The sequence below is a fragment of the Streptomyces sp. NPDC017936 genome, from assembly GCF_044328485.1.
Taxonomy (GTDB): domain Bacteria; phylum Actinomycetota; class Actinomycetes; order Streptomycetales; family Streptomycetaceae; genus Streptomyces.
On record NZ_JBIRHK010000016.1, the window covers coordinates 57,190 to 114,860 of the forward strand.

38 protein-coding genes (2 of these 38 only partly in view) are annotated in these 57,671 nt (G+C 73.5%); 11 read left to right on the top strand and 27 right to left on the bottom strand.

Annotation, left to right across the window (positions count from 1 at the left end; all coding sequences use genetic code 11):
• The 6 genes from ACH4F6_RS29360 to ACH4F6_RS29385 form a co-directional block, all read right to left on the bottom strand.
• Nucleotides 1-470, bottom strand: partial view of a GNAT family N-acetyltransferase gene (locus ACH4F6_RS29360; RefSeq protein ID WP_397963398.1) — the 5' portion only. The gene continues 379 nt to the left of window position 1, outside the view; the window shows 470 of its 849 coding nt (coding positions 1-470); the start codon lies at nt 468-470; its stop codon lies off the left edge, out of view.
• A 356-nt stretch (nt 471-826) separates the two neighbouring features.
• Nucleotides 827-1,984 carry a flavodoxin-dependent (E)-4-hydroxy-3-methylbut-2-enyl-diphosphate synthase gene (ispG, locus tag ACH4F6_RS29365; protein WP_397963399.1) on the bottom strand — a complete coding sequence of 386 codons (1,158 nt, stop codon included), beginning with the start codon at nt 1,982-1,984 and terminating at the stop codon, nt 827-829.
• Between the two features lie 191 nt (nt 1,985-2,175).
• The gene (locus ACH4F6_RS29370) at nt 2,176-3,468 is read right to left on the bottom strand and encodes a M50 family metallopeptidase (RefSeq protein WP_397963514.1); all 1,293 of its coding nucleotides are present in this window, start codon (nt 3,466-3,468) and stop codon (nt 2,176-2,178) included.
• Nucleotides 3,469-3,479: 11 nt separating this feature from the next.
• Nucleotides 3,480-4,757 carry a 1-deoxy-D-xylulose-5-phosphate reductoisomerase gene (gene dxr, locus ACH4F6_RS29375; protein WP_397963400.1) on the bottom strand — a complete coding sequence of 426 codons (1,278 nt, stop codon included), beginning with the start codon at nt 4,755-4,757 and terminating at the stop codon, nt 3,480-3,482.
• A 334-nt stretch (nt 4,758-5,091) separates the two neighbouring features.
• Complete coding sequence (locus ACH4F6_RS29380; protein ID WP_397963401.1) at nt 5,092-7,026, bottom strand: acyl-CoA dehydrogenase family protein; 1,935 nt, start codon at nt 7,024-7,026, stop codon at nt 5,092-5,094.
• Nucleotides 7,027-7,147: 121 nt separating this feature from the next.
• Entirely contained in the window at nt 7,148-7,957 is an 810-nt protein-coding gene (locus ACH4F6_RS29385) for an endo-1,4-beta-glucanase (protein WP_397963402.1), read from the bottom strand.
• A 224-nt stretch (nt 7,958-8,181) separates the two neighbouring features.
• Here ACH4F6_RS29385 and ACH4F6_RS29390 point away from each other — a divergent pair, with 224 nt between their 5' ends.
• Nucleotides 8,182-9,231: a LacI family DNA-binding transcriptional regulator gene (locus ACH4F6_RS29390; RefSeq protein ID WP_397963403.1), complete on the top strand. Its 1,050-nt coding sequence runs from the start codon at nt 8,182-8,184 to the stop codon at nt 9,229-9,231.
• 81 nt (nt 9,232-9,312) lie between these two features.
• Entirely contained in the window at nt 9,313-11,355 is a 2,043-nt protein-coding gene (locus tag ACH4F6_RS29395) for a TIM-barrel domain-containing protein (protein ID WP_397963404.1), read from the top strand.
• A 77-nt stretch (nt 11,356-11,432) separates the two neighbouring features.
• Here the strand turns inward: ACH4F6_RS29395 and ACH4F6_RS29400 are convergent, their stop codons facing one another.
• The 7 genes from ACH4F6_RS29400 to ACH4F6_RS29430 all read right to left on the bottom strand — a co-directional run bounded on the left by ACH4F6_RS29400 (nt 11,433) and on the right by ACH4F6_RS29430 (nt 22,664).
• Nucleotides 11,433-12,146 carry a hypothetical protein gene (locus ACH4F6_RS29400; RefSeq protein ID WP_397963405.1) on the bottom strand — a complete coding sequence of 238 codons (714 nt, stop codon included), beginning with the start codon at nt 12,144-12,146 and terminating at the stop codon, nt 11,433-11,435.
• 35 nt (nt 12,147-12,181) lie between these two features.
• The gene (locus ACH4F6_RS29405; RefSeq protein ID WP_397963406.1) at nt 12,182-14,425 is read right to left on the bottom strand and encodes a glycosyl hydrolase family 95 catalytic domain-containing protein; all 2,244 of its coding nucleotides are present in this window, start codon (nt 14,423-14,425) and stop codon (nt 12,182-12,184) included.
• Nucleotides 14,422-16,407: a beta-galactosidase gene (locus ACH4F6_RS29410; RefSeq protein ID WP_397963407.1), complete on the bottom strand. Its 1,986-nt coding sequence runs from the start codon at nt 16,405-16,407 to the stop codon at nt 14,422-14,424. Before ACH4F6_RS29410 ends, ACH4F6_RS29405 begins: the two co-directional genes overlap by 4 nt.
• Nucleotides 16,404-18,614: a 1,4-beta-glucanase gene (locus tag ACH4F6_RS29415; RefSeq protein WP_397963408.1), complete on the bottom strand. Its 2,211-nt coding sequence runs from the start codon at nt 18,612-18,614 to the stop codon at nt 16,404-16,406. The genes ACH4F6_RS29410 and ACH4F6_RS29415 overlap by 4 nt, the downstream gene beginning before the upstream one ends.
• Nucleotides 18,615-18,975: 361 nt before the next feature.
• The gene (locus ACH4F6_RS29420; protein ID WP_397963409.1) at nt 18,976-19,911 is read right to left on the bottom strand and encodes a carbohydrate ABC transporter permease; all 936 of its coding nucleotides are present in this window, start codon (nt 19,909-19,911) and stop codon (nt 18,976-18,978) included.
• The gene (locus ACH4F6_RS29425) at nt 19,908-20,942 is read right to left on the bottom strand and encodes an ABC transporter permease (protein ID WP_397963410.1); all 1,035 of its coding nucleotides are present in this window, start codon (nt 20,940-20,942) and stop codon (nt 19,908-19,910) included. Before ACH4F6_RS29425 ends, ACH4F6_RS29420 begins: the two co-directional genes overlap by 4 nt.
• Before the next feature lie 27 nt (nt 20,943-20,969).
• Nucleotides 20,970-22,664, bottom strand: coding sequence for an extracellular solute-binding protein (locus ACH4F6_RS29430; RefSeq protein WP_397963411.1), 1,695 nt, complete (start codon nt 22,662-22,664; stop codon nt 20,970-20,972).
• A gap of 385 nt (nt 22,665-23,049) precedes the next feature.
• Between ACH4F6_RS29430 and ACH4F6_RS29435 the strand changes: the two genes are divergently transcribed.
• Nucleotides 23,050-25,887, top strand: coding sequence for a glycoside hydrolase family 3 C-terminal domain-containing protein (locus tag ACH4F6_RS29435; RefSeq protein WP_397963412.1), 2,838 nt, complete (start codon nt 23,050-23,052; stop codon nt 25,885-25,887).
• A gap of 141 nt (nt 25,888-26,028) precedes the next feature.
• Here ACH4F6_RS29435 and ACH4F6_RS29440 read toward each other — a convergent pair whose 3' ends face one another.
• The 3 genes from ACH4F6_RS29440 to gabT form a co-directional block, all read right to left on the bottom strand.
• Nucleotides 26,029-27,474 carry an aldehyde dehydrogenase family protein gene (locus ACH4F6_RS29440; protein ID WP_397963413.1) on the bottom strand — a complete coding sequence of 482 codons (1,446 nt, stop codon included), beginning with the start codon at nt 27,472-27,474 and terminating at the stop codon, nt 26,029-26,031.
• Nucleotides 27,475-27,608: 134 nt separating this feature from the next.
• Nucleotides 27,609-28,304 carry a phosphatase PAP2 family protein gene (locus ACH4F6_RS29445; RefSeq protein ID WP_397963414.1) on the bottom strand — a complete coding sequence of 232 codons (696 nt, stop codon included), beginning with the start codon at nt 28,302-28,304 and terminating at the stop codon, nt 27,609-27,611.
• 475 nt (nt 28,305-28,779) lie between these two features.
• Nucleotides 28,780-30,114, bottom strand: coding sequence for a 4-aminobutyrate--2-oxoglutarate transaminase (gabT, locus tag ACH4F6_RS29450; RefSeq protein ID WP_397963415.1), 1,335 nt, complete (start codon nt 30,112-30,114; stop codon nt 28,780-28,782).
• A gap of 289 nt (nt 30,115-30,403) precedes the next feature.
• On the opposite strand from gabT, the gene ACH4F6_RS29455 reads away from it, so the two are divergent.
• Together ACH4F6_RS29455 and ACH4F6_RS29460 are read left to right on the top strand one after the other, a co-directional pair.
• Nucleotides 30,404-32,848: an ATP/GTP-binding protein gene (locus ACH4F6_RS29455; protein ID WP_397963416.1), complete on the top strand. Its 2,445-nt coding sequence runs from the start codon at nt 30,404-30,406 to the stop codon at nt 32,846-32,848.
• Nucleotides 32,849-33,027: 179 nt separating this feature from the next.
• On the top strand, nt 33,028-34,629 hold the full coding sequence (locus ACH4F6_RS29460) for a PucR family transcriptional regulator (protein WP_397963417.1): 1,602 nt from the start codon (nt 33,028-33,030) through the stop codon (nt 34,627-34,629).
• A gap of 29 nt (nt 34,630-34,658) precedes the next feature.
• Here the strand turns inward: ACH4F6_RS29460 and ACH4F6_RS29465 are convergent, their stop codons facing one another.
• The 7 genes from ACH4F6_RS29465 to ACH4F6_RS29495 form a co-directional block, all read right to left on the bottom strand.
• Nucleotides 34,659-35,111 carry a hypothetical protein gene (locus tag ACH4F6_RS29465; RefSeq protein WP_397963418.1) on the bottom strand — a complete coding sequence of 151 codons (453 nt, stop codon included), beginning with the start codon at nt 35,109-35,111 and terminating at the stop codon, nt 34,659-34,661.
• Nucleotides 35,112-35,231: 120 nt separating this feature from the next.
• Nucleotides 35,232-36,665 (bottom strand): NAD(P)/FAD-dependent oxidoreductase, encoded by a 1,434-nt coding sequence (locus tag ACH4F6_RS29470; protein WP_397963419.1) that lies wholly within the window; start codon nt 36,663-36,665, stop codon nt 35,232-35,234.
• A gap of 50 nt (nt 36,666-36,715) precedes the next feature.
• Nucleotides 36,716-37,516, bottom strand: a complete 801-nt coding sequence (locus ACH4F6_RS29475; RefSeq protein WP_397963420.1) for an ABC transporter permease — start codon at nt 37,514-37,516, stop codon at nt 36,716-36,718.
• Nucleotides 37,517-38,446 carry an ABC transporter permease gene (locus ACH4F6_RS29480; RefSeq protein WP_397963421.1) on the bottom strand — a complete coding sequence of 310 codons (930 nt, stop codon included), beginning with the start codon at nt 38,444-38,446 and terminating at the stop codon, nt 37,517-37,519.
• On the bottom strand, nt 38,443-39,615 hold the full coding sequence (locus ACH4F6_RS29485) for an ABC transporter ATP-binding protein (protein WP_397963422.1): 1,173 nt from the start codon (nt 39,613-39,615) through the stop codon (nt 38,443-38,445). The genes ACH4F6_RS29480 and ACH4F6_RS29485 overlap by 4 nt, the downstream gene beginning before the upstream one ends.
• 5 nt (nt 39,616-39,620) lie before the next feature.
• Entirely contained in the window at nt 39,621-40,862 is a 1,242-nt protein-coding gene (locus tag ACH4F6_RS29490; RefSeq protein WP_397963423.1) for a spermidine/putrescine ABC transporter substrate-binding protein, read from the bottom strand.
• A 51-nt stretch (nt 40,863-40,913) separates the two neighbouring features.
• Complete coding sequence (locus ACH4F6_RS29495; RefSeq protein WP_397963424.1) at nt 40,914-42,458, bottom strand: gamma-aminobutyraldehyde dehydrogenase; 1,545 nt, start codon at nt 42,456-42,458, stop codon at nt 40,914-40,916.
• A gap of 210 nt (nt 42,459-42,668) precedes the next feature.
• Here ACH4F6_RS29495 and ACH4F6_RS29500 point away from each other — a divergent pair, with 210 nt between their 5' ends.
• Nucleotides 42,669-43,226 (top strand): NADAR family protein, encoded by a 558-nt coding sequence (locus tag ACH4F6_RS29500; protein ID WP_397963425.1) that lies wholly within the window; start codon nt 42,669-42,671, stop codon nt 43,224-43,226.
• Nucleotides 43,227-43,257: 31 nt separating this feature from the next.
• Here ACH4F6_RS29500 and ACH4F6_RS29505 read toward each other — a convergent pair whose 3' ends face one another.
• Nucleotides 43,258-44,340 (bottom strand): hypothetical protein, encoded by a 1,083-nt coding sequence (locus ACH4F6_RS29505; protein ID WP_397963426.1) that lies wholly within the window; start codon nt 44,338-44,340, stop codon nt 43,258-43,260.
• A 179-nt stretch (nt 44,341-44,519) separates the two neighbouring features.
• Here ACH4F6_RS29505 and ACH4F6_RS29510 point away from each other — a divergent pair, with 179 nt between their 5' ends.
• The 3 genes from ACH4F6_RS29510 to ACH4F6_RS29520 all read left to right on the top strand — a co-directional run bounded on the left by ACH4F6_RS29510 (nt 44,520) and on the right by ACH4F6_RS29520 (nt 47,694).
• A complete protein-coding gene (locus tag ACH4F6_RS29510; RefSeq protein WP_397963427.1) occupies nt 44,520-45,605 on the top strand; it encodes an adenosine deaminase in 1,086 nt (361 codons plus the stop codon).
• Nucleotides 45,606-45,609: 4 nt separating this feature from the next.
• Nucleotides 45,610-46,305 (top strand): glycerophosphodiester phosphodiesterase, encoded by a 696-nt coding sequence (locus tag ACH4F6_RS29515; protein WP_397963428.1) that lies wholly within the window; start codon nt 45,610-45,612, stop codon nt 46,303-46,305.
• 210 nt (nt 46,306-46,515) lie between these two features.
• Entirely contained in the window at nt 46,516-47,694 is a 1,179-nt protein-coding gene (locus ACH4F6_RS29520) for a serine hydrolase domain-containing protein (RefSeq protein WP_397963429.1), read from the top strand.
• On the opposite strand, the gene ACH4F6_RS29525 is transcribed toward ACH4F6_RS29520, so the two are convergent.
• The gene (locus ACH4F6_RS29525) at nt 47,687-48,211 is read right to left on the bottom strand and encodes a hypothetical protein (protein WP_397963430.1); all 525 of its coding nucleotides are present in this window, start codon (nt 48,209-48,211) and stop codon (nt 47,687-47,689) included. The genes ACH4F6_RS29520 and ACH4F6_RS29525 overlap by 8 nt on opposite strands.
• A gap of 135 nt (nt 48,212-48,346) precedes the next feature.
• On the opposite strand from ACH4F6_RS29525, the gene ACH4F6_RS29530 reads away from it, so the two are divergent.
• Nucleotides 48,347-49,327, top strand: coding sequence for a hypothetical protein (locus tag ACH4F6_RS29530; protein ID WP_397963431.1), 981 nt, complete (start codon nt 48,347-48,349; stop codon nt 49,325-49,327).
• 52 nt (nt 49,328-49,379) lie between these two features.
• Here the strand turns inward: ACH4F6_RS29530 and ACH4F6_RS29535 are convergent, their stop codons facing one another.
• On the bottom strand, nt 49,380-55,193 hold the full coding sequence (locus ACH4F6_RS29535) for a TIR domain-containing protein (protein ID WP_397963432.1): 5,814 nt from the start codon (nt 55,191-55,193) through the stop codon (nt 49,380-49,382).
• 136 nt (nt 55,194-55,329) lie between these two features.
• Between ACH4F6_RS29535 and ACH4F6_RS29540 the strand changes: the two genes are divergently transcribed.
• On the top strand, nt 55,330-56,724 hold the full coding sequence (locus ACH4F6_RS29540; RefSeq protein WP_397963433.1) for an SLC13 family permease: 1,395 nt from the start codon (nt 55,330-55,332) through the stop codon (nt 56,722-56,724).
• Nucleotides 56,725-56,804: 80 nt separating this feature from the next.
• Here ACH4F6_RS29540 and ACH4F6_RS29545 read toward each other — a convergent pair whose 3' ends face one another.
• On the bottom strand, nt 56,805-57,671 hold the 3' portion of the coding sequence (locus tag ACH4F6_RS29545) for an inositol monophosphatase family protein (RefSeq protein WP_397963434.1). It continues 48 nt past the right edge of the window; 867 of the gene's 915 nt are visible here — the last part of the coding sequence; its start codon lies off the right edge, out of view — the gene reads right to left on this strand; the stop codon is at nt 56,805-56,807.

The window sequence follows — 57,671 nt, forward strand, 5'->3', positions numbered from 1 at the left end:
CAGGCCGGCATGATCGTTTCCATCTCGTCCTTGCGGATGCGGCGGACGTAGGGATCCGGGGCGATGTCGGCGGGCATGCGGTCGGTGACCATGAGGGGCTGGCGGGCGCGGACCTCGCGGGCCGGGCCCCAGTGGGGCTCCAGCAGGCGCCACAGCTGGGCGGTGGACTCGGCGGGGCCGACGATGGAGGAGCAGCGGCGGCCGGCCCGGCGGGCGCGGTCGGCGAAGGCTCGGACGGCGCGCGGGGTGGCGCAGATGGGGACCAGGTTGGCGCCCGCGTAGCACAGGGACGTCAGCATGCCGTCCTCGTACCAGCCCCACATCTCGCCGCCGAGCCGCCACGGGTCGAGGCCCGCGACCTGGACGCGGGAGGTGACGAAGGCGTTCGTGACCGGCTCGCGGTCGAGGACGGCGAGCGCGGCGTCCAGGTCGCTCGGTTCGAGGACCCGGGAGGTGGTCTGTGTCAGCACGTGCGGGGCCTCACACTGGGGTCTGCCTCTGATCTCCGCACTGTACCCGCGGAAGCTGAGCAGCGTCGCCCTGCGGGGGGACAGCTCGTTCAGGGGTGCGGCCGGGCAGCGTGCCGCTCCGGGGGCCGCCGTCCCCGGGCCCCCTTCGTCGGCCCCGAACGGGCCTCGTCCTCGAACTCCCCGGACGGGCTGAGGTGTCCGGGCCTGCGCCTGGACGCCCTGGTCCCCTCCGGGTGGGGGTGGGGGCGGACGTGTCTCGTCCGCAAGCACCCGACGGGCTCGGCGACCCGGCCCCGCGCCGGGAGATCCGGGACGGGTCGCCTGGGCCGGCGCCCCCGGTGCCGGCCCCTGTCACCTCACCCCGCGACCGACACCGACGGCTCGCCGGAGGTCACGCCCTGGGCCTCCATCTGTTCGGCCAGCTTCATGGCCTCCTCGATGAGGGTCTCGACGATCTTGGACTCGGGGACGGTCTTGATGACCTCGCCCTTGACGAAGATCTGGCCCTTGCCGTTGCCGGAGGCGACGCCGAGGTCGGCCTCGCGGGCCTCGCCGGGGCCGTTGACGACACAGCCCATGACGGCGACGCGGAGCGGGACCTCCATGCCGGTGAGGCCGGCCGTGACCTCCTCGGCGAGCTTGTAGACGTCGACCTGGGCGCGGCCGCAGGACGGGCAGGAGACGATCTCCAGGCCGCGCTGCTTGAGGTTGAGGGACTCCAGGATCTGGTTGCCGACCTTGACCTCCTCGACCGGGGGGGCCGACAGGGAGACCCGGATGGTGTCGCCGATGCCCTGGGAGAGCAGGGCGCCGAAGGCGACCGCGGACTTGATCGTGCCCTGGAAGGCGGGGCCCGCCTCGGTCACCCCGAGGTGGAGGGGGTAGTCGCACCGGGCGGCGAGCTGGCGGTAGGCCTCGATCATCACGACCGGGTCGTTGTGCTTGACGGAGATCTTGATGTCGCGGAAGTCGTGCTCCTCGAAGAGGGAGGCCTCCCACAGCGCCGACTCCACCAGGGCCTCGGGCGTCGCCTTGCCGTACTTCTGCAGCAGGCGGCGGTCCAGCGAGCCGGCGTTGACGCCGATGCGGATCGGCGTGCCGTGGTCCTTCGCGGCGCGCGCGATCTCCTTGACCTTGTCGTCGAACTGCTTGATGTTGCCGGGATTGACGCGTACGGCCGCGCAGCCGGCCTCGATGGCGGCGAAGACGTACTTGGGCTGGAAGTGGATGTCGGCGATGACCGGGATCTGCGACTTGCGCGCGATGGTCGCGAGGGCGTCCGCGTCGTCCTGCGTGGGACAGGCCACGCGGACGATCTGGCAGCCGGACGCGGTCAGCTCGGCGATCTGCTGGAGGGTCGCGCCGATGTCGGACGTACGGGTCGTGGTCATCGACTGCACGGACACGGGGGCGTCTCCGCCGACCGCCACGGAGCCGACCTGGATCTGCCGGCTCTTCCGGCGCTCGGCGAGCTTGGTCGGAACGGACGGCATGCCGAGAGAAATCGCAGTCATCTGCTGTGCAACCCCAAGTCGTGGATCAAGGTCCGGTCCCGTGAGCAGCGGGCTCCGGCCTCTGAGATTACGGCACGGGTACTGAGCCGGGCACATCACGCTCGTCAGCCCCCTGGACGAGTGACCGGAGGGGCCCGCGACGGCCGACGGCCGGGCACCCCGGGTGCCCGGCCGTCGTGAACTCCGTGTGGCTAGGAGATCCGCACCGGGTTCACCACGTCCGCGATGAGGACGAGGATCGTGAAGCAGACGAAGATCCCGGCCACCACGTAGGCCACCGGCATCAGCTTCGCCACGTCGAACGGGCCCGGGTCCGGGCGGCGCAGCACCCGGGCGACGGCGCGGCGCAGCGACTCCCACAGCGCGCCCGCGATGTGGCCGCCGTCGAGCGGCAGCAGCGGGAGCATGTTGAAGAGGAACAGGGAGAGGTTGAAGCCGGCCACCAGCATCAGCGCCATCGCCAGCTGCTGGGTCGGCGGGATGTCCAGGGTGAAGATCTCACCGCCGACGCGGGCCGCGCCGACCACCCCCATGGGCGAGTCGGGCTCGCGGGGCGCGCCGTCGAAGGCCGCGTTCCACAGGGCCGGGATCTTGCCGGGCAGGGCGGCGAGGGAGTCGACGGCCTCGCCGATCCGGTCGCCCATCCAGGTCAGGGACTCGCCGAAGTCCTGCTTGACGATGCCGGTGGCGGCGCTGAAGCCGAGGAAGCCGGCCGTGACGTACTCGCCCTGGACGATCTGGCCGGCGGCGTCCTTCTTCGCGACCTGGTTGGTGGCGATCGTCGCCGTCAGCGTGACGTCCTCGCCGTCGCGCCGGACGACGATCGGCACGGTCCTGTCGGGGTTGGCGCGGATCAGGTCGGACAGCTCGTTCCAGTCGTCCGTCCGCACGCCGGCGAAGGAGACGATCTTGTCGCCGGCCTTCAGTCCGGCGGCCGCCGCCGGGGAGGCCGGGTCCTTGGCGGTGCAGTCGTCGCGGTTCTCGCTCTGCTTGATGACGCACTGGGAGACGGAGCTGACCGTGGTGGTCTGCTGGGAGATGCCGAAGCCCATCAGCACGGTCAGGAACAGCGCCACCGCGAGCACCAGGTTCATGAACGGGCCCGCGAACATCACGACGACCCGCTTCCACGGCTTGCGGGTGTAGAAGAGGCGCTCCTCGTCCCCCGGCCGGAGCTCCTCGAAGGCGGCCGAGCGGGCGTCCTCGATCATGCCGCGCCAGGGCGAGGTGGAGCGCGCCGCGATCCGGCCGTCGTCGCCGGGCGGGAACATGCCGATCATGCGGATGTAGCCGCCGACGGGGATCGCCTTGATGCCGTACTCGGTGTCGCCCTTGCGGCGCGACCACAGGGTGGGGCCGAAGCCGACCATGTACTGCGGCACGCGGATGCCGAACAGCTTGGCCGTGGACAGATGCCCCAGCTCGTGCCACGCGATCGAGACCAGCAGGCCGACCACGAAGACGACTATGCCGAGGATCATCATCAGGGACGTCATCAACGCGCCTCCGCGGTCGCCGTCTGTGCTGTCTGGGCTGTCAGTTCCCGGGCCCGGGCCCGGGCCCAGGTCTCCGCTTCGAGGACGTCCGGCACGGTCAGTGAGGTTCCCCTGACCGGCGTGCCGTGCTCCTCGACCACCCGGGTCACCGTATCGATGATCCCGTTGAACGGGAGCGCGCCCCGGCGGAACGCCTCCACGCACTCCTCGTTGGCGGCATTGAACACGGCCGGGGCCGTGCCCGCGAGCTCGCCCACGTGGCGGGCGAGGTTCACCGCGGGGAAGGCCTCGTCGTCGAGCGGGAAGAACTCCCAGGCCGACGCCTTGCTCCAGTCGAAGGCGGGCGCGGCGTCGGGCACGCGCTCGGGCCAGCCGAGGCCGATGGCGATGGGCCCGCGCATGTCGGGGGGCGTCGCCTGCGCCAGTGTCGATCCGTCCGTGAACTCAACCATCGAGTGGACATACGACTGGGGGTGCACGACGACCTCAATGCGGTCGAAGGGAATGTCGTAGAGCAGGTGCGCCTCGATGACCTCCAGGCCCTTGTTGACGAGGGTCGCGGAGTTGATCGTGATCACCGGGCCCATGGCCCAGGTGGGGTGGGCGAGGGCGTCCTCGACGGTGACGTGCGCCAGCTGTTCCCTCGTACGGCCGCGGAAGGGGCCGCCGGAGGCGGTGACGACGAGCTTGCGGACGTCCGCGCGGGTGCCGGCGGCGAGGGCCTGGAAGAGGGCCGCGTGCTCGGAGTCCACCGGGATGATCTGACCGGGCTCGGCGAGCGCCTTGACCAGCGGGCCGCCGACGATGAGCGACTCCTTGTTGGCGAGCGCGAGGGTGCGGCCCGCCTCCAGGGCGGCGAGGGTGGGCGCGAGGCCGATGGATCCGGTGATGCCGTTCAGGACGGTGTGGCACTCCGGGGAGGCGGAGCCGGCGAGCAGGGTGGCCGCGTCGGGGCCGGCGAGGATCTCGGGGAGCGGCTCCCCGGCGCCGTACTGCGCGGTGAGCGCCTCGCGCAGGGCCGGTACGACGTCCTCGCGGGCGACCGCGACGGTCCGCACCCGCAGCCGGCGGGCCTGCTCGGCGAGGCGGGCGACGCGGCCGCCGTTGGCGGACAGGCCGGTCACCCGGAAGCGGTCCGGGTTGCGCAGCACGAGATCGATGGCCTGGGTGCCGATCGATCCGGTGGAGCCGAGGATCACCACGTCCTTCGGGCCGTCGCCCGCGACGGGGTCGTGGACGAGGTGCGGGTCGGCGAGGGGGGCTGGACTGTCGCTCATCCCCCCATTGTGGCCGCAACGCACGGGCCGGTGGACAGGGTGTCCCCGAGTCCGCGTCCGCCCGGGCCCCGTCGTACGGCGTTCCCGGGGCCGGTGGCGGTTCGAGCCGCGGGCTCGCCCGGCGCCCGGAGCCGCGTCCGGGCGTCGCGCCGCCGCCCGTCCCGGAGCCGCGCCGGGCCGGCCGCGGGGGGCACACCCGGTCGCGGGTGATCGGCGTCCCCCCGGACGCGGTCCGCGCCCCGGCCGGGAGGGCGCCGGGGAGCGCAGGCGCCCCCGGGACGCGGGTTCCGTCGCCGGACCCGGTCCCGGGGTGCCCGCGGGGCGCTCGGGCGGATCACCCGAGGGGGCGGTGGACGTTCTCCCGTTCGCTGGGCCCGGGCGTGGCGTCGGCGATCCACGGGCCCTCGCCCGACGGGTCGACGATGCCCTGCTCCAGCCACTCGTAGGTGCCGGAGAGAACGCCCTTGACGACCTTGCGGTCCAGGTCGTCGGTGTTGGCCCACAGGCTGGTGAAGAGGGCGTCCACGCGCAGGCGGGCCTGGCGGCAGAAGGCGTCGGCGAGCTGGTAGGCCTCCCGGCCGTGCTCGCCGCGCGAGCGCAGCAGTTCGGCGCGCACGCAGGCCGCGCTCATCGCGAACAGCTCCGCGCCGATGTCGACGACCCGGCCGAGGAAGCCCTGCTTGGTCTCCATCCGGCCCTGCCAGCGGGACATGGCGTAGAAGGTGGAGCGGGCGAGCTTGCGGGCGTGGCGTTCGACGTAGCGCAGGTGTCCGGAGAGGTCGACGCCGTGCCGGAACTGCGCGTACGCCGACGGCAGCTGGCCCGGTCCCGTGACCAGTTTGGGGAGCCACTTGGCGTAGAAGACGCCCGCGTTCACGCCCGCCCTCGCCTTGTCCTGGAGGGACTTGTCGGGGTCGATGAGGTCGCCGGCGACGGAGAGGTGGGCGTCGACGGCCTCGCGGGCGATGAGGAGGTGCATGATCTCCGTCGAGCCCTCGAAGATGCGGTTGATGCGCAGGTCGCGCAGGAGCTGTTCGGCGGGGACCGCCCTCTCTCCGCGGGCCGCGAGCGAATCGGCCGTCTCGAAGCCGCGGCCGCCGCGGATCTGGACGAGTTCGTCGGCCATCCGCCAGCCCATCTCGGAGGCGAAGAGCTTGGCCAGCGCGCCCTCGATGCGGATGTCGTTGCGGTCCTCGTCGGCCATCTGCGAGGAGAGGTCGAGGACGGCCTCCAGGGCGAAGGTGGTGGCCGCGATGAAGCTGATCTTCGCGCCGACCGCCTCGTGGTGCGCGATCGGCTTGCCCCACTGCTCGCGGGCCGTGGACCACTCGCGGGCGATCTTCAGGCACCACTTGCCGGCGGCGACGCAGGACGCGGGCAGCGACAGCCGGCCGGTGTTGAGGGTGGTGAGGGCGATCTTCAGTCCCGCGCCCTCGGGGCCGATGCGGTGCGCGGCGGGGACCCTGACCCGGTGGAAGCGGGTGACGCCGTTCTCGATGCCGCGCAGTCCCATGAACGCGTTGCGGTTCTCGACGGTGATGCCGGGCGAGTCCGTCTCCACGACGAAGGCGGTGATGCCGCCCTTGTGGCCGTCGCTCTTCGGGACCCGGGCCATCACGACCAGCAGGTCGGCGACCACGCCGTTGGTCGTCCACAGTTTGACGCCGTCGAGGACGTAGTCGTCCCCGTCGGGCACCGCGGTCGTGGCGAGGCGCGCCGGGTCGGAGCCGACGTCCGGCTCGGTGAGCAGGAAGGCGCTGACGGCGGTCGTCGCGCAGCGCGGCAGGAAGGCCTGTTTCTGCTCGGGGGTGCCGAACATCTTCAGGGGCTGCGGTACGCCGATCGACTGGTGGGCCGACAGCAGGACGCCGACCGCCGGGCTGGCCGAGCCGACCAGGGCCAGCGCCTTGTTGTAGTACACCTGGGTGAGGCCGAGGCCGCCGTACTTGGGGTCGATCTTCATGCCGAGGGCGCCGAGCTCCTTGAGCCCCTGGACGACCTCGTCGGGGATGCGGGCCTCGCGTTCGATCAGCGCGCCGTCGATCTTCGTCTCGCAGAACGCGCGGAGCTTGGTCAGGAACTGCTCGCCGCGCCGGACGGCCTCGTCGGTGGGGAGCGGGTGGGGGTGGATCAGGTCGAGGCGGAGGCGGCCCAGGAACAGTTCCTTGGCGAAGCTGGGCTTGCGCCAGTCCTGCTCCCGGGCGGCCTCCGCGACCTGGCGTGCCTCACGCTCGGTGACGGTGGTTTTCTTGAGGGGTGGTGCGGACATGAGGCTCACCTCGCCGCGAATCGGGATCTCGGGCCACATCGGTTACCGATGGGTGCTACTCGATCGTTGGTACCCGATCCGGGACGTCCCCGCCACCCTTCGCGTGGCCCTCCGGCCCGTCTCAGCCGATGGTGACCGAGTAGGACTTCGTGTCCAGACGGCCCGTTCCCTTGAAGACCTCGGTGCCGGACTCGATCCCGGAGACGTACTTGTCGTTGCCGAGGAGCTTGCGCCGGACGAGTGCCTGGGTGAAGTCGTCCAGGTCGAGCGTGGCCTTGGTGGTGTTGGTGCGGCGGACGAAGGAGTACACCTTCCAGCCGATGTCGCCCTGGTAGATGTCCCACATGGCGCCGCCCAGGCTGACGCTGCCGTACTTGGTGCCGAGCGGGCCGGCGCCGCCCTGGCGGTTGAGCCAGATCATGATCTCGTCGGTGGGCTGGTCCTGCCAGTCCGCGGTGTTCTCGGCGTGCAGCCACAGGTCGTGGGCGACGTTCATGGTGCCGGGGGTGGAGGACAGGGAGAACTCCCAGCTCACCGTCATCTTCTTGCGGTCGCCGACCTTCACCGGCAGTCCGGTCCTGGCCTGGTCGACCTTCCAGCCCCAGTGCCAGCCGAGGACCGTGCTCGCGTAGGACTTCACGTCCGCGTCGGTGCCTCGGGCGTTGTTGGCCCAGGTGTAGCCGGTCCCCCAGGAGACGGTGTCGCCGGAGGCGGAGTCGCCCCAGACGCACTGGCTGCCGGTGCCCTTGTCCTGACCCCAGAGGTTGTTGTTCACGTAGTACTTGCCGAGCGTGATGGTGTCGAACGCGGTGCACCTCTTGCTCGGCTCGCCCGCCTGGGCGACGGTGACGCCGGCGGCGGCCGCGAGGGCGACCGCGGTGGCGGTGAGGGTCTTCGCCTTCTTGGACAGGCGGGGGCGGCGGTGTTGCATCGGGGGTCCTTCCGGGGGACGGTTCGTGGTGCCGCCCCTCAGTGGCCGCCGGTGTTCCGGAGGGTTGCCGTCCCCTTTCCGGCCGCTCCTGGCGGAGATTGCTGTCGAAGCGCTTCGACGACCTATGGACACCCACCTTCGCTAGAGCTACTGTCGAACCACCCTCACCCGCCCTTGTTCGCACTGCGCACTGTCGAAGCGCTTCACAAAGCTTGGAGAGCTGGATGGTCACCCTCGCCGAGGTCGCCCAGCACGCCGGAGTCTCGGCGAGCACGGTGAGTTATGTCCTCAGCGGCAAGCGGTCCATCTCCGCGTCCACCCGGCAGCGGGTCGAGCAGAGCATCCGCGAACTCGGCTACCACCCGAACGCGGGCGCGCGCGCCCTGGCCAGCAGCAGGTCGAACATCATCGCGCTGATGATCCCGCTGCGCACCGACATGTACGTGCCGGTGATGATGGAGATCGCCATCGCGGTCGCCACCACGGCCCGTGCGCACGGCTACGACGTCCTGCTGCTGACCGGCGAGGAGGGTCCCGACGCCGTCCGGCGGGTCACCGGCAGCGGACTCGCCGACGCGATGATCCTGATGGACGTCCAGCTCGACGACGAACGGCTGCCGCTGCTGCGCGGCGGGGGCGTCCCCGGCCGGGCGGGGTCGAGGGCGGGGGACGACCAGCCGTCCGTCCTCATCGGGCTGCCCGCCGACACCACCGGGCTGACCTGCGTCGACCTCGACTTCACGGCGACCGGCGCGCTGTGCGTGGAGCACCTGGCGACGCTCGGCCACCGCGACATCGCTGTCATCGGCGAGGCGCCGGCCGTCTACGAGCGGCACACCGGCTTCGCCGAGCGCACCCTCGACGGGCTCCGCTCCCGGTCGCGGGAGCTCGGGGTGCGGCTGCTGCACCGGCCGTGCGAGGGCGGGTACGACGCGATGGCCGTGACCCTCGCCCGGATCTTCGACGAGCGTCCGGGCACCACCGGCTTCGTCGTCCAGAACGAGTCGGCGGTCGAGCCGCTGCTGGCCCTGCTGCGCCAGCAGGGCCGGGCCGTGCCCGAGGACGTGTCGGTGGTCGCGATCTGCCCCGAGCAGGTCGCCGTCCAGGCCTCGGTGCGGCTGACGTCGGTCGCCATCCCCGCGCAGGAGATGGGCCGGCGGGCCGTGGAGCACCTCGTCGCCAAGCTCGACGGCCGGGGCAGGGACGACGTGGTGCTGCTGGCACCCGAGCTGACGGTCCGGGCGAGCACGGGTCCGGCGCCGGCCGCCTCCTGACGAACCCCTTCACGCGCACTGCCCCGCCGCGGCCGGGGCAGCCCTTGTCTGCACTCCTCCAGGAGCACAGGAGCCCCCGAAGTGAATCAGCCTGCCGAAAACCAGACTCAGGTAAGCCTCGCGCAGTCCTCGCCCACCGTCGGCACCTTCCGCGAGCGGGACGGGGCGCTGGAGTGGAGCGGCCGTCAGGAGACCCTGCGGATCGAGCCGTGGGGGCCGGACGCGGTCCGGGTCCGGGCGCGGCTCGGCGGTCCCGTGCTCGACGGCCTGCCGGGCGCGCTGCTCGCGGACGCCCCGCCGGCGTCGTACACCGTCAAGGTCGAGGACGGGCGGGGGCGGCTGACCGTCGGCGCCCTGACCGCCGAGGTCGACGCCGAGGGCATGGTCCGCTTCCTGCGGACGGACGACGGCGCCGAGATCCTGGCGGAGGAGCGCGCCCACTTCTGGTGGCCGGGCCCGCGGCTCTACACGGCCGTCGGCAACGGCCATCACCGGCTGGAGCAGCGGTTCGCCGCGTACGAGGACGAGAAGCTGTACGGCCTGGGCCAGCACCAGCACGGGCGGCTGGACCAGAAGGGGCTGGTGCTGGACCTGATCCAGCGCAACGCCGAGGTCGGCATCCCGGTGCTCACCTCCAGCCGCGGCTACACCCTGTTGTGGAACAACCCGGCGATCGGCCGGGTGGAGCTCGCGCACAACGGCACCCGCTGGGTGGCGGACTCGGCCCGCCAGATCGACTACTGGATCACCGCGGGCGCCCCGGCCGACGCCCAGCGCCGCTACAGCGCCGTGACGGGCCGCACCCCGATGCTGCCGGAGTGGGCGGCGGGCTTCTGGCAGTGCAAGCTGCGCTACCGCACCCAGGACGAACTCCTCGACGTGGCACGGGAGTACAAGCGGCGGGGCCTGCCCATCAGCGCCATCGTGTGCGACTTCTTCCACTGGACCCATCTGGGCGAGTGGAAGTTCGACCCGAAGGAGTGGCCGGACCCGGCGGCGATGGTCCGGGAACTGGACGAGCTGGGCATCAAGCTGGTGGTGAGCGTCTGGCCGTCGGTGTCGCCGCTGAGCGAGAACCACCCGGTGATGGAGCAGCGCGGCTACTTCATCGGCACCCAGTACAGCCCGACGGCGCACGCCGACTGGCCGGACAAGGAGGTCGCCTCCACGGTCCAGGTGGCCTTCTACGACGCGACGAACCCCGACGCCCGTGACTTCGTGTGGTCGCGCGTCCGCGACAACTACCTCACCCCCTACGGCATCACGGCCTTCTGGCTGGACGCCTGCGAGCCGGAGCTGAAGCCGGGCTTCCAGGAGAACCTGCGCTACTGGGCGGGCCCCGGCCTGGAGGTCGGCAACCTCTACCCGGCCGAGAACGCCCGCACCTTCCACGAGGGCCTGCTGGCTTCCGGCGAGGACGAGGTCGTCACCCTCAACCGCTCGGCCTGGGCGGGCAGCCAGCGCTACGGCGCCGCCCTGTGGTCGGGGGACATCGGCACCGACTTCGCCACCCTGCGCCGCCAGATCGCGGCCGGCCTGAACACCGCGCTGTCGGGCATCCCGTGGTGGAACACCGACATCGGCGGCTTCCACGGCGGCGACCCGGACGACGCGGCCTACCGCGAGGTGATGGTCCGCTGGTTCCAGTTCGGCGCGCTGTCCCCGCTGATGCGTCTGCACGGCTTCCGCGACCCGGGCATGCCGCTGGGCCCGGAGATGACCGGCGGCCCGAACGAGGTGTGGTCGTACGGCGAGGAGGCCGGGGCGATCCTGGAGGAGTACCTGCGGCTGCGGGAGCGGCTGAAGCCGTACGTGCTGGACGTCATGCGGGAGGCGCACGAGGAGGGGCTGCCGGTGATGCGGCCGCTGTTCCTGGAGTTCCCCGAGGACCGGGCGGCCTGGTCGGTGGACGACTCCTACCTCTTCGGCCGGGACCTCCTGGTCGCCCCGGTGCTGACGGCGGGCGCCACGGCCCGCACGGCGTACCTCCCGGCGGGCGCGGTCTGGACGGACGCGTGGACGGGGGAGACGTACGAGGGCGGTGCGGCCGTGACGGTCGACGCCCCGCTGGACCGGATCCCGCTGTTCCTGCGGGACGGGGCGCGGCTGCCGGTGGCCGGCTGACCGGACCCGGACGCGGAAGTGCGGCCGGTCCCCCCGCCGGGGAGGGGCCGGCCGCGCGGTCGCGGGACCGGGTCAGGTCAACTGCTGCTGACGGTCAGGTTGTTGGTGGTGAAGTTCAGACCGCCGGACGACGAGGTGATCTCGTAGCCGAACTGCACGTCGCCGATGGTCTCGTTGCCGAACCAGCCCTTGGTGTCCTTGATCCACTTGAGGATCGGCAGGATGTTCACCGTGCCGGAGGTGGAGTTCGAGGTGCGGATGAACGAGAACACCTCGTTCGCGCCGTTGTTGCCCTTGTAGACGGTCCAGGTGTGGCCGCCGAGCGTCACGTTGCCCTGCGAGGTGCCGAGCGGGCCGACGGCTCCGGTCTTGTTGACCCAGAGCATGATCTCGTAGTCGTAGTCGGTGTCCCAGATGTCGTACGACGTGTTGTACGCGCCGGACGACGGGACCGTGACGTTGTAGGCGCTGGTGAGCGAACCCAGCGAGGTGATCGACTTGTTGACCACCTTCTTGGCGTTGGGGTAGGACTTGATGCCGCCGGTGTCGGGGTGGTTGGCCCAGACGCCCCAGTTGGTGCCGGAGTTGGCCCAGGTGCACTGGCTGCCGGCGCCGGAGCCCCAGATGTTGTTGTAGAGGGTGTAGCCGTTCAGGCTGGTGTTGCCCCACTGGTCGCAGGAGTTCCAGACGGCCGCCTGGGCGGGGGCGGAGGCCAGGCCGACGGTGGCGCCGAGCGCGAGGGCGGGGGCGAGCAGGGCCTTGGCGACCCTGCCGAGGGTGCGAGATGCCATGGTGTCCCTTCCATGGGTGGGGGGAATTGCGGGGGTCACCACGTCCCCAGGGTGAGGACGTGGTCTTCTCCGGCCACGAGGTCGAGCGGCTGTGCGCCGGAGGAAGTCCGGACTTCGATGCGCCGGGTGCGGTGCGGCCTGAGGACGGCGCGGGCGCCGTCGGGTCCCCAGGTCAGGTCGAGGGAGGCGCCGAACCGGGTGCGCACGCCCCTCAGTTCGCCCGCCGGGAGCGCGGGGGTGAGGGCCGGCAGCAGGACCAGCCGGTCGGGGGTCGACTGGACGAGCGCCTCGATGACGACGGCGGGCAGGGTGTGGGCCGCGTCCGCGTTGTAGACGTCGCGGTGCGGGTAGTGGGCGCTCATCAGGGAGGCGTGGAAGAAGTCGCCCGCGAGGACCTGGTCGAGGGCGTGGGCGACCCGGTCGCCGTCCCGGAGGCGGGCCGCGATCAGCGCGTGGTGGAGGTGGCCGTGCGCGGAGTCGTTCTCGGAGCCCCGCAGTGCGAGGGCGCGGTGGGCGGCCGCCGCGAGGCCGGGGGTGTCGTAGGGGGTGATCTCGTCGAGCGGCCAGACGCCGTAGAGGTGGCTGAGGTGGCGGTGGTCGTAGCTGTCCTCCAGCCCGGGCCGGGCCCATTCGGCGAGGGCGCCGTCGGCGTTGACGCGGTGGGGCGGCAGGCGGTCGGCGAGGGCGCGCCAGCGGTCGGCGTCCGGGGTGTCCGGGTGGTAGGCGGCCGCGGTCAGCAGCGCGTGCCGGGCCGCCGAGAGGTCCATGGCGGCGTTGATCGCGCCCCAGCTCCCGTTGGCGGGCCGGTTCTCCGGTGAGTAGGAGGGCACCACGACGAGCTGTCCGTCGTCGTCGGTGCGGGTGAGGAAGTCCTCGTAGAACAGGGCGGTCTCGGCGAGCGCGGCGGCGGTGCGCGGGTCGCGCCCGCCGTGCGTCTCGTCGTGCTCGACCAGCGGCGCGAGCAGCCAGTCCGCGCCGGCGGTCCACAGGTGGAGGGGGTACTCGCGGCTGAAGTGGTACGTGAGCCCGGACTCGCCGTCGGTGTGGGGCGGGGCGACCACGCCGCGGGCGCCGAAGATCGCGCGGGCGTTCTCCCGCCAGTCCGGGAGCTGGCCGTGGATCAGGGCGGCGAGGGCGGCGGTGACCTCGGGCAGGGCCGCGGCCGCCGCCGAGGCGGTCTGGAGGTTGACGTTGGCGTCGGTGGTGAAGGCGCCGGCCCAGGCCGTGTCCCAGTCGCCGGTCCACAGGCCGGTGAGCCGCGGCGGGAACAGGCCGCTCGCGCTGAGCAGGTGGTAGCGGCCGGCCGCGAAGAGCCGCTCCAGCAGGGCCCTGCTGCCCGGCCGCTCCAGCAGCTCCGAGCCCGCCAGGGCGCGCTCGTCCGCGTCGGCGGCGAGGTCCAGGGTGACGCGTTCGTAGGCGGTGCGGTGCAGCGCGGTGTGCCGGTCGAGGAGGTCCTCGTACGACTGCTCCGCGAGGAGGGCGCGCAGGGCGCGGGTCTCCTCGGTGACGTCGGGTTCGCCGGTGTGCCGGCGGACGCGGGTGAGGAGGAGGACGGCGTCGGCGCCCTCGACGCGGGCGCCGGGCGCGGCGAGGGACACCCGGCCGCCGGTGATCGCGACGACGGTGACGCCGGTGTAGGCGCGGTCGCTGTCCGGGTAGCGGGCGCGCAGGCTGAGGGCGGCGCCCTCCGGGGTGAGAAGGGTGCCGTGGCCGACGGCGAGGCCGGCCGGGGCGCCCGGGAGCCGGTGGTCCAGGCTGAGGTCGAGGGTGAGGTCGTCGCCGGTGATCCGCTGGACGATCACGTCGTCGGCGCGGGAGACGAAGACGCGGCTGGTCCAGCCGGCGCAGGCGGCGGTCGTCTCGCCGGTGGTGAAGTCGACGTCGCGCCGGTAGCCGGGCCGGTCCGCGGGCGGACGCCGCAGCCGGGTCTGGAAGGCCGGGTGGAAGGGCTGCACCCACTGCAGCGGCCGGCCGTCCGTGAAGGTCTCGGCGGCCGTGAGGTCGCCGGCCAGCAGCCGGTCCTGGAGGGCGGGCAGGTCGGCGGCGAGCCGGGGCGGCCGGGCGTGTTCGCCGCCGTTCGGCCGGACCAGGGTGTGGTGGGTGACGACGACCCGGTCGTCGTCCGGATCACCGAACACGAGGGCGCCGTGGTGGCCGTTGCCGCTGAGGAAGCCGTCCTCCCAGCGGGCGGCGGGGCGCGGCTCCCAGGTTCCGTGCACGGGGGCGTCGGGCGCGTCGGGGGCGGGTGCCGCGGCCGGCGCGGGCGGTTTGCGGGTCATGGTCGCAGCACCGCCGCTCCGTAGCGGCCGAGGGTGACCGTGCCGGTGACCGTGGCGCCGGTGAGGAGGTCGGTGCGGGTGCCGGGCACGTCGACGGTGACCGGCTCCCGCCCGTGGTTGAGGACGAACAGCAGTTCGCCCCGGCGTACCGCCTCGACGCCCGCCGGGAGGCCGTCCAGCACGGGACGGGCTCCGGCCGCGGCGGCGACGCGGGCGAGCAGCGCGCGCAGGGCGTTCGGCTCGGGGAGCGTGGAGACGTACCAGGCGCGCCCCGTGCGCAGCACGGCGGGCAGGCCGTCGAGCTCGCCGCCCCGGTAGGAGATCGTCTCGGTGACCGTGTCCTCGTCGGGCTCGATCTCCTCCGACCACAGCGTGCCCCGGAAGCCGTCGCAGTCGACGCTCTCCCCCGGTTCCAGCGGCCACCACTCGTGCAGGGTGCGGATGCCGAACAGGGCGCGCAGCCGGGCGTCCATGCCGCCGGCCCGGATCCGGTCGTCCTCGTCGGCGACGCCGGTCAGGAAGCCGCTGACGAGGGTGCCGCCGCCGCGGACGTAGCCGAGCAGGTTGTCGATCGCCGGGTCGGTGAGGAGGTAGAGCTGCGGGACGACGACCAGCCGGTAGCCGCTGAGGTCGTGTTCCGGGTGGGCGAAGTCGGTGGTGAGGTGGGACTCCCACAGGGCGCGGTGCCAGGCGTGCAGCACGGCCGGGTGGTCGACGTGGGTGGAGGGGCGGCCGTCCTGGGCGCTCGCCCACCAGGCGTGCCAGTCGTGCAGCACGGCGACGTCCGCGTCGATGCGGCTGCCGGCCACCTCCCCGCCGAGCCGGGCGAGGTCGGCGCCCAGCTGCTTGACCTCCTGGAAGGCGCGGCCCCGCTCCCCGGCGTGGCCGAGCATCCCGGAGTGGAACTTCTCCGCTCCCTGGCGGGACTGGCGCCACTGGAAGTAGCAGACGGCGTCGGCGCCGCGGGCGACGGCCTGGAGGGACCACAGGCGGTTGAGGCCCCGCGGCTTGGGGTGGTTCACCGCACGCCAGTTGACCGGGCCGGCCGCCTGCTCCATCAGCATCCAGGGGCCGCGGGCCTGCGAGCGGGTCAGGTCCTGGACCAGCGCGGCGTGCTGCGGGCCGAGCGGGTCGCGGGGGTCGGGGTAGAGGTCGACGGAGACGACGTCCTCCTCCTCGGCCCAGCGCCAGGCGTCCTGGCCGAAGAAGAGCGGCATGAAGTTGGTGGTGACCGGGATGTGCGGGGTGTGCCGGGCGACGATGTCCCGCTCGGCGGTGTAGCACTCCAGGAGCATGTCGGAGGTGAAGCGCCGGAAGTCGAGCACCTGCGTGGGGTTCTTCAGGTAGTGCGGGGTGCGCGGGGGCAGGATGCCGTCCCAGGTGTCGTAGCCCTGGCTCCAGAAGGCGGTGCCCCAGGCGGTGTTGAGGGCGTCGAGGGTGCCGTACCTCGCGCGCAGCCAGCGCCGGAAGGCGGCGGCCGCCTCGTCGCCGTGGTCGGCCGTGCAGTACTCGTTGTTGATGTGCCACATCGTGAGGGCGGGGTGGCCGGCGTAGCGGGCGGCCAGGTCCTCGGTGATGGCGGCGGCGTACCGGCGGTAGGTGGCGCTGGAGTGCGAGAAGTGCTGGCGGCCGCCCCACCACTCGACGCGGCCGTCCTCGGTGCGGGGCAGGGTGTCCGGGTGGAGCCGGCCCAGCCACGGCGGCGGGGAGGACGTGGGGGTGGCGAGGACGACGCCGACGCCGTTGTCGTGCATCAGGTCCATCAGCCGGTCGAGCCAGCCGAAGTCCCGTGCGCCCGGCTCGGGTTCGAGCTTCGCCCAGGAGAAGACGCCGAGGGTGACGGAGGTGACGCCGGCGTCCCGCATGAGGCGTACGTCCTCGTGCCAGGTCTCCTCGGGCCACTGCTCGGGGTTGTAGTCGCCGCCGAAGAGGACGCGGCCCCGGGTGGCGTCGCTCAGCGCCGGCCTTCTCGCGGTGGTCATCGCACGGGCTCCCCGTACTGGATGCCCCGTCCGTTGGTGGCGAGGTAGACGCGGCCGTACACCCGTGGGTCGCCGGTGACGGTCTCGCCGGTCCAGCCCCACTGGTGGGCGTCGTCGTTGATCCGGACCCAGGTCCTCGCCTCGTCGTCGGAGCGGTGCACGGCGGTGACGGCCTCGGTGGCCCCGACCAGGTAGAGCGCCGGGTAGGCGGCACCGGGAGCGGCCTTGCCGAAGCCGAGGGCGTACGCGGCCCACGGGCCGGCGACCCGGGAGAAGCCCGCGCCGCCGTCCGTGGAGCGGTAGAGCCCGTTCCCCTTGGTGCTCAGCCACAGGTCGCCGGACCGGCCGGGCGCCGCGACCAGCTCGAACTGGCTGTCCCCGGAGGGCAGTCCGGTCGCGCGCGCGGTGAAGGTCAGGCCGCTGTCGGTGCTGGCGAACAGCGTCCCGGTGTCGGTGTCGTACGCGTAGAAGCGCGTCGGGTCGGCCGGGTCGGCGACCGGCGTGGCGCCCTTGGGGAAGGAGGGGACCTCGGACCAGGTGGCGCCGTTGTCGGTGGAGCGGTGGGCCGGGTACTTGGTGCCGTCCCAGTGCACGAACACCCACAGCAGCACGCTGCCGTCGGTGTTGGTGGCGATCGGCCCGGGCGCGTCCTTGCCGAGGGCGGGCTGGGCCGCGAAGGGCGTCCAGGTCCGCCCGCCGTCGTCGGAGTGGGCGCCGTTGCCGTGGTCCCCCCAGCCGGTGCGCACGACGTAGGAGGGTCTGGCCGCGGCCATCGCCAGTCCCGTGGCCGTGCCGGTCACGGGGTCGGTGGCCATGCCGCGGGACGGGGACGCGGTGAGCCGCTCGTGGTACAGCACGCCGATGTCCCCGGATCCGCTGATCAGGTGCGCCCGCCCGGTCGGGGGCGAGACCAGCAGGCGCACGGACGTCTCCTCCAGGCCGCGGATCTGCGGGGCCCAGTGCTTCAGGTCCCGGGTGCCGTAGAGGGTCGCGCCGGTGCCGTACACGAGGTGCTCGGAGTCGTACGGGTCGACGGCGACGGTCTGGATCCACCAGCCGAACTTGGGCTTCGCCTCTCCCCACTCGAGGTAGGGGGTCTCCGACACGTCGAGGACGGCGGTGTCCTTGAGGGACCTCCAGGTGCGGCCGCCGTCGGTGCTGCGGTACAGGGTGTCGACCGCCGCCCAGCGGTTGTTGGTGGAGACGACGACCGTGCCGGGGCGGCGGGCGTCCACGGCGACCCCGCCGTAGCCGAAGCGGTCGTCCGTGGTCCCGCCGGGCCTCACCGGGGTGACCTCGGTCCACTCGCCGGTGACCGTGGCGAGCTTGTGCACGCTGCCGTCGGTCTGGCCGTTGGGGCCGGGGGCGTCGGCGTACGTCACGTACAGCTCGCGGGTGTGCCGGTCGTGGGCGGCGCGGATCGGGACCTTGGCGGCGGTGCCGGCGGGCTGCCCGGGGACGGGCTCCCAGGTGGCGCCGTCGGCGGTCCTGAACAGGTTCGCGGAGGCGCCGTCGGCGTCGCCCCAGCCGGCGTAGACGGTGCGGCCCGCGGCGACGAGGAGCGTGACGCCCTGGCCGGTCGCGCCGGGGGTGGCCGGGAAGGCGCCGACGGCCGCCCAGGTGGCGCCCCGGTCCGTCGACCTCCACAGTCCGTCGTGCCGGGTGCCCAGCCAGAGGGTGTCGCTGTCGCGGGGGTCGACGAGCAGGCGTTCGCCCGCGCCGCGGCCGTCCTCGTTGGCGCCGAGCTTCACGGGGAGGTCGGTGCGGGTCCAGGTGGCGCCGCGGTCCTCGGAGCGCAGGACCGCGCCGTTGCCGGCCCAGGACTGGGCGTAGGTGCCGAGGGCGAGGTAGAGGCGGTCCGGGTGCGCCGGGTCGACGGCGAGGGCCTCGACGCCGAGGAGGTTCCAGTCGTCCCAGCCGAGGTGGTCGGTGAGGGGGGTCCAGCGGGCGGCGCGGTCGTCCCACCGGTACGCGCCGCCGATGTCGGTGCGGGCGTAGGCGAGGCCTCTGACCGACGGGTGGAAGAGGACGCCGGTGACGAAGCCCGTGCCGCCGATGACGGCGTTGCGCCAGCGGTAGGCGGGGGCGGCGGGCTGTGCGGCTCCCGCGGCCGGCGCCTGCCCCTGGACGCCGGGGAGGGCGGTGAGGGCTGCCGCGGCCGCGGTGCCGGCGAGGACGGTGCGGCGGCTGAGGGGGGAGGCGTGCATGGGTACCTCGCAGGGTGGGGTCGGGATCGTGGGCCTGGGTTCGCCGGGTGCCGTCGGCTGGTGCTGGGGGGTGGGACGCGCAGCCCGGCGCTCACGGGGTGCCTCCCCCGCTCTCGGCTTCGCTCGAGCGGGGGGGACCCCCATCGCCCACCCGTGCCGCCCCGGGGGTCCCCCCAGGCCCTTGAAGGCACGGGGGGAGGCACGCCCGCGGGGTCGACGGCTCGGCCGACGGCGGGCGTGTGCGGACGTGACCAGGGAAGCGGGACGGTAACGGTGTGCGGCTTCGTTGCGGGGGCGCGACCGGCCGCCGACGGCCCGCGACCGCCGGACGAGTCGGCCCCTCGCGCGGCGGGCGCGGCCGCTACCCCTTCACCGCTCCGGTCAGCATTCCCTTCTTGAAGTGCTTCTGGACGAACGGCGACAGCACCGCCACCGGCAGCAGCGCCATCACCATCACCGCCATCTGCACGGCCAAGCCGGACAGTTCACCGGTCCTGATGGCCTGGCCGAGGCCGACCGGTGCCTCCTGCTTCTGGACGAGCTGGATCATGACGTTCTGCAGCGGCATCATGTCCTGGTCGTTGAGGTACAGCGACGCGTTGAACCAGGCGCTCCAGTAGCCGACGGCGTAGAAGAGCGTGATGACCGCCAGCACCGCGCGGGACAGCGGCATCACGATCTGCCACAGGATCCGGAAGTCGCCCGCGCCGTCGATCCGCGCGCTGTCGATGAGCTCCTGCGAGATCCCCATGAAGAACCCGCGCAGGACCAGGATGTTGAAGACGCTGACCGCGCTCGGCAGGATCAGCGCGAGGTAGGTGTCCGTCAGTCCGAGCGACTGCACCAGCAGGTAGGTCGGGATCAGACCGGCGCTGAAGAACATCGTCGCGAGCAGGATCATCAGCAGCCAGCGGTGGCCCAGGGAGCCCGTGCGGGACAGCCCGTAGGCGCACAGCACCGACACCGTCATGGAGAAGACCGTGCCCACGAGGGTGATCAGGACGCTGATGACGGCGGCACGCGTGACCTGTCCCCCGCTCAGCAGCTCCTGGTAGGCGACGAAGGTGATCTCCTTCGGGATCATCACCAGGCCGCCGGCCTCGTCGATGGTCTTCCGCGAGGAGAGGCTGGTGACGACCACGATCCACAGCGGGAAGAGGATGGCCAGGCAGGCGAACGTCAGGGCGATGCCCTTGCCCGCGAGGCCGGCCCGGGACGGCTGCTCCTCCCACACCGGCCGCGGCGGCGCCTCCCACCAGCGGGGTTCACGCACCGGCTTGTCGATGACGGCGGTCACTTCTTGTACACCCCCTGCTCGCCCATGAGATGGGCCACCTTGTTCGCGACGAGCACCAGACCGAGGCTGACCACGCCCTTGATCAGGCCGGCGGCGGCCGCGTAGCCGAAGTCCTGGTTGCGGACGCCGTTCCACCACACGAAGGTGTCGAGGACCTCCGCGGCCCCGGGTCCCACCGCCTCGCGCTGCAGCAGGATCTGCTCGAAGCCGACGGTGAGGGCGTCGCCGACGCGCAGCACCAGCAGCAGGGCGATCACGGGGCGCAGGGCCGGCAGGGTGACGTGCCACATGCGCCGCCAGCGGCCCGCCCCGTCCATCGCGGCGGCCTCGTAGAGGTCCGGGTTCACCGAGGCCAGCGCGGCGAGGAAGACGATGATCCCCCAGCCCGCGTCCTTCCACACGCTCTGCGCGGTGACCAGGAACGCGAAGGTGTTCGGGTCCGTCATGACGTCGATGCCGTCGTGACCGTGCTCGCGCAGCAGCTGGGACAGCAGGCCCGCCCCGCCGAACAGCTGCTGGAACACGGCGATGACCAGCACCCACGAGAAGAAGTGCGGCAGGTACAGGATCGCCTGCGACACCGCCCGCACCCGGGGCCTGACCACGCTGTTGATGAGCAGCGCGAGCATGATCGGGATCGGGAAGTACAGCACGAGCTGGAGGAAGAACAGCACCAGGGTGTTCTGGACGGCGGCCCAGAAGGCCGAGTCCTCGAAGAGCCGCTGGAAGTTCTCCACCCCCACCCACGGGCTGTGGAGGATGGAGACGACCCCGTTGTCACTGACGTAGGGGTCGTACTCCTGGAAGGCGACCACGTTGCCGAGGATCGGCACGTAGTTGAAGAGCAGGACCAGCAGGACCGCCGGCAGCGTCATCAGGAGCAGGACGCGGTCGCGTCTGAACCTGAGCCGCAGGCCCAGCTTCCCGGAGGGTGCTGCCTCCCCGGCACCGGTGGCGCCGTCGGGCGCCACCGGGTTCTTCCCCGTCTCGTCGGCCTCGGCCCTGCTCCGAGGCACCGTGCTGTGGGACACGGCCGTTCTCCTTGCCTCGCCGCCGGGTCAGCTCGCCGCCGGACCGTTCTCGTCGAGCAGCTTCTTGTACCAGTCGCGCAGCTGGTCGCCGCCCTTCTTCTTCCAGTCGGAGACTGCCTGCTGCACGTCGCTGATCTTCTTGCGGCCGCGGACGACGTCGTCCTCGAGCTGCTCGAAGTCGTTGGAGAGGTTGGTGTAGCGGGTGGGCTCGGTGACCTGCATGCCGTAGAACGACGACTTCTTGGTGAAGGCGCCCATGCGCTGCTGCCACTCGACGGCGCCCTTGCCGATGTCCGGGAGGTCGGGGCGGGCGATGGTCGCGGCCGGGCTGGCGACCATCACGTAGGCGTTGGCGACCTCGATGTTGCCCTTGTCCGTCTTGGTGGGCACGCCGTCCTTCACCGTGTAGTGGGTGCCTTCGACCCCGTAGTTGGTGAGCATGTACTCCTTGGTGCCGTACGGGGCGGCGGTCACGTTGGCGAGGGCGAGGACGTCGCGGACGACGGCCTCGGAGGCGTTCTTGTTGACGAAGGCGAAGATGTTCGCCGGGTTCGTGGCCCACAGGGTGGGATCGCCGCCGTCGTGGCCGAAGATGTCCATGCCCCAGATCCGGAAGTCCGGGTTGTGGGCCTGCTGGATGGCCTGCTGGCCCCACCAGCTGGAGATGTCGTTGTTGTAGATCAGGAACTCGCCGGCCGCGAACTTGGTGCTCGGGTCGACGGCCTGGCTCTTGCCGAGCCGGCCGTCGGGGTGGACGTATCCCGCGGCGAACAGCTTGCGGGTCCACTCCAGGGCCTCGAGGTACTCGTCGGTCTCCACGCGGTAGACCAGCTTGCCGTCGACGAGGTTCCAGCCGAGGGCCTTCTCGCTCCCGGACAGCACCCCGAAGGCGTTGAAGGCGGTCCACTTCATGTCGTTGCAGGCCCAGCGCTTGGCCTTGGCGTTGGTGATCTCCTTCGCCAGGGCCATGAACTCGTCCGCCGACCGGGGGACGGTGTACCCCTCCTCGTCGAAGACGTCCTTGCGGTAGAACGGCACGATGTTGGGGACGTACGCGGCGGGCATGGGCAGGCCGCGCAGCTTGCCGCCGAAGATGGACCGCTGCCAGGCGTCGGTCGGGATCGCCGCGAGGTTCGGGTACTCCTTGACGGCGTCGCCGGACAGGTAGGGGCCGAGGTCGGCGAACTTGCCGTTGATGGCGCTGGGTATCTTGCCGCCCATGTTCCAGCCGGGGACGACCACCACGTCGGGCACGCTGCTGGAGGCGAGGACCGCGCCGAGCTTCTGGTCGTAGGTGTTGCCGTCCTGGTTCTGCCACTGGACGTCGACGCCGATGAGGTCGTTCATCGCCCGGTAGTAGGCGTTGCCGCTCTTCGGCGGCGAGCCCCAGAACGGCGACATGACGGTGACCTTGCCGCCCTTGCCGAGCTTCTTCGGCACCGAGGTCTTCAGCGTGGCCAGGTCCAGCTTGCTGGTGAAGCCGATCGCCGAGCCGTTCTTGGCGGGGATGTCGGGCGTCACCACGTTGCTGGCGACGTACGCCGGCAGGATCTTCTCGGCGTTCTTGCCCGACGTGGTCCCCTCGCGCGAACCGCTGTCCGAGCCGCCGCAGGCGGTCAGCAACGGCATCCCTCCCGCCACCGCTGCGGTGGCGACCGCCGTGGAGGCGAGGAAGCTTCTCCGGCTCGGGCCGGAGGAGGCGGAAGCGGCGTTCGGCGTCATTGCGTCAACCCTTCATGGCGCACCAGGACACCCGGCGGTGGCCGTCGGCTGCGGTGTCTCGAGTGGATCTGGCTGAGCTGAAGCACTCCCGGCCCCTGATCGTCGGAGGACTGGGCCGCCGCCGTCGGCGGCTCCTCACTGTCGCAGGGATCGTCGAAGCGCTTCGATGTTGCTGCGAGGTTAAGTGAAGGGCAAGGGGCGCACAAGGGTCGCTCCCAAGATTCCTCCGAGGTGTCGGCGATTCGTACGCACTCGTCCGCGGCTTGAAATGAAGCCCGTGACTCGGAGTTGTTGCCGGGGGATGTCTTGACACCCGGCATGACGTGGAATGAGCATCGAAGCGCTTCGAAAGAGCCTCCCCGCTCCATCGCAAAGGGAACCCCACGTGACCGCACCCACACCGCCCACGCCGCCTTTCCGCGATCCGCACCTGCCGTTCGCGAAGCGCATCGACGATCTGCTGTCGCGGCTGACCCTGGAGGAGAAGGTCTCCTTCCTGCACCAGTTCGCGCCCGCCGTGGACCGTCTCGGCGTCGCCGCGTTCCGCACCGGCCAGGAGGCGCTGCACGGCGTGGCCTGGATGGGCCCGGCGACGGTGTTCCCGCAGGCCGTGGGTCTGGGCGCGACCTGGAACGAGGACCTGGTGCGCCGGGTCGGCGAAGCGGTCTCCCGGGAGGTCCGCGCGATGCGCGCCCGCGACGAGCGCGTCGGCCTCAACGTCTGGTCCCCCACGGTGAACCTGCTGCGCCACCCGCTGTGGGGACGCAACGAGGAGGGCTACTCCGAGGACCCGAAGCTGACCTCCGCGATCGCCACCGCCTACACCCGGGGCCTGCGCGGGGATCATCCGACGTACTGGCGCACGGCTCCGGTCCTCAAGCACTGGCTGGCCCACAACAACGAGACCGGCCGGGACGTCACCTCCGCCTCGGTCCGCCCGCGCGTGCTGCACGAGTACGACCTGAGGGCCTTCCGGGAGACGGTCGAGGCGGGCGCGGTGGCCGGCGTGATGCCGGCGTACAACCTGGTCAACGGCCGCCCGAACCACGTCTCGCCCTATCTGCGCGAGCACCTGCGGACCTGGACCGAGCAGGACCTGCTGGTCTGCTCCGACGCGGGCGCGCCCTCGAACCTGGTGGACTCCGAGCACTACTTCGACACCCACGAGGAGGCGACGGCGGCCTCGCTGACCGCCGGCGTGGACAGCTTCACCGACCACGGCACCGACGGCTCGAAGATCGTCGCGCGGGTCCGGGGGGCGCTGGAGAGGGGGCTGCTCACCGAGGCCGACGTCGACGCGGCGGTCCGCCGCCAGCTCTCGGTCCGCTTCCGCCTCGGCGAGTTCGACCCGCACCACGACCCGCACGCCGACGCCGGCGCGTTCGACACGCCGGCCCACCGCGCCCTCGCGCAGGAGGCCGCCGAGCAGGCCGTGGTGCTGCTGCGCAACGACGGTGTGCTGCCGCTGGCCTCCGGCGCCCGGATCGCCGTGGTGGGCGTGCTCGCCGACGAGTGCAAGCTCGACTGGTACAGCGGCACGCTGATCCACCGCTCCACTCCCCTGGAGGGGCTGTACGAACGGTTCGGCGCCGACCGGGTGGAGTTCGCGGAGGGCGTGGACCGCGTCCTGCTGAAGACGTCCGCGGGAACGTTCCTGAAGGTCCCGCCCGCCCCCGAGGCCGCCGACGAGGTGCGCGGCGCCGAGGGCGCCCTGGACCCGGCGCTGCTCGCGGGCCGCACCGACCTGCCGCCGCTGACCACCGACGCCACCGGCACCGAACTCGCGCTGGTGGACTGGGGCGAGGGCGTCCTCACCCTGCGCGCCCCCGACGGCCGCTACCTCTCGGTCGCCGACGACGGCCGTCTGCGCGCCTCCGCCGACCAGCCCGGGGGCTGGGTGGTGCAGGAGACGTTCCGCCTCGAAGCCCATGGAAACGGTCACCTCCTGCGGCACCTGGGAACGGGTCACCACGTCTCTGTCACCGCCGAGGGCGTGAAGGTTGCCGAGGAGAATCCCGAGGTCTTCGAGCTCGTCGTCGTCGAACGCGGTGAGGAGGCGGTGGCCCGGGCCGCGGCCGGGGCGGACGTGGTCGTGGTGGTGGCGGGCAACGACCCGCACATCAACGGCCGGGAGACCGAGGACCGCACCACCCTGCGGCTGCCCGCCCAGCAGGAGCGGATCCTCGAGGCGGCCCGCGCCGCGAACCCGCGCACCGTGCTGGCGCTGGTGTCGGCGTACCCGTACGCCGTCGAGCCGGGCCGGCTGTCCGCGGTGCTGTGGACCGCGCACGGCGGCCAGGCCGCCGGCACCGCCCTGGCGCGCGTCCTGGCCGGTGACGTCTCACCCGCGGGCCGGCTGCCGCAGACCTGGTACGCCGACGACGCCGACCTGCCCGACCTGCTCGACTACGACGTGATCGGCGCCCGCCAGACGTACCTGTACTTCGAGGGCACCCCGCTGTTCCCGTTCGGGCACGGCCTGTCCTACGCCTCCTTCGCGTACGCCGGCCTGGCGGCGGACGTCGAGGACGGCTCGGTGCGCGTCTCCTGCACGGTCGCCAACACCGGGGCCGTGACCGCCGACGAGGTCGTCCAGCTCTACACGCGCGCGGTGGACCCGTCGGTCACCCGGCCTCGCCGCGAGCTGCTGGCCCACCGGCGGCTCGCCCTCGCCCCGGGCGAGCGGCGGGAGGTCTCCTTCGAGGTCCCGCTGTCCGCCTTCGCCTTCTGGGACGTGGCCCGGGACGGCCTCCGCCTCGAACCGGGACCGTACGAGCTGATGGTCGGCGCGTCCAGCGAGGACGTCCGGCTGCGGACGACGGTGACGCTCGACGGCGACCCGGCCGCCCCGCGTCCCGTCCTGCGCCGGTCCCTTGCCGCCGTCGACTTCGACGAGCAGAGCGGGACCGCGATCGTGGACCGGACGAAGGTGTCGGGGGACGCGGTCACCCCCGTCGCCGGCGGCACGGGCGAACTGGTCTACCGGTCCTGCGACTTCGGGACCGGTACGGGCGAGGTGACCGTGGAGGTGGCCGGCGAGGGCACGGTGGAGGTCTGCCCGGCCGGCGGCCCGGCCGCGGTGGTGCTGACGCTCGACGCGCCGACGCCGGGACCGTACGACTACACCACGCTCACCGCCCCGTTCGCCGCGGACGGCGTGCGCGACCTGCGGATCAGACTGCGCGGCCCGCTGCGGCTCGCGCTCGTCGGCTTCTCCGGTTGAGGGTCCGGACCAGGCCGACGCGACGAAGGGGCCCGGCACCGGACGGTTCCGGTGCCGGGCCCCTTCAGGGACGGCGGGCCCGCGCCGCGCGCGAGGCCGTCCGCGGGGTCCCCCCGGGCCGGAGGGGGGACCGGACAGCGGTCAGAGGGCGAGTCCGGTGAGGACCAGCACCCGCTCGTAGGTGTAGTCGTCCATGGCGGACCGCACGCCCTCACGGCCCACGCCGGACTGCTTGGCGCCGCCGTACGGCATCTGGTCGGCGCGGTAGGACGGCACGTCGCCGACGACCACGCCGCCGACCTCCAGCGCGCGGTGGGCGCGGAAGGCGGTCTGCAGGTCATGGGTGAAGACGCCCGCCTGGAGGCCGTACTTGGAGTCGTTGACGGCGGCGAACGCCTCGTCCTCGCCGTCCACCTTCTGCACGGTGAGGACGGGTCCGAAGACCTCCTCGCGGGCGATCGTGGCGGTGGCCGGCACGTCGGTGAGGACGGTCGGCGCGTAGGAGGCGCCGTCCCGCTTGCCGCCCGTCAGGAGCCGCGCCCCGGCGTCGACGGCCTCCCGCACCCACTCCTCCACGCGCCGGGCCGCGTCCTCGCTGACCAGCGGGCCGACGTCGGTCGTGTCGTCGGACGGGTCGCCGGTGACCTGGGCCTCGACGGCGGCGACGATGCGCGGCAGCAGGCGGTCGTACACGGACGCGTCGGCGATGACCCGCTGCACGGAGATGCAGGACTGGCCGCCCTGGTAGTTGGAGAAGGTGGCGATGCGGCCGGCCGCCCGGTCGAGGTCGGCGTCGCTCGCCCAGTCGCCGAGCACGACGGCCGCGCCGTTGCCGCCCAGCTCCAGGGTGCAGTGCTTGCGCGGCACCGAGTCCATGATCGCGTAGCCGACCTTCTCGGAGCCGGTGAAGGAGACGACCGGCAGCCGCTCGTCCTGGACGAGGGCGGGCATGCGGTCGTTGGAGACCGGCAGGATGCTCCAGGAGCCCGCCGGCAGGTCCGTCTCGGCGAGCAGGTCGCCGAGGATCAGGCCGGACAGCGGGGTGGCCGGGGCCGGCTTGAGGATGATCGGCGCGCCGGCGGCGATCGCCGGGGCGACCTTGTGGGCGCACAGGTTCAGCGGGAAGTTGAACGGCGCGATGCCGAGCACGACGCCCTTCGGGAAGCGCCGGACGAGGGCGAGGCGCCCCTGGCCGCCGGCGTCGGTGTCGAGCCGCTGGGCCTCGCCGCCGTTGAACCGGCGGGCCTCCTCGGCGGCGAACCGGAACACCGAGACGGCGCGGCCGACCTCGCCGCGGGCCCACTTGATCGGCTTGCCGTTCTCGGCGGAGATCAGCTGGGCGATCTCCTCGGTGCGCTCGGCGAGCCGCTTGCTGACGTGGTCCAGGGCGGCGGCGCGGACGTGGGCCGGGGTGGCGGCGAGCTCGTCGAGCACGGCGTACGCGGCGGCCACGGCCTCCTCGACCTGCGCGTCGGTCGGCACGCTGACCTTGCCGACGAGACGGCCGTCCCACGGGGAGGTGACGTCGAAGCTGTCCTCGCCGGTGGCCTGGCGGCCGGCGAGCCAGAAGGCGTGGGGGGAAGTCATAGTCGGGTCCCGGCCCTTCCGCGTTGGGGGTGTGCGTGGTCTTTCCTGGTCCACGGTAGGGGCGGGGAGGCGGACGGTCGTTTGTCCGAGTCGTACGGGTGGGGTGACCGGGTACGCCGTATTGGCGCGGTCGCCTACCGCATCGTCCGCCGCAGGAACAGCCACAGCCCGGCGAGGAGCAGCGCCCCCAGGCACCAGCTGGCGGCGACGTCCAGCGGCCAGTGGTAGCCGCGCCGCACGAGTCCGTAGGAGACGCCGGCGACCAGGACGGCGGCGGTGGCGGCGACCGCGCGGCGCAGGAGGGCCGTCACCAGCCAGGGCACCAGCAGGAGCGCGGCGGCCCCGTAGGCCACGGCCGCCGTCGCCGTGTGCCCCGACGGGTAGTAGCCGGTGGCCGGCGGCACGACGGGCGTACCGGCCCGGTCGGTCCACTCCTTCAGGGGTATGACGATCAGCGGCACGAGCGCCATGAGCAGCAGCGCGGCGACGGGCGGCAGCCACCAGCGCCGCACGCGCGCGGCGCTCCCCCACCGGGCGACGCAGCCGGCGGCCAGCACCGTCACGGGCACCGCGACCTGCACGTTGCCCAGGTCGGACAGCAGCTCGGAGGCCCGGTCCGGGTGGACGAGGGCGTGGCTGAGCCGCTCGTCGGCGTCCACCAGGGGGCCGTCGGCGGTGATCTGCCAGGTGAGCAGCGCGAGGAGGAGGGCGGGCAGGCCCAGGAGGAGGGCGGCGGGCAGGGGGCCGGGCCGTTCCCGCCCGGCCGCGCCCGCGGGCGGGTCCGCGGGGCGCTGCGGGTCCCCGGTGTGCTGACGCGGGCTGGTCGACATGTGTCCAGCTTGTCAGGAACGGCCGCCGGAGCGCCGTGGCGGGTGGGCCACCCGGGAGAGGAAAGGGAGCGGACCCCGGTGGGAACCGGGGTCCGCGCGCTGTGGAGAAGGAGGTCGGCCGCCCCGGAACAGGGGGGGTGGTTCCGGGGCGGCCGTCCGGATCGGGGTGCCGCGCGCCCCGGGGGGTTTGGGGCGCTCGACGGTCCGATCGGTGAGGAGACCCGGAGCCGAAGGCTCCGGTCATGTGCGCGAGGCACGACCAGGCCGAAGCTGGGGAGGCCCCGCCCTGGGTTCGTCCGCGGTCACCCGCGGACGGCTGTATCTCTCATCTGCGGAGAACCTACGGCAGTGGCCGGCGGGACGACAGCCGCATCCCCGTCCCGCCATCCACCCCGCACACCTTCTTCACACCTGCGCCGTCGAGGGGAATCAGCTGTGCGGACCCCGGCTCAGATGTTCGGCCCGGGTGCCCGGCTCAGATGCGCGCGAAGGCCTGCTCGATGATGTCGAGGCCCTCGTTGAGCAGGCCGTCCTCGATGACCAGCGGCGGCAGGAAGCGCAGGACGTTGCCGTAGGTGCCGCAGGTCAGCACCAGCAGGCCCTCCTGGTGGCAGGCCTTGGCGAGGGCGGCGGTCGCCTCGGGGTTCGGCTCCTTGGTGGCACGGTCCTTGACCAGCTCGACGGCGATCATCGCGCCGCGGCCGCGCACGTCGCCGATGACGTCGAACTTCTCCGCCATGGCGGTGAGGCGCGCCTTCATGATCGCCTCGATGCTCTTCGCCCTGGCGTTGAGGTCCAGCTCCTTCATCGTCTCGATGGCGCCGAGCGCGCCGGCGCAGGCCACCGGGTTGCCGCCGTAGGTGCCGCCGAGGCCGCCCGCGTGCGCGGCGTCCATGATCTCGGCGCGGCCGGTGACGGCGGCGAGCGGCAGACCGCCCGCGATGCCCTTGGCGGTGGTGATCAGGTCCGGGACGATGCCCTCGTCCTCGCACGCGAACCACTGGCCGGTGCGGCAGAAGCCGGACTGGATCTCGTCGGCGACGAAGACGATGCCGTTGTCGGCGGCGAACTGGCGGATCGCGGGCAGGAAACCCTTCGCCGGCTCGATGAAGCCGCCCTCGCCGAGCACCGGCTCGATGATGATCGCGGCCACGTTGTCCGCGCCGACCTGCTTGGTGATCTGGTCGATGGCCTGGGCGGCGGCCTCGGGGCCGGCGTTCTCCGGGCCGGTCGGCCAGCGGTAGCCGTAGGCGACGGGCACGCGGTAGACCTCGGGCGCGAACGGGCCGAAGCCGTGCTTGTACGGCATGTTCTTGGCCGTCAGGGCCATCGTCAGGTTGGTGCGGCCGTGGTAACCGTGGTCGAAGACGACGACCGCCTGGCGCTTGGTGTGGGCGCGGGCGATCTTGACGGCGTTCTCGACGGCCTCGGCGCCGCTGTTGAACAGGGCGCTCTTCTTGGCGTGGTCGCCCGGGGTCAGCTCGGCGAGGGCCTCGGCGACCGCCACGTAGCCCTCGTAGGGGGTGACCATGAAACAGGTGTGGGTGAAGTCGGCGAGCTGGGCGGAGGCCCGGCGCACGACGGCCTCGGCGGAGGCGCCGACCGAGGTCACGGCGATGCCCGAGCCGAAGTCGATCAGGCGGTTGCCGTCGACGTCCTCGATGATGCCGCCGCCCGCGCGGGTGACGAAGACCGGCAGCGTGGAGCCCACGCCCTGCGCGACCACGGCGGTGCGGCGGGCCTGCAGCTCCTGCGACTTCGGGCCGGGGATGGCGGTGGCGACGCGGCGCTCCTGCGGAAGTGCGGTCATGGAGGGCTCCCTGTGATCTTGCATACCGGGTGTTCCCGGGGGTTCCGGACGGTGCGTTTTTCGGACGCTTGTCTCTTTCTTCGCAGGCTAGGGCCGGGAAAGGCGGGTGGGCATGCTCCATGTGGGCGTTGTCGGCGGCCGGGATTGTCCGCGGTGGACATGGCCGGGGGGTCGCCGGCCGGCCGCCCCCCGGTGCGGGCTCGGCCGCGTAAGCGGTGAACTCCCCTTGCGGGGGCGTTAGATTGGCCCGGCGACGACGGACGGAACGGCTGGTCAGGGGGCAAGGGCGATGAACAGCGACGGGACGCAGGACGCGTGGGGCACGCAGGCGGATCCCGTGCCGCGCCCGGCGGGGCCGCCCCGGCGCCCCGCCGTACCGCCGGCGCCTCCCGCGGCGCCCCCCGCGGTGCCGCCGCGGCCGGTCCGCGCGCCGGAGGCGGCGCCGGCCTCCGGCCCGGCCGCGCCGCCCTCCTCCGCCGTCGCCGCGTGGCTGGACGAGGCGCGCCCGGCGGCCCGGCCCGGCGTCTGGCGGTTCGGCTACCGGCCGCCGAAGGCCGCGCGGGTGGTGGAGCGGCTCGCGCCCGTCACGGTCGTCGGCATGCTGATCCCGCTGGTGGTGGCCCTGGTGGTGTGGTCGCTGTGGCGGCAGGGCGGCATCCCGTACCAGTTCGCCCCGCTGCGCCTGTTCACCCCGGACGACTGGTGGTGGGGCGGCACGATCGCCTCCCCGAGGACCATGGAGGGAGCGGAGGCCCGCGTCGTCTACGACGGCGTCTTCTTCGCCGTCCTCGTCTGCGCGATGGGCCGGCTGGGCGGCTGGCTCGGCGCCGCCCGCCACTTCGTCGGCCGCAGGCCGCAGCCCGCGCGGGCCCTGCTCGCCCTCCTGTGCGCCCTGGCCGCGCTGAGCTTCGTCTTCCCCAGCGCGTTCCCGGGGGTCGGCTGGGACGCCCTGCCGGTCGTCGACCCGCTGTTCTCCCTCGTCGTCCTGGTCTCCGGCAGCTACGAGCTGTTCGCGTCCCCCACGTTCACCGACACCCTGTACGCGGTGATCACGCTGCTGGTGGTGTGGCCGTTCGCCCTGCTCGGCGGCTGGTGGCCGTACCTGAGGGAACGGCTCGCCGCGCGGCGCGCGAACCGGGAGCGCCCCGGTCCGGCGGCGCCCGTGGAGCGGCCGCGGGCGCAGTGGCCCGAGCTGCGCGACGCCGGGCAGCACGAGGCGGCGGACGTGCTGACCGCCGAGGTGGCGGCCGGACGGATGAACGACGTGGACTGCGCGCGCGTCACGCGCGCGTGGACGGCGGGGCTCCCGGACTTCCGGGAGACGGTGCTGCGGGAGGCGGGCGCCGCCTGGGCGCACCCCTCCGGCCACCGGGACCTGCCCCGGCGCGGCGCACGCCACGACCTGCTGGCGGGCCAGGTGCGCATCGGCCGCTGGGTCGCCGACGAACGCGCGCCGCTCCCCTACCACGACGCGGGCGCCGCGCTCGGCCCGGACGTGCTGGGCACCTCGCTGCTGGCGGTCGGGCCGTCCGGCTCGGGCAAGACGCGGACGCTCGTCGAACCGCTGACCGAGGCGCTGTCCCTCCAGGCGCTCACCGGGAGCTGCGCGGTGGTGGCGGTCTCCTCCCCCGGCAGCCCGCTCGGCTCCGACGCCGCGTTCGACGTGATCGTCCGGATCGGTGACCCGTCCTCCGTCCACGACCTGGACCCGTACGCGGAGTGCGGCGACCCCGACGAGGCGGCCGCCGTCCTCGCCGAGGCGCTGGTGGGCGACCTCGACACGGTGAACGGCCAGAGCGCGGCCACCGCGCTCGCCCGGCTCCTCGGCCCCTACCGGGCCGTCCACGGCCGTTTCCCCGCGCTGCCGGTGCTGCGCGAGCTGCTGGAGGGCGAGCCGGGGGCGCTGTCGGCGCTGCGGGAGGCGGTGGCCGGGGACGAGGTCATGCGCCGTGAGCTCGACGCGCGCGTCCGCCAGACGGGCGCGCCCGGCGACCCGGGCCGCGCGCTCGCCGACCGGCTCGCGCTGCTGGACCGGCCGGTGTTCGCCGACTTCTTCGGCGGGAGCGGCCGGCCGGGTGAGGCGGAGGCCGGCGCCCACCGCGCCTTCTCGCTGCGCGCGGTCGCCCACCATCCGCTGCGCGTCCGCGTCGACCTGCCCGAACGCGGTCACGAGGAGGCCGCCCGGCTGATCACCCGGCTCGTCCTCGCCCAGTTCGACGCCGTCGTGCGGGAGGGCGGGCGCACCCACTTCGCCTGTCTGGTCCTCGACGACGCGACGGGCACGGTCACCGCGGAGTCGGTGCGCCGCGTCCAGCGGCTGCGTTCGCGCAACGCGGGCGTGGTCCTCGCCCTGCGCACGATCGGCGACGTGCCGGAGGCGCTGCACGGCCCGCTGTACGGGGCGGTGGGGTGCAGGATGGCGTTCTCCGGCATCACCACCTGGGACGGCAGCCGGTTCGCCCGGACGTGGGGCACCGAGTGGGTGGAGACCACGGAGGTCGCCAAGCACACCGTCTTCGCGGACCAGCCGATGACCCGCGCGATCCACGCCGTGCGCAAGCTGGTCACCGGCAGGGCCGTGACCACGGACGCGGTGACCGTGCGCCAGGTCGAGCGGGAACGGTGGTCGGCGTCCCGGCTGGCGCACGAGGTGCCGCCGGGGCACGCGGTGCTGTCGCTGACGACCGTCGGGGGCGAGCACGCCCCGCCGCTGCTGGTCGACCTGCGGGGATGAGCACGCCGCCGGTCGGCCCGCGGGGGTGAGCACGCCCCACCGCCGCGGGGTGGACCGGCGCGGTGGACTCCTCCAGTGAGGCAGAATCGACACAGGCCCTTCATACGAAGCGGCCAAGAGATCACGCCGTCGCCGCGGCGGGTCCCCCAGCCGATCGCCCCTCAGACCTGAAGGCCCCCATGCCTCCCACGCTCGCCTCGCTCGTCCACCACTCCGCGCTGAAGCTGACCGTGCGGGCGGGCGGGGACCGCCTGGACGTCCCGGTGCGCTGGGCGCACGTCAGCGAGCTCGCCGACCCCGTGCCGTACATGGAGGGCGGGGAGCTGCTGCTGATCACCGCGCTCAAACTGGACGCGGAGGACCCGGAGGCCATGCGGCGCTATGTGAAGCGCCTGGTCGGGGCGGGCGTGGTGGGGCTCGGGTTCGCCGTCGGCGTCAACTACGAGGAGGTCCCCGAGGCCCTCGTCGACGCGGCGGAGGAAGGGGGCCTGCCGCTGCTGGAGGTGCCGCGCCGCACCCCGTTCCTCGCGATCAGCAAGGCGGTGTCGGCGGCGATCGCGGCCGACCAGTACCGGGCGGTGACCGCCGGGTTCGCGGCCCAGCGCGAGCTGACCAGGCAGACGCTGAACGACGGGCCGGAGGGCCTGCTGACCGCGCTCGCCGCCCAGGTCGACGGCTGGGCCGCCCTGTACGACGCCTCGGGCGCCGTCGTGGCGGCCGCGCCCGAGTGGGCGGGGCGCCGCGCGGCACGGCTCACGGCGGAGGTGGAACGCCTGCGGGAGCGGCCGGCGCCAGCCTCGGCGGTGGTCGGCGGACCGGGGCACGCCGACCACGACGACCGGGTCGAGATGCACTCCCTCGGCACCGGCCGCCGCCCCCGCGCCGCCCTCGCCGTGGGCACGGCGTCCGCGCTCGGCACGGCGGAGCGCTACGCCGTCCACTCGGCCATAGCCCTGCTCACCCTCACCACGGAGCGCTCCCGTTCGCTGCACGCGGCCGAGCAGCGCCTCGGCGCGGCGGTGCTGCGCATGCTCCTGGCCGGCGAACCGGACCACGCCCGGGCCGTCGCCGGGGACCTGTACGGCGGTCTGCTCGACGCGCCCTTCCGGGTGATCGTGGCGGAGCCGGCGCACGCGCGGGTGCCGGGCGCCGCCGGGGAGACGGCCGGGGAGCTCGCCGAGATCATGGAGTCGGCGGCCGCCCGGTCCGGGGAGGCGGTGCTGGCCGTCCCCGACGGCGAACGGCTGGTGGCGCTGGCCGCGGACGGCGGCGCGGCCGTGGCGGCGTGCACGCGGTACGCGGCGGCGCTGGAGACCGTGCGCGGCGGGGGCGCGCCGCGTGAGGGCGGCGAGGAGGACGAACTGGTCGTCGGCCTGTCCGCGCCGGCCGGCCCGATCGCGGCGGCCGCGGCCTACAAGCAGGCCGAGCAGGCCCTGTCCGTGGCCCGCCGGCGGGGCCGGGTCCTCGTGGAGCACGAGCGGCTCGCGGCGGGCTCGGTCCTGCCCCTCCTCGCGGACGACGCGGTGAAGGCCTTCGCGGACGGCCTGCTGCGGGCCCTGCGCGAGCACGACGCGACCGGCCGGGGCGACCTGGTGGCCTCCCTGCGGGCCTGGCTCTCCCGGCACGGCCAGTGGGACGCGGCGGCGGCCGACCTGGGCGTCCACCGACACACCCTGCGCTACCGGATGCGGCGGGTCGAGGAGATCCTCGGCCGCTCGCTGGACGACCCGGACGTACGGATGGAGCTGTGGCTGGCGCTGAAGGCGACGGCGACGGAGTAGGCGCCGGGCGGCGGGGGCGCCGACGCGGGTCAGCGGCCCGCTCCCCGGACCGGGCCCGCCGCCGCCTCGTGCATCGCGAGCTCCAGCAGCGCCGGGTCGGTGAGGGTGCCCGAGCCGTCCGGGGGGACCAGCCAGCGGACGCCGCCGCCGGAGCGGCCCGGGCACGGCACGACGATCCAGGTGCCGGCCCCGGCCGAGCGGACGCCCGTGCCGATCCAGTGGTCGGCCGTGCCCGGCGGCACGAGGAAACCCGTCCGGTCGTCGCCGAAGCCGGCCAGCACCGGCCCGACCCGGTCGAGGACGCGGCTGAGCACGTCGAGCGTGCAACGGCCGAGCCCGCCCGGCAGGATGAGCACGTCCCAGGCCTTGCCGGCGGGCAGCAGGGCGACCCCGCGGGGGTTGCGCTCCCATTCCCGGCGACAGGCCCGGGGGTCGGGTGCGACGGATGCCAGCCATGCGACGGCCGTCTTCGCCCCAGCCATGAGAGGACCTCCCTCTGTCTCGTGGACGCGTGCGCGTCATGAGGGAGAGGGAGGTCCCCGGCGGGCATTACGCGGGTTCCGGTCACCCGTCGGAGTGAACCGGGTCGTCTCCGGCGGCGGTCAGCTGTCGAAGCCGAGCCCGAGCCGGTCCATCGTCCGCAGCCACAGGTTGCGCCGCCCGCCGTGCGCGTCCGCCCGCGCCAGCGACCACTTGGTGAGGGCGATGCCCGTCCAGGCGAAGGGCTCGGGCGGGAAGGGCAGCGGCTTCTTGCGGACCATCTCCAGCGAGGTCCGCTCGGTGCTCTCCCCGGCCAGCAGGTCCAGCATCACCTCGGCGCCGAACCGGGTCGCGCCGACGCCGAGCCCGGTGTAGCCGGCCGCGTACGCCACCTTCCCCTGGTGGGCGGTGCCGAAGAACGCCGAGAAGCGCGAGCAGGTGTCGATCGCGCCGCCCCACGCGTGCGTGAAGCGGACCCCCTCCAGCTGCGGGAAGCAGGTGAAGAAGTGCCCGGCGAGCTTGGCGTACGTCTCCGGGCGGTCGTCGTACTCGGCGCGCACCCGGCCGCCGTACGGGTAGATCGCGTCGTAGCCGCCCCACAGGATCCGGTTGTCGGCGGACAGCCGGAAGTAGTGGAACTGGTTGGCCGAGTCCCCGAGGCCCTGGCGGTTCTTCCAGCCGATCGCGTCGAGCCGCTCGGCGGTGAGCGGTTCGGTCATGAGGGCGTAGTCGTAGACCGGGACGGTGTACGCGCGCACCCGCTTGACCAGGTTCGGGAAGATGTTCGTGCCGAGCGCGACCTGGCGGGCGCGGACGCGCCCGTAGGGGGTGCGCACGGCCATCCCCGCGCCGTAGGCCTTCAGGTCCAGCGCGGGCGTGTGCTCGTACACGCGCACGCCGAGCCGGACGCACGCCTGCTTCAGTCCCCAGGCCAGTTTGGCGGGGTGGAGCATGGCCACGCCCCGCCGGTCGTACAGGCCCGCCCGGAAGGTGGGCGAGGCGACCTGCTCGCGGACCGCGTCGGCGTCGAGGAACTCGAGGCCGCCGGCCAGGCCCCGGCGTTCGAGCTCCTCGTACCAGTCGCGCAGCTCCCACGCCTGGTACGTCTCGGTCGCGACGTCGATCTCGCCGGTGCGCTCGAAGTCGCAGTCGATGCCGTACCGGGCGATCGCCGCCTCGATCTCGTCGAGGTTGCGGGCGCCCAGCTCCTGGAGCGTGTGGATCTCGTCCGGCCAGCGGGTGAGTCCGTTGGGCAGGCCGTGGGTGAGGGAGGCCGCGCAGAAGCCCCCGTTGCGGCCGGAGGCGGCCCAGCCCACCTCGCGGCCCTCCACCAGCACCACGTCCCGCCGCGGCTCGCGCTCCTTGGCGATCAGTGCGGTCCACAGTCCGCTGTAGCCGCCGCCGACGACGAGCAGGTCGCAGGTCTCGTCGCCGGTGAGCGCGGGCTCGGGGCGGGGCTTGCCGGGGTCTTCCAGCCAGTACGGGACCGGCTGGGCTTCGGAGAGGGACTTCGCCCAAGAGGTGTCTCTGCCACGGCTCATGGCGCTCGGGGCCATGATGTCAACTCCCTACGAGGTGTTCTCCGGGACGGTGTTCCCGGGAAGGCTCACGCCTTCTGCTTCTTGCGGTGGTTGCTGATGACCATCGAGGCCAGGACGAGCAGCACGGCGACGAGGAACATGGCCGTGCCGATGACGTTGATCTGGACGGGCGTTCCGCGCTGTGCCGAACCCCAGACGAACATGGGGAAGGTGACGGTCGAGCCCGCGTTGAAGTTGGTGATGATGAAGTCGTCGAAGGAGAGCGCGAAGGCGAGCAGCGCTCCCGCGGCGATGCCCGGTGCCGCGATCGGCAGGGTGACCCGCCAGAACGTCTGGAACGGTCCGGCGTACAGGTCCTGCGCCGCCTGCTCCAGCCTCGGGTCCATCGACATCACCCGCGCCTTGACGGCCGTCACGACGAAGCTGAGGCAGAACATGATGTGGGCGATCAGGATCGTCCAGAAGCCCAGCTGCGCGCCCATGTTGAGGAACAGGGTGAGCAGTGAGGCCGCCATGACGACCTCGGGCATCGCCATGGGCAGGAAGATCAGCGAGCTGACGGCGCCGCGGGCGCGGAAGCGGTAGCGGACCAGCGCGAAGGCGATCATCGCGCCGAGGGCGGTGGCGCCCAGAGTCGCCCAGAAGGCGATCTGGAGGCTGATCGACAGCGAGCCGCAGAGCCCGGAGACACCGCAGGGGTCCTTCCAGGCGTCCGTGGAGAACTGCTGCCACTCGTAGTTGAAGCGCCCCTTCGGCCGGTTGAAGGAGAACACCGTGACGATCACGTTGGGCAGCAGCAGATAGCCGAGGGTCAGCAGTCCCGCGATGACGACCAGATGGCGCTTGAGCCAGTTGACGAAGGGCATTTAGACCAGATCCTCCGTCCCGGACCTGCGGATGTAGAAGGTGACCATGAAGAGGATGGCGGCCATGAGGAGGAAGGAGAGCGCCGCCGCCGTCGGGTAGTCCAGCACGCGCAGGAACTGCGTCTGGATGACGTTGCCGATCATGCGGGTGTCGGTCGAGCCGAGGAGTTCGGCGTTGACGTAGTCGCCGGACGCGGGGATGAAGGTCAGCAGCGTGCCGGAGACCACGCCGGGCATCGACAGCGGGAAGGTGACCTTGCGGAAGGTGGTGACCGGCCTGGCGTACAGGTCGCCGGCCGCCTCGTGGAGGCGTCCGTCGATGCGCTCCAGCGAGGTGTAGAGGGGCAGGATCATGAACGGCAGGAAGTTGTACGTCAGACCGCACACCACCGCCAGCGGGGTGGCGAGCACCCGGTCGCCGGAGGTCCAGCCGAGCCAGCCGGTGACGTCCAGGACGTGCAGCGTGTCGAGGGCGCCGACCACCGGCCCGCCGTCCGCGAGGATCGTCTTCCAGGCGAGGGTGCGGATCAGGAAGCTGGTGAAGAACGGCGCGATCACCAGGACCATGATCAGGTTCCGCCAGCGGCCCGCGCGGAAGGCGATCAGGTACGCCAGCGGGTAGCCCAGCACCAGGCAGAGCACGGTCGCGGCGGCCGCGTAGGCGACCGAGCGCAGGAACTGCGGCCAGTACGCGCCGAGCGCGTCCCAGTAGGTCGCGAAGTGCCAGGTGACCTTGTAGCCCTCCTCCAGGGAGCCCGTCTGCACGGACGTGGAGGCCTGGTAGACCATCGGCAGCGCGAAGAAGACGACGAGCCAGAGCAGTCCGGGCAGCAGCAGCCAGTACGGCGTCCAGCGGCCGCGCCTGCGCGGCGGTTTCCTCCCGGGCGCGGTCGCGGCGGGAGACGGAGGCGCCTCGGTGAGCGTCGTCATCGGACCGCCGTCTCTTCCTCGAGGCCGGCGGGGCCCGTGGTCCCGGCGAGCGGGGACTGCGCCGCGTCCAGGCCGAAGGTGTGGGCGGGGCTCCAGTGCAGGACGACGTCGGCGCCGGGGACCAGACGGGCGTCGTGGTCGACGTTCTGGACGTAGACCTCGAGCCCGGGGCAGACCGCGCTGTCGACGATGTACTGGGTGGAGACGCCGATGAAGCTGGTGGCGGCTATCGTCCCGGTGACGCGGTTGCGGTTCTCCGGGATCGCGCCCGCGTCGTCGGCGTGGGTGAGGGAGATCTTCTCGGGGCGGACGCCGGCCAGCACCCGGCCGCCGGCCGTGGCCGGGGCGGAACAGCGGGCCCCGGGCAGCACGAGCTTGCCGTCGCCCGCCTTCAGCACGAGGTCGTCGCCGCTCCTGGAGTCGATCTCGGCCTCGATGAGGTTGGAGGTGCCGAGGAAGTTGGCGACGAAGGTGGTCCGCGGGTTCTCGTAGAGGTCGGCGGGCGAGCCGAGCTGCTCGACGCGGCCCGCGTTCATCACGGCGACCGTGTCGGCCATGGTCATGGCCTCCTCCTGGTCGTGCGTGACGTGCACGAAGGTGATGCCGACCTCGGTCTGGATGCGCTTGAGCTCCAGCTGCATCTGACGGCGCAGCTTGAGGTCGAGGGCGCCGAGGGGTTCGTCGAGGAGGAGCACCTTGGGGTGGTTGATCAGCGCGCGGGCCACGGCGACCCGCTGCTGCTGGCCGCCGGAGAGCTGGTGCGGTTTCTTCCGGGCCTGCTCGCCGAGCTGGACCAGTTCCAGCATCTCCTCGACCTGTTTCTTCACGGACTTGATGCCGCGCCGCCGCAGCCCGAAGGCCACGTTCTCGAAGATGTCGAGGTGCGGGAAGAGGGCGTAGGACTGGAACACCGTGTTCACCGGGCGCTTGTACGGCGGGAGCGCCGTCACGTCCTGCTCGCCGAGGTGGACGGTGCCGGAGGAGGGCTCCTCCAGGCCGGCGATCATGCGCAGGGTGGTGGTCTTGCCGCAGCCGGAGGCGCCGAGCAGGGCGAAGAAGGAGCCCTGCGGGACGGTCAGGTCGAGCGGGTGGACGGCGGTGAAGGAGCCGTAGGCCTTGCTGATGCCGGTGAGGCGGACGTCGCCGTTGCCGTGGTCTGTGGTCTTCATCGTCGTCACGCCCCAGTGAGCTTCGCGAACTGTGCCTCGTAGGCGGTCTCTTCCTCCGAGCTCAGGGAGCGGAAGGCGTGGGACTTCGCCTGCATGGCCTTGTCAGGGATGATCAGCGGGTTGTTCGCCGCGTCCTCGTCGATCTTCGCGAGCTCGTCCTTCACTCCGTCCACGGGGCAGACGTAGTTGATGTAGGCGGCGAGCTCGGCGGCCGCCTCGGGCTCGTAGTAGTAGTCGATGAGCTGCTCGGCGTTCGTCTTGTGACGCGCCTTGTTGGGGATCAGCAGGTTGTCGCTGGACGTCATGTAGCCGCTGTCGGGGACGACGAAGTCGACGTCGGGGCTGTCCGCCTTGAGCTGGACGACGTCACCGGCCCAGGCGATGCAGGCCGCGAAGTCGCCGCTGGTGATGTCGGACGTGTAGTCGTTGCCGGTGAAGCGGCGGATCTGGCCGCTGTCGACGGCCTTCTGGAGGCGGGCGATCGCCGCCTCGTAGTCGTCGTCGGTGAACTTCGCCGGGTCCTTGCCCATGTCGAGCAGGGTCATGCCCATGCTGTCGCGCATCTCGGTGAGGAAGCCGACGCGTCCCTTGAGCCTGGGGTTGTCGAGCAGGTCGGAGACCGACTTCACCTCGATGCCGTCGAGGGCCTTCTTGTTGTAGGCGATGACGGTCGAGATGCCCTGCCAGGGGTACGAGTACGCCCGTCCCGGGTCCCAGTCGGGGCTGCGGAACTGGCTCGACAGGTTGGCGTAGGCGTGCGGCAGGTTGGAGGGGTCCAGTTTCTGGACCCAGCCGAGGCGGATGAGCCGGGCGGCCAGCCAGTCGGTGACGACGATGACGTCGCGGCCGGTGTCCTGGCCCGCGGCGAGCTGCGGCTTGATCTTGCCGAAGAACTCGTTGTTGTCGTTGATGTCCTCGGTGTACTTGACCTTGACGCCGGTCCGCCGGGTGAACGCCTCGAGGGTCGGGTGGGTCTTCCCCGAGTCGTCGACGTCCATGTACTCGGTCCAGTTGGAGAAGCTGACGGTCTTCTCCTCGGCCGAGTGGTCCTCGGCGGACGTGCCGCCCTCGGTCTTGCCCGCCGCGGGGATCCCGCAGGCGCTGAGCGCCCCGAGGCCGCCCAGCGTCAGGGCGCCGCCCGCCGAGGCGCGCAGCAGCGACCGGCGGGTCATGGCCGCCCTGCCGTTGCGGAGGCCGCGCCGCACGGCGGCCGCTGGGGTCGGGCGGTCGGGCTCGTACTGCTCCATGCGCGTGGTGCCCTTTCGGGAGGTCTGGCCGTGGTCGGCGGCCGGTCGTGACTAACGGTCCCCGAAGACAGTGCGGTGCCAGGGCTTCCGGACCACCGCCGTGTTGTCGAACATAACGTGCTTGATCTGCGTGTACTCCTCGAACGAGTACGCCGACATGTCCTTGCCGAAGCCGGACGCCCGGTACCCGCCGTGGGGCATCTCGCTGATGATCGGGATGTGGTCGTTGACCCACACGCACCCGGCCTGGATCTCGCGCGTGGCCCGGTTCGCCCGGTAGACGTCCCGGCTCCAGGCGGAGGCGGCGAGGCCGTACGGCGTGTCGTTGGCCAGCCGGATCCCCTCGTCGTCGGTGTCGAACGGCAGGACGACCAGGACCGGCCCGAAGATCTCGGACTGCACGATCTCGCTGTCCTGCGGCGCGCCGGCGATCAGGGTGGGGAGGTAGTAGGCGCCGTTCTTCAGGTCCCCCTGGGGGGCCTCGCCGCCGGTCACCACGCGCGCGTAGGCACGTGCCCGGTCGACGAAGGCGGCGACCCGGTCGCGCTGGACGTGCGAGATCAGCGGCCCGAGGTCGGTGCCCGGGGCGAACGGGTCCCCGAGCCGGACGGTCTCCATCAGGGCCGCGGTCCGCTCGACGAAGGCCTCGTAGAGGGGCCGCTGCACGTACGCGCGCGTGGCGGCCGTGCAGTCCTGCCCGGTGTTGATCAGGGCGCCGGCGACGGCGCCGTTGACGGCGGCGTCCAGGTCGGCGTCGTCGAACACGACGAAGGGGGCCTTGCCGCCGAGTTCCAGGTGGAGCCGCTTGACGGTGGCGGTGGCGATCTCGGCGACCCGCCTGCCGACGGCGGTGGACCCGGTGAAGGAGATCATCGCCACGTCGGGATGCCCGACCAGGTGCTCGCCCGCCTCCTTCCCGGTGCCGGTGACGATGTTGACGACTCCGTCCGGGATCCCGGCGTCGGCGGCGGCCCGGGCGAAGAGGAGCGAGGTGAGCGGGGTGAGCTCGGCGGGCTTGAGCACCACGGTGTTGCCCGCGGCGATCGCCGGGAGGATCTTCCAGGCGGCCATCTGGAGCGGGTAGTTCCAGGGCGCGACGGAGCCGACGACGCCGATCGGCTCGCGGCGGACGTAGGAGGTGTGGTCGCCGGAGTACTCCCCCGCCGACTGTCCCTGGAGGTGCCGTGCGGCACCGGCGAAGAAGCCGGTGTTGTCGATGGTGCCGGGGACGTCGAACTCCCGGGTGAGCTTCAGCGGCTTGCCGCACTGGAGCGACTCGGCCCGCGCGAAGTCCTCCGCGCGCTCGGCGAGCACGGCGGCGAACCGGTGCAGGGCGTCCGAGCGCTCGCCGGGCGTGGCTCCCGCCCACTGCGGGAAGGCGGCACGGGCGGCCGCGACGGCCGCGTCGACGTCGTCGGCGGAGGCCAGGTCGTACGTGAGGACCTCGTCGCCGCCGGCCGGGTCGACCACCGTGTGGGTCCGGCCGGACGTGCCCCTCCCGAGACGTCCCCCGATGAACTGGGCGCCGTCCGCGAAACGTTCCTGTGCGGCGAACCGTTCGGACCGGTCCGGGACGGCGGTGCCCGGGTTCTGCATGTCGCTCTCCTCGCCTTCCCCCCGCTGCGCACGGGGTCGGGTGGCGTAGCTCCAGCCTGATTTGAGTGCCGATCCTGACAGAGCAGTCGCACTCCAACAAGTGATTCCGTTGTTGCCTTTTGGTTACGCGACGGAATCTGTCGACCAGGTGTCGAGTCACGCCGGAAAAGAGGGGACGCGGTGTCAGTGGCGCGTGCCACAGTGGCGTGCATGGAGAGGATCGATTCCCGGGAGGCCCTGCTCAGGGCGGTCCGGGCGGGGGCGCGGATCAAGTACCTGTACTTCTGGGGCCATCGCCCGCGCCCCGACGGCCGGGTCGGCGCGAGCTGCCTGAGCCAGTGGTGGCCGTCCCCCTTCACCGTGGACGGGGTGGCGTACGCGACGGCCGAGCACTGGATGATGGCGGGCAAGGCGCGCGTCTTCGGTGACGCGTCGGCGGAGCGTCAGGCGCTGGCCGCCGAGCACCCGTCCCAGGCCAAGCGGGCCGGACGCCTGGTCCGCGGCTTCGACGAGGCGACCTGGGAGCGCGAGCGGTTCCGGCTGGTCGTCGAGGGCAGCGTCCACAAGTTCGCGGCCCACCCCGAACTGCGGGCGTTCCTGCTGAACACGGGCGAGCGGGTGCTGGTGGAGGCGAGCCCGGTCGACCGGGTGTGGGGCATCGGCCTCGCCGCGGACGACGAGGCGGCGTCGGACCCGCAGCGGTGGAGAGGGCCGAACCTCCTGGGGTTCGCGCTGATGGAGGCCCGGGAGCGGCTGCGCGGCGGGTGAGGCACCCGCCGCCCCGCGCAGCGGGCTCCGCTCAGGCCACGATCACCAGCACCGCGAGGCCGATGCCGAGGAGCAGCCCCGCCACCCCGCAGATGATGCCGGCCAGGGCCTGACCGGGGTTGGAGGCTTCGCCGCGGACGGCCTTGGCCCGGCCGACCAGGCCGAAGATGATCGCGAGGACGCCCGTGACGATGGCCGCCGGCCACAGGCAGAACCCACCGGCCGCCACGATGCCGAGCACCATCGCGGAGACGCCCGTCCCGTTCTCCATCGGCCGCGTCCCGGGCCAGCCGTAGGAGCCCGGCGCACCGCCGTGACCGGCGGCGCCCGGTGCCGCGTAGCCGTAGCCGTAGCCGTAGCCACCGGGGTAGCCGTACGGGACCTGTCCCGGGCCGTCCGGCGCGATCGGCGGCGGGGGGACGGCCCCGTCCTGGGCGGTGGGGGGCGCGAAGGGGTCGGGGCCGGCGGCCAGGGTGGCGGGGTTCGGCGGCGGGAAGGACGCCAGGGCGGGCTGCGCCGGCGGCGCGAAGGGACTCGCCCAGCCCGGTGTGCCCCCGTCCGCCGCGGACGGGGGCACACCGGGCAGCGAGGTGACCGTCTGCTGGTCGTGCAGGGACCGGGGCACCGCCTGCTCCTGCGCCGGAGCCAGGCCTTCCGCCGGAGGCACGTCCCGCACCGCGGCCGGAACTTCGGCCCGGGCCCGCTCCTCCGCCACGGCCGGGGCCTCCGCCGCGGCCGGGTCCTGCGTCACAGCCGGGGCCTCCGCCGCGGCCGGAGCGTGCGCCACCACCGGGGCTTCCGCCACGGCCAAGTCCTGCGCCGCGGTCGGGACTTCGGTCCGGTCCCGGTCCCGTGCCGCGTCCCGGGGCGCCGTCCGGTCTGCGGAGGCTTCGTCCTTGTCCGAGGGCGACTGGGGTTCGTCCTCCCGTGGGGCGCCGCCCTCCTGGGGGCTCGCGTACTGCGGCCCTTCGACCCCGTCCGGGACGGAACCCGGCGCGGCCCACGGGTGACGGACGGCGTCCGCGGCCGTCGCCCGCGTCCCGGCGGTCCGCCCCGGCGCCTCCGGCGCCTCCCGCGCTTCGGGCACTTCCGGCGTCGACGCGTCGTCGGACATGCACGGCCCCCTCTGTCGTACGTTCCGCAATGCTAAGGCCCGGACTCAGGCGCGGTGGGCCGGGTCCGCCTCACCCGGGGGCCGGGCGCCGCCGGCGTCGGCGCCCGGCCGGCGCACGCCCCCTCCCGCCGGCGGCCGTCACCGGCCTCCGCCCCCGGCACCGCCCCCGCCCGCCTACCATGGCCACGACCCACCGATCAGCCGATCACGGGGAGGCCCCCTTGACCCACCGCCTGCACGCCTTCATCGCCGACCTGCCGAAGGCCGAACTGCACGTCCACCACGTCGGCTCCGCCTCCCCGCGGATCGTCTCCGAGCTGGCCGCGCGCCACCCCGACTCCAGGGTGCCCACCGACCCCGAGGCGCTCGTCGACTACTTCACCTTCACGGACTTCGCGCACTTCATCGAGGTGTACCTGTCCGTCGTGGACCTCATCCGCACCCCGGAGGACGTCCGGCTGCTCACCTACGAGGTGGCCCGCGACCTGGCCCGCCAGCAGGTCCGGTACGCCGAGCTCACGATCACCCCCTTCTCCTCCGTCCGCCGGGGCATCGACGAACGCGCCTTCATGGACGCGATCGAGGACGCCCGCAAGGCGGCCGAGGCGGAGTTCGGCACGGTCCTGCGCTGGTGCTTCGACATCCCCGGCGAGGCCGGCCTGGAATCCGCCGAGGTGACGACCCGTCTGGCCACCGACGACCGGCTGCGTCCCGAGGGCCTGGTCTCCTTCGGTCTCGGCGGACCGGAGATCGGCGTGCCGCGCCCGCAGTTCAAGCCGTACTTCGACCGGGCGATCGCCGCGGGCCTGCACTCGGTGCCGCACGCCGGTGAGACGACCGGCCCGGAGACCGTCTGGGACGCGCTCACCCACCTGCGCGCGGAACGCATCGGACACGGCACGAGCTCCGCCCGGGACGACAGGCTCCTCGCCCACCTCGCCGAGCACCGCATCGCGCTGGAGGTGTGCCCGACCTCCAACATCGCCACGCGCGCGGTCCGCACCCTCGACGAGCACCCCGTCAAGGAGTTCGTCAAGGCCGGCGTCCTGGTCACCGTCAACTCCGACGACCCGCCGATGTTCGGGACCGACCTCAACACCGAGTACGCCGTCGCGGCACGGCTCCTCGACCTGGACGAGCGGGGCGTGGCCGACCTGGCGAAGAACGCGGTGGAGGCGTCCTTCCTCGACGAACCGGCCAAGGCCCGGATCAGGTCCGAGATCGACGCCTACACGGCGGCACGGCTCGCCGACCGACCAGAATGACCCCATGCAGACCGTGACCGCCGTGGCCCACCGCGGCGACCCCTACCGTTTCCGCGAGAACACCCTCGCCTCGCTGCGCGCCGCACTCGCCCTGGGTGCGGACGCCGTCGAGACCGACGTACGCCTCACCAGGGACGGCGTGCCCGTGCTGCTCCACGACGACACGCTGAAGCGGCTGTGGGAGCGGGACCGGCCGCTGCTGTCCCTGTCGGCCGCCGAGGTGCGCGGGCTGACCGGAGGCGGGGTGCCGACGCTCCAGGAGGCGCTGGCGGCGACCGAGGGCAGCAGGATGATGGTGGACCTGCCCGGCACCCGGGACGTGCGGACGGCGCGCCGGGTCGTGGACGTCGTACGGGAGGCGGGGGCGGCGGACCGCGTGTACTACTGCGCGGACGCCACCGCCATGCTGGCCGTGCGCGCCGCCGACCCGGCGGCCGAGATCGCCCTGACGTGGACGAGCCTGGCGCCCGTGCGCCCCGCGCTGCTGGCGGCGGTGCGGCCCCGCTGGCTCAACTACCGCTTCTCCCTGGTGGACCGCGAGCTGGCCGCCCGGGTGCACCGCGACGGCTGCCTGCTGTCGGTGTGGACCCCCGACACCCGGCGCTCCATGCGCCGCCTGCTGGACGCGGGGGTCGACTCGATCACCACCAACCGCGTCGACGTCCTGTGCGCGCTGCGCGACGCCCGCTCCGTCGGCTGACGTACGGGACGTACCGGCGGACGGCCTCCCCGACCCCACCGGGGGGAGGGAAGGGATGGGGGGGAGTCCCTGACAACTCCCCGAGACGGACGCGTGGTTGCTCAGGGTCGCTCCAGGGCCGGCGGCCCTCCTCGGCGACGATCCGGGACGGCGGGAACCGTCCGAGGATGATCACGACCAGCCGTCCGACGTTCCCCGGGAGCCTTCCTCATGCGCGCTCGCCGCCGCACCGCCGTCCGCACCACCGCCCTGGCCGCCGCCCTCGTCCTCGCCCTCGGGGCGGGCCCGCTCGCCGCCCCCGCGTTCGCCTCGTCCACGCCGGCCGGCTCCGCCCCCGCCCACGTCCCCGCCGGCAGCGGCCCGGACGCCCGGGCCCTGCGCGCCGCGCTCGACGGCCTCCCGGACGAGGACGCCACCGCGGCCCTGGTGCGGGTGGGCGGCAGCGCCGGCAGCTGGCACGGCAGCGCGGGCGTGCACGACCTGGCGAGCGGACGCCCGGCCGACCCGGACGCCCGCTTCCGGGCGGGCTCGACCACGAAGGTGGTCACGGCGGCGGCCGTGCTGAAACTCGCGGCGCAGGACCGGGTCGACCTGAACCGGCCGGTGCAGCGCTACCTGCCCGGGCTGCTCGGCCCGGACTTCCAGCCGGTCACCGTACGGCAGTTGCTGAACCACACCAGCGGCATCCCGGCGGGCGACGGCCTCGGGACGACCTTCGAGGAGGTCTACGCCCACCGCTACGACACGCTCACGCCCCAGGAGGTGGTGGCGTCGGCGGCGGCGAAGGGGCCGGAGTTCCGCCCCGGCCGCGAGCAGCACTACCTGAACATCAACTACACCATCCTGGGCCTGCTGATCGAGGAGGTGACCGGGCGGACGTACGCCTCCGCCGCCACCGAACTGGTGCTGGCGCCCGCCGGCATGCGCGACACGTACTTCCCCGGCGCCGATCCGCGGATCCTCGGCCCGCACAACCGCGGCTACCAGGCCGTGGAGAAGGCCGACGGGACGACGGAGTTCGTCGACGTCACGGAGTGGAACCAGGCGGACCGGTTCGCGGCCGGGGACATGATCTCCACGACCGCGGACCTGGAGCGGCTGCTCACGTCGCTGTTCCGGGGCCGGATCGTCCCGCAGCCCCAACTGCGGGAGATGTTCACGGTTCCGGCCCGCGTCGAGGGCGCCACCTACAGCGCGGGGCTCCAGCGGTTCGCGTACGCGGGCAAGGTGTACTGGCTCAAGTCGGGCGGCCGGTACGGCTACCACACGCTGATCGCCGGGACCCGCGACCTGAGCCGCACCCTCGTCCACTCCGTCAACTCCACGGACGCCAAGGGCGAGGGCATGAACCCGGTGGCCGAGCGGATCGCCATGGCCGCCCTCAAGTAGCGGCCACCGCGACGGTGTCCGGGGTGACGAGCGCCTCCAGTCGTTTGATCTTCCGGCGCACGACGTGGAGCGGGATCACCCCGAACACCCCGAACGACATGTCGAGCACGCTCCACCAGAGGGGAATGCCCCGGATCGGACCGCAGACGAGGGCGAGCGGGACGATCCCGGCGCAGGCGATCATGCCGAACTCGACGACCCAGACGTTGCGGACGGGGTCGCGGTAGGGGCCGTAGAAGGCGACGGCGATGACGAGGTGGGCGAAGGCCAGCCAGTCGGTGCCGTAGAGGACGAAGGGGTAGTCGGCGTCGACGGCGTCCAGCCCGTCCCGCACCCGCTCGATCCAGTCCGTCAGGGCGGGCAGGTGGTCCGGCACGGACAGGGAGCGCAACAGCTCCTCGGTCCAGCGCAGTTCGTGCACCAGGGGGAAGGCCGTGGCGCCGCTGAGCACCAGGCAGACGACGAAGAAGACCAGCCAGGCACGGATGCCCTTCAGAAGGGCGGCTCTGTCGCTCATGGGGGCAGCCTACGCCGCTGATTGAACATGTTCAAAAAACTTGCCGCCTCCTTCTTCCTGCTTCCGGTATACCCGAGGGGGGTATACGCTGCTCTCGCACATACCCCCCGGTGGTATCCAGAGCAGGAGTCCGTCATGAACCCCCTCCAGAAGATCGGCGCGTTCGCCGCGGCCCTCACCGCGACCTTCGGCGCCGCGTACGGCGTCGGCGGCCTGCTCGGCCCGCTCGCCCCGGAGACGGAGCCCGCCCCGCACGCGGCCTCCCACGCGGCATCCGGCACGGCCTCCGAGGACCACGCCGCCGAGGACCCGGCGTCACCGCCGCCCGGCGACCTGGTCCCGGCCGGCCTCCAGGTCTCCCAGGACGGCTACACCCTGGACCTGGAGACCACCGCCGTCCCGGCCGGCCGGAAAGCCACCCTCCGCTTCGTCGTCCGCGACGCCGGCGGGCGTCCGGTGACCCGCTACGAGACCGCCCACGGCAAGCAACTGCACCTGATCCTCGCCTCGCGCGAGCTGACGACGTACCGCCATCTGCACCCCGCCCGGGCCGCGGACGGCACCTGGAGCACCACGGCCGACCTGCCCGCCGCCGGCGGTTACCGCGTCTTCGCGGACTTCGTCCCGGCCGGGCGGGCACAGGGGCTCACCCTCGGCTCCGACCTGACCGTCACCGGTCCCTACCGGGCGGCCCGGCCGCCCGCGCCCGCGGCCACCACCACCGTCGACGGCTACACCGTGACCCTCGCGGGTGCGCTGAGGGCCGGCGGCGAGAGCGACCTGACCTTCACCGTCCGCCGCGCCGGACGGCCGGTCACCGGCCTCCAGCCCCATCTCGGCGCCTACGGCCACCTCGTGGCCCTGCGCTCCGGCGACCTCGCCTACCTGCACGTCCACCCGCACGAGGAGGCCGAGGGCGAGGCCACCTCCGGCCCCGGGGTGTCCTTCTCGGCCACCGCGCCCAGCGCCGGAACCTACCGGCTGTTCCTGGACTTCAAGGTCGCCGGGACGGTCCGCACGGCGGCGTTCACCGTCCGGACCGGCTCCGGCGCCCCGGCCGCGCCGCCCTCCGCACACCCGTCCGGCACCGGCGGGGGACCCTCCCACGGCCACTGACGCGCGCGCCCGCCGTTCCCGTCCCGGTCCCGCGCCCGTCACCCCGGGCGCGTCACTCCAGCGGCTCCTCCGCGGGCACGTGCCGCACCCCCGGCAGGTGCCCGTCCAGCTCCCCCGGTTCGAACCGGCACATGCCGACCGCGTGCCAGAACTCGCCCGTCACATCGCCCTCGAACTTGTAGCCGCCGGACGGCGACAGCGCCGCCCAGCCGCCCGGCAGTCCGACGAGGGTGGCGCGCAGGGCGACCGGGGCGCCTTCGGACACCGTCCACAGCCGTACGGCGCCGTCCTCGGACCCACTGGCCAGCAGCGAGCCGTCGGGGCTGAAGGCGACCGCCAGCACCCGGCCGGTGTGGCCGGTCAGCACGGCCTCCTCGCGGCCGGTGCGCGGGTCCCACAGGCGCACGGTCCGGTCGTCGCCGGCGGTCGCCAGCAGGGGCCGCAGCGGATGCGCGGCGGCCGTCCACAGCTTGCCGGTGTGCCCGGTCAGCCGGTGCGCGACCGCGCCGTCCCGCCAGACCACCGCCTGCCCGTCCCAGGAGGCGCTGGCCAGCCAGGACCCGTCGGGCGCGAACGTGACGGCGTACACCCGGTCGGCGTGCCCGTCGAGGACGGCGGTGATCCGGCGGGCGGCCAGGTCCCAGATCCGCACCTTGCGGTCGTCGCAGCCGGTGGCCAGGACCGCCCCGTCGGGCCGGAAGGCGATGGAGCGGACCCGGCCGAAGTGCTCGGTGACGGTGACGACGTGGGCGCCGGTGGCCCGGTACCACAGCCGTACCGTGTCGTCGTCGTTGGCGGTGGCCACCAGGTCGCCGTCGGCGCTGAACGCCTCGGCCCAGACGTGGTCCGTCTCGACGTCCATCTCGCGCTGGTACTCGCCGGTCTCCGCGTTCCACAGGTACAGGTCGCCGTCGCTGCTCGCGGTGGCCAGCAGGGTGGCGTCGGCGGGGCTGAACACCGCCGAGACCAGGCGGTCGCTCTGTCCGGTCAGCTCCCGCAGCCGCCGCCCGGAGACGGTGTGCCACAGCCGGACGACCCCGTCGTTGCCGCCGGCCGCGAGCATCGAGCCGTCGGCGCTGAAGGAGAGCGTGCCGATCCGCCGCCCGTGGCCGCGCAGGATGCGCCGCCCCTGGCCCGTGGCCGGGTCCCAGAGCCGTACGACGCCGTCGTTGGCGCCGGTGACCAGCAGCGAGCCGGCCTCCGGGGCGGGCGCGTCGCCGTGCGGGCGGAACGTGCACACCCAGACCGAGCCGCGGTGCTCCGCCGGCTGCCGGGTGAGCGGGACGGTCACCGGGTCGGCGTCCGGCGCCACCCGCCACAGCCGGACGACGCCCTGGCTGTCCCCGGCGGCGAGCAGCGTCCCGTCGGGATCGAACAGCACCTGGTAGACCGCGCCCCGGCAGCCGCCGAGCAGCCCGGCGCCGGTCCCGGCGGCCAGGTCCCACAGCCGCACCTCGCCCTCGGTGTCGCCGCTCACCAGGAACCGGCCGCCCGGATGGAAGTCCAGCGTGTAGACGCGTCCCCGGTGACCGGTGAAGGTGTGCAGCAGCCGCCGCCCGGCCACGTCCCACACCCGGACCGTGCCGGACCTCCCCGCGCCCATGTCCCCGGTGGCGAGCAGGGCGCCGTCCGGAGCGAACCGGGCCCGGAACACCGCGCCCCGGTGTCCCGGCAGCTCCCCGAGCAGCCGTCCGCCGGCCGGGTCCCACAGGCGTACGGCGGCGGAGGCGTCGCCGGTGACCAGCACGGCGTTCCCCGGTCCGAACGCCACTGTGTAGACGGGCGCCGAGTGGCCGGGCAGCCGGTGCAGGGGCTCGCCGGTGGCCGTGTCCCACAGGGTGACCACGCCGTCGGCGTCCCCGGTCGCCAGCAGCGACCCCTCGGCGTCCAGGGCGACCGGCCAGACGCCCGCGGGATGGATCTCCAGCCGGTGCCGGCACGCGCCGGAGACGGGGTCCCACAGCCGGACCGTCCCGTCGGCGCTGCCGGTCGCCAGCACCCGCTCCCGGAACGTGACGGCGTAGACGCGGTCGGTGTGGCCCTCCAGGGTGCGCAGGGCGGTGCCGGTGACGGCGTCGCAGACCAGCACCCCGCCGTCCTCGCTGCCCACGGCGAGGAGTTCGCCGTCCGGGCTGTAGGAGATGGGTTCGGGCAGCCGGCTGGTGCGCATGTCGAAGCCGTACGGCACGCCGACCGCGGAGGGCCGGAAGCCGGCGTCGACGGCCATGCCCGGGGCGAGGGCGGCCTGCGCCAGCTCGGGGCTGCCGGACAGGTCCGGGCCGGTGGTCGCCGCGACGAGCGCCGCCCGCCGCCACCTCCCGCCCTCGACGCGGGCCCCGGTCAGGTCCGTGCGGATCAGCCGGGCCCGCCGCAGGTCGGCCCCGCGCAGGTCCGCACCGGTCAGGTCGGCGCCGTCGAGCCGGGCGCCGGTCAGCCGGGCGTCGCGCAGCACGGCCCCGGAGAGGTTGGCGCCGACCAGCCGCGCGTCGGTGAGGTCGGCGCGGGTCAGGTCGACGCCGGAGAAGTCGCGGTACGACAGGTCCTCCCCGGCGAGGGCGGCGCCCCGCAGGTCGGTGTGGGCGGGCACGCGCAGCCGGGAGAGGATCCTCACCGCGTTGGCCCGGGCGGTCTCCTCGCCGTCGGCGCCGTCCTCGCCCAGCGCGCGCTCGGCCCACTCCTGGCAGAGGCGGTGGTCGGCGAGGTCGCACAGGAACTCCACGGCGAGCCGGCTGAGCTGGCGCCGGCCCAGCAGCGCGCTGTCCCCGGCGGCCAGCCGCAGGGCGCAGGCGCGGGCGACGAGCCACTCCACCACCGAGCCGTGGATGAACCGGAACACGCCGTCGTCGCTGCGCACCAGCAGGCTCCCGGAGCCGACCGCGTGCGCGGCCTGCGGCACCGACAGCCGGCTGTCGGCGAGCCCGGTGAGGGTCTCGGCGACGTCGGTGAGCTCGTCGAGGCGCAGCGAGTCCTGGCCGCTCTCCCACAGCCTGAGGGCGAGCGCGGTGACGGCGCTCCACAGCTGGTCCGGGCCCAGCCCGGGGGCCCGGCCGGGGCCGCCGCCGGCCCGCTGCGCCTCGAAGGCCAGCCAGGCGGTGAGGACCTCCTCGTAGAGGCCGGCCGGGCTGAGGGCGCGTCCGGCGCCGGCGACGGCGCGCAGCTGGTCGTCGTCGAGGTCGGCGACGAAGCCGAGGAGCCGGGGGTTGCGGCACAGGGCGAGCAGGTCGGGGATGTTGCCGAGGAGGCGGACCCGGCGGTCGGCGGCGCGTGTGTCGCCGTCGTAGCGGTTGACCAGGTAGGCGTGGATCTGCCGCGGGGTGAACTCCTGGACGGCCAGCACCCTGCGGTGCGGGAGCAGGCCGACGCGTTCGCCGAGGGCGGTCAGCACCTGGCCCTGGGAGCGGAAGTGCTGGGTGCGGCTGCTGACGACGATCTTGGCGTTGTCGACCGCGGAGTCCAGGAGCACCTGGAGGCGTTCGGCGGCGCGGTCGTAGGTCACCTGGGTGACGAGTTCGTCGAAGCCGTCGAAGAGCAGCACGATCCGCCCCTGCTGGAGCATGTAGCGGAAGGCGCGCAGGTCGATGGTGTCGACGCCGTGGGCGGCGAGGTGGGCGGCGACCAGTCCCTCGAAGGAGTAGGCCCGGTCCAGGGCGTTCAGCTCCACCAGCAGCGGGACCAGGTGGGGCAGTTCGGCCGGGATGCGGCGGGCCAGCTCGCGCAGCGCGAAGGTCTTGCCGTGTCCGAAGTCGCCGAGCAGCAGCAGGAAGCGGCCCTGGTCGGAGTCGAGGAGACGGAGCATGGCGTCGACCAGGTCGTCGCGGTCCTCCGAGCCGAGCCGCTCCACCTCCCGGTACCGCTGCGGCAGGTACATGTCCGGGGGGTAGCGGGGGTCGGTGCGCAGCCGCTCGCTCTGGGCGGCGACGTATCCGCGCAGGTCGAGCAGGCCCTGGAACTCGGTGAAGCTGCGCACCCGCACGCCCCGGCGGCGGGCCGCGTCGCGCAGTTCGCGGGCGGGCGGCGGGCCGTCGTGGACGAGTTCGGCCTCGGTCTCGGAGTCGGCCGCGTGCACGAGGGCCACGACCCGGTCGATCTCCTCGGCGCCGGGGGTGCCGGTATGCACGGCGACGCGCTGCTGGCGGACGAAGCCCGACTGCTCCCAGGTGACGAGCAGTTGCGGCACCGGTCCGGCCACCGGCCTGATCTGGGCGCCCTCGTGCCGGGTGCGGCAGACCTCGGCGACGCGGGCCAGCAGCACCTCGGCCGGGGACTGGACGGCGCGCGGCTCGGGGTCCGCCGGGGTGTCCGGGGCCGCGGCCGGCTCGTCGGTCCGCGGCGGCCCGTCCGGGCCGGGGCCGAAGGCGCGGTGGGCCCGCCGCCACCGTGCCGGCCGCCGTTGCGGCGCCCCGGGGCCGTCCCAGACCGCGAGCCCGTCGCCGCCGACGCGCAGCAGCCGGTGCCGGCCGGGCCCGGCGGCGCCGAGCAGCGGCAGCTCGCCGGAGGCGGTGTCCAGGCCGGGGACGGCGGCGGGGCCCGCGGGGCCGTGCAGGAGCAGGTGCAGCCGGGGCGCGGTGAGACGGGCGAGGACGTCGGTGTCGCGCAGCGGCCCGCTCCCGTCGGACGCGGCGCCCCGCGCCGCTCCGGGGGGATGCCGCAGCGCCCCGATCCGCAGCCACCCCTCGTCCTCGTACGGCCGCAGCGCCTGGGCGAACCAGGCGGCCTGCTCGGGTCCGACCTGGCCGTACTGGTCGTCGAGCCGGTGGCTGTAGGCCATCGAGGAGTTCAGCCCGGCGACCACGGTGTGCAGTTCGGGCACCGGGAACAGGGTCCACGGCTGGTCGCTGTCGAAGACGGCGTCGAGGCCCTGGTAGAGCTCCTGGAAGAGCCGGGCGAAGTGCCGCCACTTGGGCCAGTACGGCGGCCGGGGAGGCATCTCGTCGGCCTCGCAGGTGCTGAAGTAGGCCCGGCAGGCGGCCTGGTTGACGTCCCGGCCGCCGGGGACGAGCGCGACCCGGTGCGGTTCGAGGCCGAGGAGCGCGCGCAGGCCGGTGAGGAAGGCGAGCGCCTGGTCGAACTCGCGGGGGCTGCCGGAGGCGGTGAGGTCTCCGGTGACGACCAGCAGGTCGGGGGCGGGGGCGCCGGCGTCGGTCAGTTCGACGAGGTCGCCCCAGATCGCCGCCTGCAGCTCGGCCGGTTCCTGTCCCCGCCCGAAGGCGGGCCCGGCCAGATGGAGCACGGTGACCGCCTCGCGCCCTCGTGTTCCCGCGGTCGCCGGCGGGTACGCCGGTGGCGCCGCGGGTCTGCGCCGTCCGGCCCAGCCGGGCCGCCCGAGCGGCCGCCCGGACGCCGGCGCGGCGGGCGGCGCCGGGGCGGGCGGGACCGCCGGGCCGTTCCCGCCCGGGTAGGCGGGCCGCAGGCTGGGGCGCGCGCGGCCGTCGAGGGCCTGGCGGACCCGGGTCAGCAACAGGTCGCGGGCGGCCGCGGGGTCGGTGACGGGGACCAGGTCGACGTAGGTGATGGTGGCGAGCAGGCCCTCCACCGGGATGTCCTCCACCCGCACGGTGATCAGCCGGCGCTCGGGGGCGTCCGGGTCGGCGCGCAGGGCCGCCTGCCACTCCATACGGCCGTAACGGGACCGCTCGTAGTTGCGCGAGAGGACGGCGATGACGGCGGCCGACTCGCTCACGCCCCGGTCCATGAAGTCGACGAAGTTGGTGCCGGGCACGAAGTCCCACGCCTGGAGGACCGTGCGGTAGCCGGCCTCCTCCAGGGTCCACGCGATCCACGACGCCCAGCGTTCGTCCGCGGGCGAGTAGCTGACGAAGAAATCCAGCGGTCCGGCGACGCCGCCGGTCATCTGACGGTCCCCCATGTATGCATGATGGATGAGCGAGCACCGATACGCACCGGTTTCACGGCCCGGATCCCGGCCGGAGGGCTCCGGTGGCGAAACTGTCGGGAAACAGGCCCCGGTCACAGTGGGGCACAGATGTGCGACCCTTCCCTCCGTGAGTGGCCTACTGCGTCTGCATGTTCTGGACCGGGTGGCGATCGGCCTCCTCGCGATCGGACTGGTGTGCTGGGGCACGGGACTGCTGCCCTCCGGGCAGGCCGCCGACGCGATGACGCGGATCGCCCCGCTGCTGGCGTTCCTCGGCACGGTGATCGTGCTGGCCGAGCTCACCAGCAGGGCGGAGGTGTTCGACGTGGTGGCCGCGCGCGTGGCCCGCGCCGGCCGGGGCAGCTACCCCCTGCTGTTCCTGCTCTGCGTGGCCTTCGCCTCGGTCACGACGATCGCCCTCAACCTGGACACCACGGCGGTCCTCCTGACCCCGGTGATGCTCGCGCTCGCCTCCCGCGTCGGCATCGCGGCCGTCCCGCTGGCGATGACGACGGTCTGGCTGGCCAACACGGCGAGCCTGCTGCTGCCGGTCTCCAACCTGACGAACCTGCTGGCGGCGGACCGGGTGGACCTCTCCCCGCTGGGCCTGGCGGGCCGCATGTGGGCACCGCAGCTGGCGGCGGTCGCGGTGACCATGGCGTGCCTGTGGGGCTTCTACTGGCGCCGTGGGAGGCGGGGCGCCGCGCAGCCGGCCGGACGGCCCGCGGACAGGCCCGGCGGCGGCCCCGGAGCGGCGCGCGCGCAGGACGTGCGGGCGGACGTGCGGGCGGGGGACGACGCACGGACGGGGGACGACGCACGGACGGGGGACGACGCGCGGGCGAGGGACGGCGCGCGGGCGAGGGACGACGCGCGGGCGAGGGACGGCGCGCGGGCGAGGGACGCCGGCCGGTACGTGCCCCCCGGTCCGCACCGGCCCGTCGACCCGGTGCTGTTCCGGGTGTGCGCCCTGGCCTGCGGCGGGTTCCTGCTGGCGATCCTGGTCGCGGACGTCGAGCTGTGGATGGCGTCCGCCACGGCCGCGGCCGTCGTCGTGACCGCCTTCGCCCTGCGCGACCGCTCCGCGCTGCGGGTGTCCCTCGTCCCCTGGCGGCTGCTCGTCATGGTCCCCGGCATGTTCCTCGTGGTCGAGACGGTCGACGCCAACGGCCTGCACGGCCTGCTGGCCTCCGCGGTCGGCCACGACGACGGCCCGGTGGGCATGTTCCGCGCGGCGGCGGTCGGCGGCGGCCTCTCGAACGTCCTGAACAACCTGCCGGTGTACCTGGCCGGCGAGGCGGCCGTCCCCGTCGGCAACCACGACCAGCTGCTCGCCCTGCTCGTCGGCACCAACGCGGGACCGGTGATCACGCCGTGGGCCTCCCTGGCGACGCTGCTGTGGTACGAGCGCTGCCACGCCCACGGGGTGCGGGTGCCGGTGGCCCGGCTGATGGGGACCGGCGCGGTGCTGGCGGTGGCGGCGGTGACGGCGTCGGTGGGGACGCTGGCGCTGACCGGATGACGAGCGGCGCGGTGACGGCCCCCGTTCCCCGCACCGGCCGGTACCGCCGCTTTCCCGCGGCCTGATCCGGACGACGGGCCCTACGCCCCGGACCCGGGCGGGACCCGTGACGCGGCGGCCCCCGGGCGCCCCGTGCCGTCCCCCGCCCCGGCTCCCGCCGCCAGTTCCAGCAGGTACGGCAGCACCTCCGGCCGTCCCGCGACGAACGACCGCTCCGTGTCCGGCCCCGTGAAACCCCCGGCGAACTCCCGCCCGTCCAGGTGCCGGACGGCCACCCCGGCCTCGCGGGCCAGCAGCGCCCCGGCCGGCAGGTCGATCGCCTCGGCGCGGTAGCCGACGAAGCCGTCGATGTCGCCGCGGGCCAGCATGGCCCAGGCCAGCAGCGGCGCCCACAGCTGGAGCAGCCGCCGGGAGCCGAGTTCCAGGGTGTGCCGCAGGGCCCGGACGGCGGGGTCGTCGCGGCGCACCGCGTGCCCCTGGGTCCAGGCCAGCACCGGCCCGGCGGGGGACGGCGGGCGGACGGCGGCGGGCGCCGTGAGCCGCCCGCCCGGCCCGTACGCGCCGCCGCCGAGCCGCGCCGACCAGGTCCGCCCGCTCACCGGTTCGTGCACCGCGCCCGTCACCGGCGCGCCGTCGACGCACAGGGCGACGCCCACGACGTAGACGGGCAGGCCGATGACCACGTTGTTGCTGCCGTCGAGGGGGTCCACCAGCCAGGTGCGGCCGCCGCCGTCGCCGCCCAGTTCCCCGGACTCCTCGGCGAGGATCCGGTCGTGCGGGAAGCTCGCGCGGATCCGGTCCACCACGATCCGCTCGGCCAGCAGGTCCAGGTCGGTGACGACGTCGCCGAGGGCGCCCTTGGGGCGGGCGGCGACCCCGTCCGGGAAGCGGGACCGCAGCAGCGCCCCGGCCTCCTCGGCGGCGGCCACCGCCGTGCGGCACTCGGA

Coding starts and splice junctions, on each gene's coding strand:
- ACH4F6_RS29390 (WP_397963403.1), top strand. CDS start 8,182: ATGGTCACCCTCGCCGAGGTCGCCCAGCACGCCGGAGTCTCGGCGAGC.
- ACH4F6_RS29525 (WP_397963430.1), bottom strand. CDS start 48,211: ATGAGCGACAGAGCCGCCCTTCTGAAGGGCATCCGTGCCTGGCTGGTC.
- ACH4F6_RS29520 (WP_397963429.1), top strand. CDS start 46,516: ATGCGCGCTCGCCGCCGCACCGCCGTCCGCACCACCGCCCTGGCCGCC.
- ispG (WP_397963399.1), bottom strand. CDS start 1,984: ATGACTGCGATTTCTCTCGGCATGCCGTCCGTTCCGACCAAGCTCGCC.
- gabT (WP_397963415.1), bottom strand. CDS start 30,114: ATGACCGCACTTCCGCAGGAGCGCCGCGTCGCCACCGCCATCCCCGGC.
- ACH4F6_RS29405 (WP_397963406.1), bottom strand. CDS start 14,425: ATGACCCGCAAACCGCCCGCGCCGGCCGCGGCACCCGCCCCCGACGCG.
- ACH4F6_RS29415 (WP_397963408.1), bottom strand. CDS start 18,614: ATGCACGCCTCCCCCCTCAGCCGCCGCACCGTCCTCGCCGGCACCGCG.
- ACH4F6_RS29510 (WP_397963427.1), top strand. CDS start 44,520: ATGGCCACGACCCACCGATCAGCCGATCACGGGGAGGCCCCCTTGACC.
- dxr (WP_397963400.1), bottom strand. CDS start 4,757: ATGAGCGACAGTCCAGCCCCCCTCGCCGACCCGCACCTCGTCCACGAC.
- ACH4F6_RS29475 (WP_397963420.1), bottom strand. CDS start 37,516: ATGCCCTTCGTCAACTGGCTCAAGCGCCATCTGGTCGTCATCGCGGGA.
- ACH4F6_RS29505 (WP_397963426.1), bottom strand. CDS start 44,340: ATGTCCGACGACGCGTCGACGCCGGAAGTGCCCGAAGCGCGGGAGGCG.
- ACH4F6_RS29485 (WP_397963422.1), bottom strand. CDS start 39,615: ATGAAGACCACAGACCACGGCAACGGCGACGTCCGCCTCACCGGCATC.
- ACH4F6_RS29400 (WP_397963405.1), bottom strand. CDS start 12,146: ATGGCATCTCGCACCCTCGGCAGGGTCGCCAAGGCCCTGCTCGCCCCC.
- ACH4F6_RS29480 (WP_397963421.1), bottom strand. CDS start 38,446: ATGACGACGCTCACCGAGGCGCCTCCGTCTCCCGCCGCGACCGCGCCC.
- ACH4F6_RS29490 (WP_397963423.1), bottom strand. CDS start 40,862: ATGGAGCAGTACGAGCCCGACCGCCCGACCCCAGCGGCCGCCGTGCGG.
- ACH4F6_RS29445 (WP_397963414.1), bottom strand. CDS start 28,304: ATGTCGACCAGCCCGCGTCAGCACACCGGGGACCCGCAGCGCCCCGCG.
- ACH4F6_RS29380 (WP_397963401.1), bottom strand. CDS start 7,026: ATGTCCGCACCACCCCTCAAGAAAACCACCGTCACCGAGCGTGAGGCA.
- ACH4F6_RS29530 (WP_397963431.1), top strand. CDS start 48,347: ATGAACCCCCTCCAGAAGATCGGCGCGTTCGCCGCGGCCCTCACCGCG.
- ACH4F6_RS29470 (WP_397963419.1), bottom strand. CDS start 36,665: ATGGCCCCGAGCGCCATGAGCCGTGGCAGAGACACCTCTTGGGCGAAG.
- ACH4F6_RS29440 (WP_397963413.1), bottom strand. CDS start 27,474: ATGACTTCCCCCCACGCCTTCTGGCTCGCCGGCCGCCAGGCCACCGGC.
- ACH4F6_RS29500 (WP_397963425.1), top strand. CDS start 42,669: ATGGAGAGGATCGATTCCCGGGAGGCCCTGCTCAGGGCGGTCCGGGCG.
- ACH4F6_RS29535 (WP_397963432.1), bottom strand. CDS start 55,193: ATGGGGGACCGTCAGATGACCGGCGGCGTCGCCGGACCGCTGGATTTC.
- ACH4F6_RS29370 (WP_397963514.1), bottom strand. CDS start 3,468: ATGATGATCCTCGGCATAGTCGTCTTCGTGGTCGGCCTGCTGGTCTCG.
- ACH4F6_RS29495 (WP_397963424.1), bottom strand. CDS start 42,458: ATGCAGAACCCGGGCACCGCCGTCCCGGACCGGTCCGAACGGTTCGCC.
- ACH4F6_RS29465 (WP_397963418.1), bottom strand. CDS start 35,111: ATGGCTGGGGCGAAGACGGCCGTCGCATGGCTGGCATCCGTCGCACCC.
- ACH4F6_RS29515 (WP_397963428.1), top strand. CDS start 45,610: ATGCAGACCGTGACCGCCGTGGCCCACCGCGGCGACCCCTACCGTTTC.
- ACH4F6_RS29410 (WP_397963407.1), bottom strand. CDS start 16,407: ATGACCACCGCGAGAAGGCCGGCGCTGAGCGACGCCACCCGGGGCCGC.
- ACH4F6_RS29385 (WP_397963402.1), bottom strand. CDS start 7,957: ATGCAACACCGCCGCCCCCGCCTGTCCAAGAAGGCGAAGACCCTCACC.
- ACH4F6_RS29455 (WP_397963416.1), top strand. CDS start 30,404: ATGAACAGCGACGGGACGCAGGACGCGTGGGGCACGCAGGCGGATCCC.
- ACH4F6_RS29460 (WP_397963417.1), top strand. CDS start 33,028: ATGCCTCCCACGCTCGCCTCGCTCGTCCACCACTCCGCGCTGAAGCTG.
- ACH4F6_RS29430 (WP_397963411.1), bottom strand. CDS start 22,664: ATGACGCCGAACGCCGCTTCCGCCTCCTCCGGCCCGAGCCGGAGAAGC.